Here is a 57,671-nt window from a genome sequence, read left to right on the forward strand (position 1 = left end):
TCTTTCAGACATGACCATGCTATCGACATTAAACAGAAAAACAGCGATCAAGTGAAACCAAGCATGTTTTGTAAGAACATTGGGAATTTAACCGGACAACAATGTAATTTTTTCTATATTTCCTCAAATTTATCTAAGTTTGAACCGAAACGATTATTTGACCTATCACATGGATGTTGAACAGGATGTAACCAAAAAACAGAACCAAGAGGTTTTTGATTTTATATTCACCAAGTTTTACAAATTCGTATTTGTCAAAGCATTCTTTATTATACAAGACAAGGAGGCAGCCGAGGATTTGGTCCAAAGTTTTTTTATTGACCTTTGGGTGAATAAGCAATATCTTATGCTAGAAGATGATATGAAAGGTTATCTTTACCGATCTATACGCAACCGGGCGCTGAATTATCTTCGAGATACGGAGAAAAAACTTAAACGGCAAGAGCATTACTTGATCAATTGGGAAGATTCTTTTGAGAAGATTGAAGAACCCAATGAACAAATCTGTCATTTAAAACAGGCATTAAACGAGTTGCCTAATCAGCAACAGCGGGCGTTAAAGATCGTTTATATGCAGGCTCGTAAATATCAAGAGGCGGCTGATTTAATGGGAATTAGTATAAATTCCTTAAAATCACATTTGAAAACAGGATTAAGAAATTTACGTATACGGATAAAATAAGCTTTACACGATACGGATGGTCTACGTATTGAGTAGAAGAACATTTGAAACAAAAAAATATGACACCTATGCCTGCCAAATTTGAGGAAATCCAACGATTATATTTGGAGAAGCTATCGGGAATTATTTCTGATGCCGATATGGAGAAATTGGAGCAATCTATTCAGCGAGATGAAGAGAGCAGGTCAATCTGGGATTCTTTAACTAAAAAGGGACAATCGTTAGATTTGGAGAATACGCTACACTCCATCGATATCCAAACACAGTTAGATAAGGTGAAGGCACAGGAACAACAAAAAAAACAGCCCAACTCATTAAAACGCGTGTTGTTTATCGCGGCATCGCTAGCATTATTGCTAACTTGCTCCTATTTTATTTATTTCTATACCATATCCAATCCTTCACAAGCTGTAGCTACAAAAAGTAACGAACAAGTGAAGTTGATACTTTCTGGCGGTAAAACAGTTCTATTAGACAAACAAGAAAAACAATCTTTAACCATCGGTGGTATCCAAATAAAGCTGTCCCAAAATAAAATAGAATCAGTTGCGGGGAGTAACGCGGCCGACTTAAATACACTCATTGTACCCAATAAAAGAGATTACCATATAACCCTGCCCGATGGTACAGAGGTGACGCTAAATGCCCAGTCAAAATTGAGATTTCCTGCTAAATTTATCGCTAGCCAACGGGAAGTTTATGTTGAAGGAGAGGCTTATTTTGATGTTGCTCCCCATGCTGATCAACCATTTATTGTCCACACACCTTTGGCCAAAGTACACGTTCTGGGTACAACCTTTAATGTAAACACTTATAACAAGAACTTATTTTGTACTTCCTTGATCTCCGGTAAGGTAAATATTCAAACAGCAGATGGGAAAGCGCTTACATTAAAACCTGGTTTTGAAGCGGTTTACAATAAAGAAACAGGTTTGTACATGCAAGCATTTGAGCAGGAAAACAGGATATCTTGGCTAAACGGTGTACTGTATTTCTACGATATGCCTTTGGAAGAACTAAAGAATATCTTACCTAGATGGTTTGATAAGGAAGTTGTCTTTTCAGACAAATCGATAGCTAAAAAAAGAATTTCTGGACTTATTGAAAAAGATAAACTACCATCGTTTATTAAATACGTGACAGGTTCTGCAGGAGTAAAATGCGAGTTAAAAAATAACGCCGTGTATATTAGTCGGCGATAGAAAGCTCGAACTAGCAATGGCAAATATCGTTCGGAAGATTAAGTAAAAAAACCTAAGGCTGCTCACCCATTTAGTGAAAACTGGTGTAATTAGTTTAAAAAGCTAAACTGATTACTTATTATGAATAGACGACTAACCAGCCAGGTTTGGAAAAACAGTGGGAATAATCTGTTTTATTTTTGTTGTTTTTTTCTGCTAATTTTTACCACACGAGCGCAGGCTCAAAAAACAGGATTAACGGACCCAATATCCTTTAGCGCTCAACAGACAACCATTAAGCAAATTTTTGATGAGATTAAAAAGCAAACGGGTTATACTATATTTTATAGTAATGACGTGCTGGATGTAAAAGAGACTGTTGCTGCAAATTTTGTAAAGACACCCCTTCGGTCAGTTCTCCGTACCTTATTAGAGAGGAGAAATCTCAGTTTTAAAGAGATGGACGGCCATGTTGTCTTATTGGAGCGCTCTTCCACAGAGGTTGCCTCAAAGCGCCAAAATTTTCAGGTTTCAGGTAAAATATTGGATGAAAAAAACCTGGCATTACCCGGCGTGAGCATCTTGTCTTTATTCTCAGACCGCTCAGCAACAAGCGATGCGCAGGGAAACTTTAAACTAGCATTGGAAAATGAGGAGGACAGCTTGAGGTTTTCGTATGTAGGATATGAAACGATAACCTTGCCCATAGAAGAACGGAGGGTTTTCAATGTTAACCTGCAACCGGCCTTGAACAAGGAACTGGAAGAGGTTGTTGTGGTAGGTTATGGCGAACAGAAAAAGCTGACAACCATCGGTGCCCAAAGCTCGGTGAAGGCAACAGACCTGAAGCAGCCCATATCAAATATCAGCAATCTATTGGCCGGTCGTATTGCCGGTATTATTGGTGTACAGCGGAGTGGCGAGCCAGGATACGATAATTCGGAGATCTACATACGGGGTATTTCTACGTTTACCAGTAGCAGTCCGCTCATCCTGGTAGATGGGGTAGAACGATCCTTTAATAATATCGACCCGGAAGATATCGAAAGCTTTAGCATACTGAAAGATGCATCGGCCACGGCAGTTTACGGTGTGCGTGGTGCTAACGGTGTCATTCTCATACAGACCAAGAGAGGCAAAATCAGCAAACCCATTATAAATGCACAATACGATCAGGGAATTACGCAGTTTACCAAAGTTCCATCCTTTGCAGATGGTGTGACGTATATGCGCATTGCCAATGAGGCTTATCAAAACAGTAATCCGAATGACAATAAATTACCCTATACCGATGAACAGATTCAAAAGACCTTATCCGGAGAAGATCCCGATCTCTATCCTAATGTTAATTGGTTTACTACGCTTTTCAACAATACCGGCGAAAATAGACGTGCCCGTGTGAATGCCAGTGGCGGTGCAGAAAAAGCGCAGTATTACTTATCTGTGGGGTATTACGACGAGTCAGGGATGTATAAAACAGACGAATTAGCTAAATATAATGCCCAGATAAAGTTTACGCGTTATAATTTTACCTCAAACTTAAATCTACAAGTTTCAAAGACAACCAAAATAGATTTTGGTGCTTCTGGCTGGATATCAAAAAGCAATTTTCCGGGGACATCTGCAAGTGATATTTGGAGTTCTGCCTACGTGATGCCGCCCATTCTCATTCCAGCCGTTTATTCGGACGGCACCCATTCGCAGATACGTACAGGTGATATTAATAATCCTTATAATCAACTAACCCAAACCGGATATGCTTCTGAGTTTAAAAGCCAATTGTGGAGTAACATTCGGGTAACACAAGATTTGGATTTTTGGTTAAAAGGATTGTCGGCTACTGCCATGTTTTCTTTTGATAACTATAATGAACATGAGATTAGAAGAACCAAGTCGGTAAATGGTTTTTTAGCCAAAGGGAGGGATAGTGAAGGGAATTTAATTTTTGAGCAAACGAGTATTGGAAGTGATTATTTAGGATATGATAGAAGCAATGGCGGCTCGAGGCAGTTCTATACAGAAGCCGCGATTAATTATAAAAATACATTCGGAAAAAATGATTTTTCCGGTTTGGTTCTTTTTAACCAAACGGATAGAGAGGATGCTTTTGCTGGCGATTTTATAGGGTCTATCCCTTACCGGTATATGGGTTTGGTGGGGCGTGGGACATATGCTTATGATAATAAGTACTTGGCAGAAGTAAATTTTGGATATAATGGCTCAGAAACTTTTGCTCCGGGACATCGTTTTGGCTTCTTCCCATCTTATGGATTAGGATGGGTTTTATCGGAAGAGAAATTTTTTGAACCCTTAGCCAAGGCTCTTCAGTTTGCCAAAGTACGCTTGTCTTATGGTGTTGTAGGAAACAGTGACATTGGGGGTAGGCGTTTTGCCTATATTTCTACTGTTGATGGTGGAAATGGGGGATATTCTTTCGGTCAGAACGGCATAGATAACAATTTCGATGGTCGGGATATTGGCGATTATGCTGTTTCGGTAAGCTGGGAACGGGCCAAGAAATTTAACGCAGGAATTGAACTGAAAGCACTAGACAATAGTCTGTCGCTCACAGCCGATGTTTTCAGAGAAGTTCGTACCGGCATTTTCCGGGAGCGTGGAGATGTTCCCAATTACGTGGGGCTACGGAAATTACCCTACGCCAATTTAGGCGAGGTGCACAATAAAGGAATAGACGCCACTTTAGAATACAATAAGCGTTTGGGCGAAGATTGGAGCATCGGCTTCCGCGGAAATATAACCTGGAACAGGGCTGTTGTAATCAATGACGCTAACGCACCTTGGCCCTATCCTTGGCAACAGCGTATTGGTCGCAAATTCGGACAACGTTTTGGATATGAGGCCTTGGGATTATTTGAGTCGGATGAAGAAGTAGCAAATAGTCCGCTACAAACAGGAACAAACAAAGCTGGTGATATTAAGTATAAAGACGTAAATGGCGACGGCAAAATTGACTCGTATGATGGTGTGCCGATCGGATATGGTAGCATTCCGGAGATTGTTTATGGTTTCGGACCCACGTTGACCTGGAAAAACTGGTCTCTTGCTGCTTGGTTCAAAGGTATTAGCAATGTAGACATTAGTTTAAACGGTGATGGTTTCCGACCATTCAGCCAAGGTGGAGAACGTGGAAATTTGCTGGCTGAAGTTACAGATCGCTGGACTCCTGATAATGCCAATCCAACACCTTTTTACCCGAGACTTACCTACGGAAACGATAATATGAACTATGCCAATAGTACATGGTGGTTAAAAAACGGTGCTTTTATGCGCTTGCAGACCTTACAGTTGAACTATACGCTGGCCAATAAAGATTGGCTGAACAAAATAGGAATAAATAGTTTCGATATTTATTTCATCGGATATAATTTGATGACCTTCAGTGGTTTCAAGTTGTGGGACGTCGAACTGGGCGATGGTCGTGGTGCCGCGTATCCGTTAACAAAGACATACAACCTAGGTGTTCGTTTCATTTTTAAATAATAACCATTCTTTATTATGACTAGATATCATTTTTGCATATATAGGCACGGACGTCAGTTAAAATCCGTTATGCCATTTTTATATTCACTGCTCATCGGATTAGCCCTGACTGCTTGTTCCGATTATTTTGATCAAATACCCGATGATCGGATTACTATAGAAGAGGTTTTCAAAAAGAAGCAAGCGTCAGAAGAGTATCTTGCCAATGTTTACAGTTATATACCTGACGAAGCTGCCCAATGGCAAGGCCAGCCGTGGGGAGCTACGAATGACGAAATGGATGTCACTTGGACAAAATATCCAACCTACGATTTCAATATTGGAAATATAAGCGCTACCGCTGTGCTTTTCGATTTTTGGGGTCCATATTATAAAGGGATTCGGGCCGCAACCTATTTCATTAATCACATCGATGAGAACGAAGAAATCCGTTCGTTAAACGGACAGGAATTAATAGACCAATATAAAGCAGAAGCACGCTTTTTGCGTGCTTATTATTACTTTTTATTGTTTCGTCAATTCGGGCCTTTCGTGATCATTGGCGACGAGGAACTTCCAGCGGATGCTACAGCTGTAGATATGCAATTGCCGCGCAGCACGGTGGATGACTGTGTCGATTACATCGCGTCAGAACTCGATCAGGCGGCGGCGGTGCTTCCACTTCGTCCAGAAAGAAACGGACAAGTGAGTGATGCAGAATACGGGCGCGCAACCAAAGGGATGTGCTATGCGGTTAAATCACGCTTATTGTTATATGCTGCCAGTCCGCTTTACAACGGCAATAAGACAATGGCTAACTTCAAAAATAATGACGGAACCCCTTTTATTAATCAGCAGGTTAATGTGGAGAAATGGAAACGGGCAGCTGATGCGAGTAAGGAGCTAATTGATCTGGGAATTTACCAGCTGTATAAAGATCCTTCTGGAGACCCCTTGAAATCTATCGAGGGAACATTCTTCCAAGCTTGGAACAGTGAGCAGATTTTTGTAAGGAAAAGTAATGACCTAACCGGATGGGATGTAAATAGTATGCCCAGACAGGCAGGCGGATGGTGTGGAATTGCCCCTACCCAAGAGATGGTAGATGCTTATTTTATGGAAGATGGAAAATCGATTACCGAATCGGCTTTATATGATGAAACTGGATTTACCACGGTAGACGGAAATGAAGTTTTCAACATGTATCTGCATCGCGAGCCACGGTTCTATGCTTCGGTAACTTACCATAATAGTATATTTCAGGGAGGAAATATGACTAAGGCAGAACCCATCTCTTTTTATTATTCCGGACCCAATGGGCGGCGGGGGCATGCAACAGACTGGAGTAGAACAGGATACCTGGTGCGGAAAAATGTGGGCACACAAACGAATATTGGTTCTGGTGGAAATGGACAACGCCAAAACCGACCTTTAGCTTTGTTCCGTTTAGCTGAAATCTACCTGAACTATGCGGAAGCACTGAACGAATATAATCCTGGCGATCCCGATATTTTGAAATACCTCAACCTGGTGCGCGAACGGGCTGGTATTCCATCATATGGTACTGGTGCAAATGCACTTCCCGTACCTGCAGGCCAAGAGGCAATGCGCGAAAAAATTCATCAAGAACGAAGAGTAGAATTAGCATTTGAATCTCATCGGTGGTTCGATATCCGTCGTTGGATGATCGTTTCGCAAGTAATGGGTGAATTGCATGGTATGGACATTAATCAGGATGGTGAAGGTTTTTTTAAACGTGTTGTAGCCACGAATCATATTTTCCGATCTTCCTATTGGTGGTTTCCAATTAGCCAATATGAAATGGACAGATCACATTTGTTAGTGCAAAATCCCGGATGGTAAAAAATTAATCTAGAACATGAACACCCCATAAGGGGGAACAAATAGCATAATTCATAATGCAATGAAAAAGAAAATGAACATAATGAGCAGGTCTTGCTTACACTTTTGCGTATCCGGCATAGTCTTTCTATCCATAATGTCGTGCAGCGATAAGGTAGATTTACCGCCACAGTCTGAAGAAGATTATATCCAACTGTACATGCCGCAAGCTGTAGATGGGCCCATTTCAAAAAATCTCGTTGTTTCAGATGAACCGCAAGAAGCCATTTATGGAGCATACTACGGCGGAATAAATTATCCCAGTAGCGATTTGAAAATACAGTTTTCGGTAGATGCAGCGGTAATTGATAGCTTTAACAACGCTAATGAAACCAATTATGAGCTGTTACCAAAGGAAAGTTATACCCTCAGCAGTACGGAAACCATGATTAAAAAGGGAACCTTGGGAACAGAACCACAAAAGGTTTCTTTCATCACTAAAGGCGAGCATGCCATGGAGGTATTGAAAAACTATATTTTGCCGATTAGTCTCTCTTCTCCTGATTTAAAGATAAACCCAGCCTTAAAAACAACCTTTTTCCTGATAAGGGTAGAGCCCAATCTGGATGATTATACGGCTTATGATAAATCGAACTGGAAGGTAATCGATTTCTCTTCAGAGGAGGCTAATGGCGAAGGACCGGACAATGGTAAAGCCCTTTTTGCCATTGATGGTAATCCGGAAAGCTTTTGGCATTCTCAGTGGCAGGGCGCTTCTCCCGGGCCTCCGCATTATTTGGTGATTGATATGGGCGAGGAGAAAGAGCTTCATGGTATCATTACAAAGGCACGTTTGGGTGATAATGATGGTAAACCCCAAGATGTAGCAATGGAGACCAGTCTGGATAATATTACTTGGGAACCCGCAGGAGAGCTAACGCTTCCAGATAATGATCAGGAGCAAAAGAATTTCCTGTCGGGATTTAAACAAGCACGATATTTTAAATTTATTATAAATTCGAGCTACAATGCCAGTTATGTACATTTGGCAGAATTAGGAGCATTTTAAATAATTAACATATAATGAAGTCATATTTTTCATTCTTTTTTGCCGTCATCTTACAGCAATCCGTACAAGCCGGTCATGTGCCCATAAATAACCAACAAAATGCACCTATTCCGAAGGAGATAGAAGATCCAACATGCATTGGCATCCATAAGGAGCCCGCGCATGCTACGCTGATGCCTTATGCCAACTTAGCAGAAGCATTAGGTGCCAATAGGCATGCCTCTTCTTTAAGTCAAAGCCTTAATGGTACCTGGAAGTTCAATTGGGTAAACACGCCCGAGAAAAGACCGGTCGATTTTTATAAGCCCTCATTCGATGTTTCGCATTGGGATGATATACCCGTACCATCCAATTGGCAAGTGCTGGGGTATGGAACGCCGTATTACCGAAATATCGGATATACCTTTCAGGCAGATTTTCCATATGTGATGCACGAGCCTCCTGCAGAATATACTGCTTTTGGCGAGCGAAATCCCGTAGGAAGTTATCGGCGTGATTTTGATGTGCCGAATAGCTGGAATGGTAATCAGGTATGGATCACCTTTGATGGCGTCGATGCTGGATTCTTCCTTTGGATTAATGGCCAAAAAGTAGGTTATAGTGTAAACAGTAGAAATGCAGCCGAATTTGATATTACCCCATATATAAAGCCCGGGAAAAATACAGTAGCGGTAGAAGTTTATCGGTATACCACGGGAAGTTATTTGGAAGATCAGGACATGTGGCGCTTAAGCGGGATTTTCAGAAACGTGACCCTGTGGACCTCACCGAAATTGCACATCCGCGATTATTTCGTTAAAACAGATTTAGACCAGCAGTACAAAGATGCTAGCTTAATGGTCGAAACGAAAGTGAAAAACTACGCTGATAAAGCGTCTGCTAAGCAGAAAATCAATGTAACACTTTATGATGGCTCCAAGAAAATCGCTAGCAAAGAAACCATTTTACCCGCTATCCCTGCGGGGGAAGAGGTAACCTTAGCAACAAAACTGGCAGTGAAAAATCCACGTAAGTGGACAGCCGAGACTCCCAACTTGTATACAACGGTTATTAAGCGCGTAAATGTGGGTAAGGATGAAGAAATCCTATCGGCACGAACCGGATTTCGAGAAATTGAAATCAAAGGAAGACAGTTTTTAGTTAACGGCGTGCCTATTAAACTCAAAGGGGTAAACCGGCACGAGCATTGGCCGGAGGTAGGACATGCTATTACCGAAGAGCAAATGATCTGGGATTTGGAAGTCATTAAGCAAGGCAATTGCAATCATATTCGTACCTGCCATTATTCGGATGATCCACGGTGGTATGAACTATGCGATGAATATGGCATTTATGTGCTAGCGGAAGCCAATGTAGAATGCCATGGTCTTTCCAATCGGTTTAATGAAGAACCTTTGATGAAAGATGCCATTGTAGATCGCAATACGGCCAATGTGCAAAATTTTAAGAATCATCCCTCGGTTATCATCTGGTCTTTAGGAAATGAGTGCGGCAGCGGCGGGACGAATTTCCGAACTGCTCTACAAGCTATCCGGAACATCGATTCGTCTAGACCTACGCATTACGAAGGGTTTGGTATCGGTAAGGACAATCCTGCCGATCTGGACAGTAGGATGTATACCGGACCAGCCGAGGTAGAAAGCCTGGCAACTGATACTAGCTTCACGAAGCCTTTTTATCTATGCGAATACGCCCACGCGATGTTTAATTCCATGGGATCCATCGGCGATTACAACGATCTTTTTGACAAATATCCAAACCTTTTAGGTGGAGCCGTTTGGGAATACCAAGATCAGGGCTTATGGAATCGGAGAAACCCAGCACATCCCATTTTGGCTTTCGGTGGTGGTTTCGGAGAATTTCCGAACGACCATTATTTTATCCACAAAGGCGTTGTCGCATCCGACCGTTCTCCCAAACCGCATTATCCCGAGTTAAAACATGCGTATCAATGGATCAGCGTAATCCCAGTAGATCTCGCTACCGGTAAAATACGCATACGCAATCGCTATCAGTTCCATAATTTAAAAGATTATAAAGGTTATTGGATGCTCAGTAAAGATGGTGCTGAAATTTCACATGGCGAAATAGGCCAGTTAAATATCCCGGCAGGCAAGGAACAAGAATGGACCATACCTATAGATGTTGCTCAATTAAGTGCACCTGGCGAATATTTCGTGCGCATTTGGTTTACACTTATACATGATGAGCTGTGGGCAAAACAGGGTTATGAAATAGCGTCACAACAATTGCAATTGCCCCTTTCCAAAAGGGCAGATTTGATATTCCCTGCTAATGGTAGTAGCCGGTTGTCGGTAAAAGATGAAGATAGTCTGCTATCCATAAAGGGTAGTACGTTTAACATGACATTTAATAAGAAACTGGGTAACTTTACCGATATTACGCATCAGGGTGTTCCTTTATTAGCCTATCAGCAAGGACCTGTACTTCACCTCTGGCGAGCACCTCATCAAAAAGATGATATGTGGGCCAATGAAGGTTGGGAGAAAGCCGGTTTAAAAGTACTTTCATGGCACGTAGACGATGTCGAGGTGCAAAGCGTTGATACACAAGAAGTAAAAATCGCCGTATCGTTAACCGGATATGGGCGCAACAATTTTACCGTAACACATCGGGTACAGTACACCGTTTATGGTGACGGAACGATTCAGGTAGACAATGAAGTTACCCCAAGTGATCCCAATTTGGTTTTGGCACGGATGGGTGTTCGGCTATTTCTCAACAAGCAAATGAAGCAACTTACCTATTTTGGGAGAGGTCCATGGGAAAACTACTCCGATCGCAAGCGAGCTGCCGAAGTGAATTTGTATCATAATGATGTGCGCAAAGAACTAACTCCATATGAAAAGCCTCTGGAAGGTGGAAACCATGAAGATGTACGCTGGTTACAATTGGCAGATAGCAGTGGAGTAGGATTGAAGATCGTTTCCTACGACGATTTATTGCAGTTCTCTGCAGTCCCTTATAGTGACGAGCAAATGGAAAATACAGAATACCGTATTGATCTTCCTAAGAGTAATGCCACTGTATTGTGCATTAGCCATCAAACATTGGGTGTAGGGTCTAATGCCTGTGGTCCAAGGCCATTGCCTCCTTATATAGTGAAGGCAGAACCGGCCAAATTCAGTTATCGAATACAACCATCAAAATAAAAAGGAGGGAATTAGCGAGTTATTTGTTTGGAATAGAGATTGAGGTAAAAAAGAACTTAAAGGCATATATACACTTGACGGCTATCGTGACTATACAAATTGAGCCGATAAAATGACTGAAACCATTATGAAAATTAGAAACCTTGTTGATTTATTTGCTATTCTTCCCCAAGAGGAAAAAATAATCGTAGATGTTTTGCGCCAGATAATAACCGAAACACTTCCCGAATATTGTAAGGAGAAAATATCCTACAATGTTCCATTTTTCTATGGCAACAAAGGTATATGTATTATTTGGCCTTCTACTGTTCCCAGAGGAGGTATCAAAAAAGGAGTTCTTTTAGGCTTTTGGTATGGGTACAAATTAAATGATCAAGATCGCTTTCTATCTCGCGGAACTAACAAGCAAATTTTTTTTAAGATTTATCAGACAGCAGAAGAAATTGACGAAAAGCCTTTAAAAAAACTTTTAAAAGAAGCAATTAAATTAGATCGTACTAATGGACACCACCAGACCTATAGGTAAGGGCGAGTTCAAGTAAAAAGAATCGATTAAACTAGTTGTGTTCACTGCCGTTTTGATATTCGTGTCTCATGTATCTTATTGATCATTTCCTAAGTAGGTGCCAATTTACTACTTTTGTTATGGTTTCAGTTCATGCGCATGCGTGACTGAAAGGCGTAAAGATTATTTGTTGTAATAGTTAAACCATTAGTAAATCAATAAGTTATGAAAATTGTAAAAACCATTCTCTGTGTTTTATTTGGCTTAATGTTTATCAATGCAGGATTAGATAAATATTTACATTATATGCCGATGCCACCCATGGAAGACGATTTGTTAAAAGTGAATGAAGCTATCCTTCAGTTAAAATGGCTACTACCTTTAGTAGGGTTTATTGAGATAGTTGGCGGTCTATTATTTATTTTTCCTAAAACCAGAGCATTAGGAGCCATCGTTATTTTGCCCATCATGGTAGGCGTCATCTTCCATAATATCACCTTTATGCCGTCTGGATTAGCCATCGCTGGTGTAATGTTTTTAATCAATCTGTGGGTTATTATCGATAACCGGAAGAAATACCAAGTACTCCTTAGCTAGCCAAAGTATAGGAAAGAAATTTCTTCTATAGCACAAGACTCCATATCCGGATACTGTCTTTCAGTACCTGCATCTTTTTGTTGCCGTTTGGCCAAGCGTTTCACACTGATCATACAGCGTCATATAAGGTTATATTACTTGTTATTCTCTCGAGGAGAACTGTTAAAAACTATGATACCATCCCATCCTAAGCCACAACTGATTTTCCATTCCGCTTCCAATCAGGTTTTTAGCGCGATAATCAAGGCCCATTTCGATCTGGTTATTTTCAGACTGATTGTATCCCAAAGCCGTTAACAATTTTATCTCCAGGTTGCCCTCTCCGTCTTTGAGGATACCGACGTATTCATTATTGGCTTTAAAGTAAAACTCTTCAGGATCTACCCTTAAACCATTCAGCGGTTTTTCTACACTAATACGGTATCTCAACCGGTATTGTACAGCCTCTTTCTTTTCGAAAGTCTGGTCGGATCTAAAACGATGAGCCAGTTGAAGGCTGCCAAGTTCTTGGCCAAGGCTGTATTGTTGCATAGCGCGGTGGATAAATGATCCGTCTTTATCAGACCGACGCACCAGATAACCCGCACCCAGATTCTTTAAGCGACCTTTGTTACGTGCCACAAGAACCTCAATGCCCGTGTTATCATATTCACTAGAGCTTCCTGTGCCTTCATAAGGGTTTTGGTGGAGTACAAAGCGGTTTTCAAGTTTTGAATTTACCTTCCAGGCTGTGCCGATTTTAAAATCAACATTGATTTGTGGCGTAATCCCAAATTTGTTCTGGGCAAAACCGGTGTAGCCCGTAAATAGCAGCAGGATGATAACAAGGGGCAGTGTTTTCCTGGAGGTATAACTGAAAAATACCATGTTCAATACAATAAATGGTTCAGGTTGCGCTCTATAATCTCCTTTGTTTCAATATGCTTGCCGTGGCGATCAAATAACGATTCGTAAGATGCAGTGTCTTTATCCTCCCGGCCAGTATATACGATCTCATAATTGGTCGTAAAGGTGTTGTCCGTATCACCCTTCCTGATTAAAGCATGTAGTACATCCGGATCACCCGTCCATTGTATCTGGATCTTTTTGATCTTAAACGATTTATAGCGTTTCTTTAAATAAGCCGTTACGTTCCCTTGCACTTCCATAGGCAATTGGTCAAATTTCTGCGTTCGTTCGATGTCGTGCAGGGTTCCCAGCGTGTCAAATTCAATACTGTATATTGATCTGTTTTCTTTGAGCTTTGCTTCTATGGTTACACCTTCCAGATTTTCTTCCAAATACCATTTTATTTTTTTGGAGTCGGGGAAAAGACTTTCCACATATGTCCTCGCTTTTTCAGCCACTTTAGCACTTTTTATCCTTGTCTCTCGTTCAAATTTTTTCTGGGCGTTTGCTACATGTGCTAGTAGTATTGCTGTAATCAACAATAAACAGTGTTTCATTACGGTCATTTTTCTTAACATACTGCTTTAAATACATGGACTTCTCCATCGATTTTCTTACAAGTTAACGGTGCCGGCAGGAAAAGGTTTTACTTTGTTTAGATAGCGCAAGTCGTAACTCCCCTTAACTTGTCATTTTTGCACATCCGCACATACTTTTCGCCCAAGAAATGTTAAGTTATGTTAAGTTCGCCGTCAAATAGTTTATTAGCGGATAAAAAGAGTATCTTTCCCAAAATTAAGAAATGGCATTATTAGATAGGGTATTAGATCCACCATCATATGGATGGTCTGATCAAAAAGGAGAATTAAGTCGGCCTACTTCCAAACAGATTTTCGAAGAATTTTTTAAACGCCTAAATATTTTTCGGTCTAAAAAGAATTGGCTACCCCTTTTTAGTTGGCTAAGAGTCATCCTACTGTTGCCGTTATTGTTCCTGTTTATTTTTAAGTATTTTTCCATTGGGTTGTTGGCTGTTGCTTTTGTGTACAGTATGATCATTATGGGCACCCACGGTACTATCTGGCATCATCGTTACTGCACTCATAAGGCATATAGGTTCAAAAACAGTTTTTGGAGGATACTTACACAGAACTTAACCATCAGTATGGTTCCCGAAGAGATTTACGCGATTTCACATCATGTCCATCATGCTAAGTCAGATCAACCAGGCGATCCCTATAATGCGAAGGGGGGCTTTCTTTATTGCTTTCTAGCGGATGTAAACCACCAGCCCATCGCGAAGGACCTGACGGCAGATGAATATAGGCGAACAGTACAGCTTATCACACATACAGGTATTATAACGAACAGCTACGCTGCCTATCAGAAATGGGGTTCTATTATAAATCCCCGGCGGGCTATTTTGGCTTGTTTGCTAAACTGGGTTGCTTGGTACATAATAGCCTATCTAATCGGGGGACATGCATTGGCCTGCGCATTGTTTGGCGCAGCTGCGTTTTGGGCGATTGGTGTACGGACATTTAATTATGAAGGCCATGGAAAAGGGAAAGATAAACGGAAGAAAGGCTATGACCTCAATGAAAGTGATATGTCCATCAATCAGGTATGGCCGGGTATTGTTGCAGGAGAATGGCATAATAACCACCATTTATATCCTAGCAGTGCACGTTCGGGCTTTCTAAAACACCAGATTGATTTTGCCTGGTATTATATCAAGTTGCTCCATTTGATCGGTGGTGTTACAACTTATCATGATTCGAAGCCTGCTTTTTTAAATCGCTATAAATTAAAGGATTAGTCTATTAAATAAATCCTTTAAGAATGAAGTTCATTAGCAAGCAAAGAGGTTATTTATTTACCTACTCTGTTTTGCAGATTTTCGGGGTATCTCGCTCCCGAAACTTCAATTTTAGACAAGGCATTTTCTATTTCCTGCAAATCTTTGGCAGAAAGTGCTACCTGTGTAGCGCCAACATTTTCCTCCAAACGATGTGATTTGGTGGTTCCCGGAATTGGAGCAATCCGTGGGCTCTGTGCCAATAACCACGCTAAAGCAATTTGGGCTGCCGTAGCATTTTTTTCTACCGCAATGCCTGTAATCAATTCGATAAGTGCTTGATTCGCTTTCCGATTTTTTTCAGAAAAACGTGGCACTGTATTTCTGAAATCCGAGCTGTCGAATTTTGTGTTTTCATTGATTGTTCCAGTTAAAAAACCTCTTCCCAGCGGACTGAAAGGAACAAAGCCAATGCCCAGTTCGTTCACCAGCGGCAATATTTCCTTTTCAGGTTCTCGCCACCATAATGAATACTCACTTTGTAAAGCTGCAACAGGTAAGACTGCGTGCGCCTTGCGGATGCTTTGTACACCAGCCTCACTCATGCCAAAGTGCCTAACTTTTCCTTCTTGTACCAAATCCTTTACCGCTCCTGCAACCTCTTCCATTGGTATATTGGGGTCAACCCTGTGCTGATAAAATATATCAATTACATCAGTGCCCAAGTTTTTCAACGATGCCTCTGCAACGGCTCTAATGCGTTTAGGATGGCTATCTACACCCTTGGAAGCATCGCCCTCAACGAAGCCAAACTTAGTGGCTATCAACACTTTATCCCGAAAAGGTTTTACTGCTTTGCCTAAAAGCTTTTCATTTTCGCCCTGGCTGTAAGCCTCTGCCGTATCAAAAAATGTAACGCCCAATTCGTAAGCCTTTTGGATGAGTGCTATTGCATCTGTCTCTTTGGTTGGAGCTCCATACGCAAAGGTCAAACCCATGCAACCTAAACCTAATTCTGAAACCTCTAATCCGTTATTGCCTAATTTCCTTTTTTGCATGACTCTTTGTTTTAAGTTATGTAATATGAGATTTAAGTCTTCTTACGTCATCTCAAGTTACATTACAAATTTCATAAGATAAAATGAAAAATCAATATACCAATTATTGTTTTACTTACCAAAATTACTGATTTGGCCAAAAATAGAAATAGATGATACAGAATTTTTGTATTATTGGGCATCAAAAACGATCTGATTTTAACCAATAAAATAAAAAACATGGAGTTTTCACCTTTCAATAACGTTGTTAAACGCTGCCTCGAAGGTATGGATATGGAAGAGAAAGGCAAACATGCAGAAGCCGGCAAGCTATTTTTGCAAGCTTGGGACGAAGCAACAAACGACTTTGAAAAATTTCTTGCAGCTCATTATCTAGCCCGAAACCAAGAAACGGTGTCTAACCAATTAAAATGGCTTCAAAGGGCTTTGGAATATGCTTTAAAAATAAATGATGATACAGTTAAGAGTGCTTTCCCAGCGCTTTATTTAAACATTGCCAAATGCTATGAAGACTTAAAAGATGCCAAAAAGTCAAAGGAGTATTCCGAATTAGCAATTTTGTTTAAGAATCACCCTTCCGATAAGGGTCCTTTTTATCATGGCACAAAAGCAGATTTGCAGGTTGGCGATTTACTGAGAGCAGGGGGCATTTCCAATTATAAAGCCGAGCTAAAAATGAATCATATTTATTTCACCGCTATGGCTAATGGCGCGGGGCTGGCTGCTGCATTAGCAAACGGCGATAAACGTGAGCGCGTGTATATCGTTAAACCAACAGGAAATTATGAAAATGATCCTAATGTAACAGATAAAAAATTTCCAGGCAACCCCACGCGTTCATATCGTTCTGAAGAACCCTTGGAAATCGTTGGAGAAGTAACAGATTGGGTTAGGCCAACACCCAACGAACTTCAAAAGTTTCGTGAAAAATTAGCGAACAGCAAAGGAGAAATTATTAATTAATTTGGGACTTTAGTGGCCAATTTTTTCGATGCACATAATGCTGATCCTCTGGGGAGTATACGCTCTCCGGCAGTTGCCTGTCGGGCAACGGCATTGCAGTATTAAAGATTCGAATTAAATCAAGTCAAACGGAACCTTATTAGCCCGTGCATATTTCAGCGCCAGCGTATCCAGTCGATCGAAGCGTTCCGCCATTCCTGTCTCCGTATTATCATACATCTCGGTAATGGCCTTATCAATTTCCTCAAGGGGTCTTTCTTTATCAATGAGCTCTGCAATAGATTTATATTCATGCTCAAATATAGTTTTCCCATAAGTCATCACCTCTAAAGCCGCAGCAATTAACTCTTTGGTTTCGGCAGTTTCTTTTAGCTGTTTTACCTTCTCGATAGCTTCGTCCACAGGTTTAATTGCCCTATCCCGCACATATTCTTCCGCACTCGTGCCTGGCAATTGATTTTTATACTTACGTTCCATCAACTCGTTTAGAAACATGGGGCGGTAAGCTGTAGATACTAAGTTGCTATTTAAGGCCGTCACAGCAATATATTTTTCTGGCCTTGTCTTGCTGCAAGATAAACAGATCAATACCATATACAAACCAACAGCGATCCAAGCTTTATATATTATTTTTTTTGTCATCGTTAATTGCGTTACCTACTCCAGCTCAAATCTCACTACTAATCGATATCGAGTAGTTTCTTTCTCCGGATAATATGAATCCGTATAAAAATTATTATATACATCAGATACCGAAGATATTTTTCCCAGTTTTTTACCCATTGCTTTTGCTATATCAATCGCGTTTTCTCGAGCACTGTCCAGTGCTTGTGCTATAATTTTTTTACGCTGGTCAAAAGGTTTATAAACTACCTTCTTGTCGTATTTTGAAGTTCCTTTTGTGTTTTTTAGCCGATTGAATTTAACAAACCGTTCTTTCGAGCTCGTTTCAAAGACATATATTGATTGCTTAATGTTGTCATCGAAAGGAACATCGTCACTTTCAACAAATTCATTTCTGCTAAAGCCATTTTTCTCCATCACCGAGAAAAATATTTCTTCAATGTTCTCTAATGTAGCTTTATCTTCTTCATATACATAGTACTCATTTGCGGTCATTGTTATTTTTGACTGATACTTTTCTATCTCATTTTTATAACTTGTTTCGCCTGTTACTTCAATAAAGGAGTTATTATTTTGCGCCTTGCAATAAAAAGTTAATAATGATAGGAAAACGATTACTAAATGTCTCATTTTTCAATGGATATGGATGAACAATTTATTTTGAAATGCTAAGTGCAAAATTAGATGTGGCCAAAGCTCAAAGCAATTTATAAGTATATACAGAATAACTACATCAACTAAATCTATATATACAAGTTGTTAACAAGTATCTGATTGCTTAACGTGGGTAGTCTCGACTATGATTGAGAGGGGAAGAAATCAATTCGTAATCATTCTAAATAAATAGTAGCATTGCAAAAAAAATAATATGAGAAAATTATTTGCAACACATAATGCATCCTTGAGTTTCAATATAGCTGCACTTATTTTACGGTTCGGAATGGGAATTTTGATGATACCACACGGATATGCGAAACTTGTAAGTTTTGCCGAACGCAAAGATCGGTTTATGGAGTTTATAGGTTTAAGTAGTTCCGCATCGCTGGGACTAGCTATCTTCTCCGAATTGTTCTGTGCAGTGCTACTCGTGTTGGGTTTAGCTACCCGTTTGGCAACTATACCGTTAATAATTACTGCTTTAGTGATTATGTCCGTTCACCACTGGACATTTTTTGGAGATCATGATCTAATCGTAGCCTTATTTATAGGATATGTTGCCATTCTGTTTTTAGGTCCTGGTGATTTCAGCTTGGATAAACTGCTTGTGTCCCGTTCCGTTTACAGGAAATAATGATCGATATAGCATCCGTATCCTACTTTCTAAGTATCACAATATGCGCAGCTTTAACTGGTGTTAAACTATAATATTTTTTGTGCACAACGGTATATAGAAAAATAAAAACTACTTTTATAATGATTATTGTAACAGGTAATAGATAAATCGTAATCTGCGTATCGATGAAAAAATTTATCATTTTATTTAGAGAACCTGATGGCAGAACCGGCGCACATTCGGATACTGAGATTAGTGCGCATCAAGATAACTGGAAAAATTGGTTTAACCATTGGGGGCAACAAGGTAATTTAGTTGGCGGGAGTGGGCTAACCTTAAATGGAAGAATGATAAAAGGGAAAGGTGACGTAATTATAGATGGAATTTATAAACACGGCACTGAAATCGTAGGCGGTTACCTATTGTTAAATGCCGTTGATCTGGATGAAGCGACTGAAATTATGAAAAGTTGCCCGATCTATGAATTTGATGGATTCACCGAAATCAGAGAATTACAAATTCAGAATTAACAAATAAGTGTGGCCGTGAAACAGACTTTTAGTAAGCCCTTAAGTTGATGACCTCACACTAAATAGCACAAACAGGAAATGCAAATCATCAATAGCACCCAAAAAGACATACCCGAAATTTTTAGACTTTATAGTTTAGCCACGGCATTTCAGAAAATAAAATTCACCGAAAATCAATGGCCGGAATTTGATAGGGCTTTAATAGACAGAGAAGTTCTCGAAAACCGACAATTCAAATTAATGATTGATGGCGAAATTGCTTGTGTTTGGGCAATCACATACAGCGACCCGGAGATTTGGCAGGATGACGATGGTGTGTCATCCATCTATATTCATAGAATAGCAACCAACCCAAACTTCAGAGGGAACAATTATGTCAAGATCATAGTGGATTGGGCTAAAAAATTTGCAGGGGATAAAAAATATATCCGGATGGATACCTGTGGGGAGAACCAGAAATTGATACAACATTACCAAAACTGCGGATTTGATTTTTTAGGAATCAAAAAATTGGAAGATGCAGGGAGCTTGCCTGCCCATTATCATCATGCAGATGTTTGCTACTTTGAGATAAAACTAAATAAAATAGATTTATAGAAAAGGGAGCCCGTATCGAAAGCAAGGCTTCTAATAAATTCAAAATTATCATGAATAGCTACTTACGTTTATCAACCCAAATATTCACATTAATCATCGTAACGATATTACTGATAGCCTGCGACTCTAAAAAAGACCCAGAACCAGTTACCATTTCCGGAAAATGGATAAATACATCACACGTTTATGAAACCTGGATTGATGGTACTAAATCTTCTACAGAGACCGTTCCGATTGATGATGATAACACTATTAGAATAGTTTTCAACCAAGACGGTACTTTTGATCAGGAATTTCTGAACTCCGGCGTTCTTGACGAGCGAAGCGGAAAATATACCGTTGTAAATGACACCCTAACGGTTGAATTTGAACCTAATTCGTTTACGCAAAAGTTCCGCGTAGATTTCGTCGGTGCTAGCGAAATGATATTAAGTGAGCAAAGAAAAAGAGTTATAAAAGAAGGTAAGGAAATTGTAGAGAAAGAGGTGCTTAACTTTAAAAGGGAGTAATCTTATAGATCATTGTACAAATAAACCAACAAATTTACCTCCTATTTATAGGTATTTCATATTTGTTTTAATTTGCTGAACTTTAAGCGAAGCTTTATAAAGATGCAAAAGATCGTACTTATCATTATAGGCTTGTTTTTTTCGATTTAAATTATCTTCCGAACAGAAATATCATACTACACCGTTGATCGATGAAACGATCTTGCAACTGGAAAGCTCCATCGGCGAGTTGCGCCGCATTGCCCGTAATATGATGCCCGAAACGCTTATTCGTTCCGGTCTGGAAGTTGCCTTGGGAGACCTTTGCATTTCGCTTACATCAGACACGGTAGACATTGAGTTTCAGGCAGGAGATATTCAAGAAGGGATGGATGTACAGACCCAGGTCAATATTTATAGGATTATTCAAGAACTCCTGGCAAACGCTATCCGTCACGGAAAAGCGACTGAGATCCTTGTGCAATGCATCCAGGGTGAAAATAATGTACTGATCACGGTAGAAGATAATGGAAAAGGATTTGATTCTAAAGACCAAATGCCCTCCAAAGGAATCGGTCTGAACAATATAAAAAACCGAGTGGACTTGATGAAAGGCAATGTGCAGATCGATTCGGTAATCAATGAAGGTACAACGGTCAACATCGAGCTGCATGTCTAATGAAACAATTTTATCACGCACTTTGTAAATGGATTTTATTTCGCCGTCGTTGAGTTTTTGTCTGACAACAGCATTGAAACGCTCATACAGCGCGAAGATCGTGTTTAAGTAACCTCGTATATTCACCAGGTCTAGACTAAAAAAATAAAAGAAAATTTGCGAAACCGAAAAGTTGCATATATATTTGCAATCAATTGGTTTCATAATTTAAAAAAATAGCAAAATGAGAAGAGATATCTTCCAGGCCATAGCAGACCCCACGAGAAGGGCAATCATCACACTGATAGCATTACAAGCCATGACGCCCAATGCCATTGCCGAGCATTTCGATACAAGTCGGCAGGCAGTTTCCAAACACCTGCGCATCTTGGCAGAATGCGAACTCATAAAGCAGGAACAAAAGGGCAGAGAAATCTATTACCAACTTGAGATTAACAAAATGAAAGAAATAGACAAGTGGCTGGAGCAGTTCCGCAAAATTTGGGAAGACCGCTTTGATAACCTGGATAAATTATTGGCAAAAATACAAAAGAAGTAATCCATGGAGAGCACGGGAAACCGGGAAATGAAAATGATTTCAGTCATCAACGTATTCAATGCCAAAGAAGGGCAGGAACAGAATTTTGAACGGCTTGAAAAATATCTTGAACAATTAAAGCATAGCAATCATGAACAGTAATCTTTTATTTGATTTTTCCGTAAACAAGGAGAGTAATACCATTCACATCACACGCGAATTTAATGGCAGCCTCGAACTGGTTTGGCAGGCCTGGACAACACCCGAGCTGCTCGATCAATGGTGGGCTCCAAAGCCTTACCATATCGAAACCAAATTATTGAATTTAAGCGTAGGCGGAACATGGCTCTACGCAATGGTTAGCCCACAAGACGAAAAAATGTGGTGCAAAGCTGATTACAAAACGATTGAAACCAATAAATTGCTGTCTTGGCTAGACGCTTTTTGCGATGAAAATGGAAACGAGAATAACCTAAAGCCACGTTCTTTATGGACCAATAATTTTTCTGAAAACAAGGGTATCACCACCGTCTATATCACCTTGAAGCACGAAAAATTGGAAGACATTGAAACAATGATTGAAATGGGCTTCAAGGAAGGACTCACTATGGCGCTTGAAAATCTTGATCAATATCTAGAAGCACAGTTCAAACTTCGCAAACAGAACAAAACAAGTAACGTAGCAAGGGTTTGTACTTACCTGAATTTTGACGGAAAAACAGAAGAGGCATTTTTGTTTTACAGATCAGTTTTCAAAACAGCATTTATAGGAAAAGGCATGCAGCGTTTTGGTGACATTCCTGCCGAAGCAGGACATCCGCCGGTTGCAGATGAGATAAAGAAAATGATTTTGCATGTTGAATTGCCGATTACAGGCAATCATATTTTAATGGGAACGGACGCACCAAAAGAAATGGGGTTTACGCTTGCCAAGGGAAACAATATGCACATCTGTATTGAACCTGAAACACGTGAAGAAGCCGACAGATTGTTTAATGAGCTTTCTTCAGGTGGAAATATTACCATGCCGATGGCCGATATGTTTTTCGGCGCCTACTTCGGGGAGTTTTCCGACAAATACGGAATTAATTGGATGATAAATTTTCAACATCAATAAAACAGCAGAAAACATGAGCAGCAATTTATTATATGACTTCATAGTCAATAAAGAAAATAATACGATTCACATTACACGTGAATTTATGGGTAGCCTTGAATTGGTTTGGCGGGCGTGGACAACACCTGAGCTGCTCGATCAATGGTGGGGGCCCCAACCCTGGAGAGCTGAAACGAAAACAATGGATTTCCGTGAAGGTGGATATTGGCTCTATGCCATGGTAAGTCCTGAAGGCGAAAAGCATTACAGTAAATCCAATTTCATTGCTATCGTAAAAGAGGCATCATTTGCCTCGAAAGGTGGATTCAGTGATGAAAACGGCACGATAAACCCTGCTTTCCCGCAAAATTTATGGGAGAACAAATTTATTCCGGGAGATGATAACGTCAAGGTGGATATGCTACTGACCTATGATTCACTGGCCGACCTCGAAAAGGAGATAGAGATGGGTTTTAAAGAAGGTATAACCATAGATTTTCAGCAGTTGGATGCATTGCTGTCTACCTTTAAAAAGTAAAAACGTGTCTTATGGCAGGCCTTGTCTAATCGCTTTTGTTTCGCGTCATAAAGTTCAGGTAAACGCTATCATCATCGTTTATATACATGTCAATTTAACCGGCATTCAGAAGGACGTCAACCTCTTTGTACGATATCGTACAAAGAGTGTTCGCTACCGTACAGTACTGTTTCTTCGAAAAGCGTTCCATGTAGCAGTTAAAGGCTTTTCCAGTGTGGCAATACATTTGGGGAGCATTAAAAAACTGTAAAGAATTGTTTACAGTGGGCAACATTTCAGATTAACAGATATGATCAAGAGTTACTTAAAAACTGCCTGGCGCAACCTGATCAGGAGCAAAGGTTTTGCGTTTACTAACCTTTTGGGCCTCACTATAGGTCTTACCTGTACCATGTTCATCTTGCTTTGGGTGCGAGATGAACTTAACTATGATCAGTTTCATAAGAACTATGATCGTATCCATGTAGTGATTGCCAACCGGGGAACACCAGGTAATATTTTCACGGATTACAACATGGTGTTGCCCCTTGCAGGCGAAGTGGAAGCCAAGATTCCCCAGGTAAAAAGGGCCTGCGTAGCTACACAGGGTGATGATGTGACTTTCCGGTATGGCGATATACTTTTGAAAAAAAACGGACTAACCACCAGTGCTAATTTTTTTCAGCTATTTTCCTGGAAATTTATCAAAGGTGATGCTGTGTCAGCCGTTGCCGACCCTTTGTCTATTATACTGACAAAGTCGGCTGCCAAAGCCATCTTCGGCAACAAGGATCCAATGGATCAGGCCCTGACAGTTGTAGGAGAAAACCGTAATCTTAAAGTGACGGGGATTATCGAAGATCCACCCGGTAATTCCAGCTTTCAGTTCGATTTTATTCGTCTATTCAATTTTAGCGATCCGGAAACCAGGAAAATGTTGGATGAGTGGGTAAATTCCAGTTGGAGGGTATATGTCGAAACGGTTCCAGGCGCAGATATAGATCAGGTAACGGCAGCCATAAATGCCATAAAAAGGCAGCACGATCCCGGTGACAAAACCAGCACTTATTTTACCTTTCCGATGAGTAAATGGCGGCTTTACAGCGATTTCAAAGACGGGAAAAATGTGGGTGGCATGATCGAATATGTCCGGCTTTTTACCGTTATCGCCGTTGTCATTCTACTGATTGCCTGTATAAATTTTATGAATCTTTCCACCTCAAGATCAGAAAAAAGGTCTAAGGAAGTAGGGATACGCAAAACTTTGGGCAGCGGAAGAATACAGTTGGCTCTGCAGTTTATATGTGAATCTACTATATTGGTACTGTTGGCCTTTCTCTTATCACTTGCTGTGGTATTCTTGTTGCTTACGCCTTTTAACACCCTTGTAAATAAACAACTATCGCTGGAGCCCGGTCAGCCTTATTTTTGGCTCGGATCGCTGGCCATCATCCTGTTTACCGGAATTGTCGTCGGTAGCTATCCCGCATTGTATCTTTCCGCTTTTAATCCGGTAAGGGTGCTGAAAGGGATATTTTCTGGTGGAAAATCCGGCATCCTGCCCAGACATTTCCTGGTAGTAGGACAGTTTGTTGTTTCCATTCTCCTCATCTCCGCCACCATTATTGTATATCAGCAAATACAGTACCTCAAAAACCGTAATATCGGTTACTCAACGGACAACCTGATCATGGTGGATGGCACCAATGACATCAAAACGAACTTTTCGGCTATCAAACAGGAGCTGCTGTCTAGCAGGCTTGTACAGGCTGTTGCCCGATCAAATTCTCCTATTACACAGATCTGGTGGCGAATGGGAGCTCCCCACTGGGAGGGGAGACCGGAAGATTTCGCCGTTGTTTTTTCGGGTATTCGGGGCGATAAGGATTTTATCCAGACAATGGGCATTAAAATTTTACAAGGAAAGAGTTTCTCGGGGATGCCCGTCGATTCAACCAATGTGCTGCTTAACCGCTCTGCTGTGGAGTTGATGGGACTGAAAAATCCTATCGGCACAGTAATCAGCTTTGGAGATGAAAAATACCATGTCATCGGCGTGACCGAGAATGTAGTCATGGAATCGCCGTACCGGCCCGTTGAGCCTATGCTGACTTTTTATAGTCAGCACACCACGGGTATCCTATCGCTGCGGCTGGCTGAGGGGGTACTTCCGCAGCAAGCCCTTCCATTTATCGAATCGGTATTCAAAAAATATAACCCGGCTTACCCGTTTGATTACCGGTTTGCCGACGTGGAATTCGGTAGGAAATTTCTTACGGAAGAGCTGATCAGCAAGATCACCAACATTTTCTCGGCCCTTGCCATCTTTATCTGTTGTTTAGGACTGGCTGGCCTCGCTTCCTTCACGGTTGAAAAACGGTTCAGGGAGATCGGTATCCGGAAAGTACTTGGAGCGACTGTAAGTCAGGTGATCTTTCTGATTTCCCGCCAGTTTCTCAAACTCGTACTGATATCTTTTGTCATTGCCGTACCGCTTACCTGGTGGTCTATGCATAACTGGCTTGAAAACTATGCTTACCATATCCGGATAAGTGTTTGGGTATTCTTTGCAGTAGGATTATTGATCCTATTGCTCGCGTTAGTAATTGTCAGCGTGAACACGGTACGTGCGGCATTGGCTAATCCGGTGAAAAGTTTACGGAGCGAATAAGGATCGGATCAGCACTAGGTTAAGCGAGAGTATCTTTTTTATAAATCAAGGTATTTTAACCTTATTTTCAACTTTGTTTTCGCTTTCCTGCACGGAAGCTTTACCCGTTTCAACTTCGATTTCCTTGGTTGTCACAGCATAAGAATTAGGTCTTATTTCGGAATCATATTCCATCACATAAGCCTTTGTAAATTCTGCTCCGAAATAAAGGATCATGGCAGAATAGTAGGTCCAGAGCAACAAAACGACTAATGATCGTGCAGCGCCATACGTGTCGCCTGCACCACTCTTGCTGATATATAAAGAAATGGCTAATTTTCCGATCAAGAATAAGATAGCCGTTACAAATGCCCCAGTAAGTACATCTTTCCATCCAATGCGGGCATCGGGAAGCACTTTAAAAATGACGGCAAAGATCAACATCACAACGCCCAAGGTGATCAATTGATTTAGTATGTAAAAGGCGACGGTAGATACATTTTCATATTGTGTACGTAGATGGTCGCTAAAGCCGTCAAGTAACGTCGTAATAAACAGAGACACCAACAAGATAAAAGCCAAGCTGATAATGACCGAGAAGGAAAGGAACCGGTTCTGAAGCATTTTAAGCCATCCATTTTTAGGTTTGGGTTTAATGCCCCATATATGGTTAATAGAATCCTGTATATCGGCAAAAACGGTTGTGGCACCCACTAACAGGGTAACTGCTCCGATAACAATGGCTGAAGCACTTTTTCCGCTGATGGAAGCATTTTTTATGATGTCTTGTATTTGTAGAGCCGTATTTTTGTCGAGAAAAGCACTTAGTTGCCCGTATATTTGGTTTTGGGCAGTTTCCTGTCCTAAGAATATTCCGCATAAGGCGATGATTAGTACCAGTAAAGGTGCCATAGAAAATACCGTATAATAAGCCAATGAACCGCTCATTTTAGTTACATTATGATCCATAAAACTACTAACAGCATTTTTCAAAACGCTGATGACGGTTTTAAAGGTTAATTTTTTCCTGCCTTCTTTCATATTAATGCTGTTTTTCTGTTTACTGGACAAAGGAATAAACAGCGATCCATGCAATAAGTTTAAATAATGTGCCGAAGCCCTTTCTCAGACATGACAAACAGAACACCGTATCGATAATGAAATGATTGTAAAACATAAAATCTTTGCAGCATTTAAATTCGAAAATGATAAAGTAATCCAATGTAATGAATTAACTTTACTGACTGAAAGAAACATAAAGGAAAGCAATTTAGTGCGAGAAAAGTAAGCTAGGTAGCTTGATGAACTCCAACTAAATCGTTAAAATAGTACAAATAGAAAATGCAAATTACTAATAGCACTGAAAAAGACATACCTGAAATTTTTAGACTTTATAGCTTAGCCACAGCATTTCAGAAAATAAAATTCCCAGAAAACCAATGGCCGGAATTTGATAAGGCTTTAATAAACAAAGAAGTTGTTGAAAACCGGCAATTCAAATTAATGATTGATAACGAAATTGCCTGTATTTGGGCAATTACATACAGCGACCCCGAGATTTGGAGTGATGACGATGGCGCGTCTTCCATCTACATTCATAGAATAGCAACCAATCCAAACTTCAGAGGAAACAATTATGTAAAGATCATTGTTGATTGGGCTAAAAAATTTGCAAGGGATAAAAAATATATTAGACTGGACACCTGTGGTGAGAACCAGAAGTTAATACAACATTACCAAAACTGCGGATTTGAATTTTTAGGAATCAAAAAATTGGAAGACGCAACGGACTTGCCAGCACATTATCATCATGCAGATGTTTGCTATTTTGAGATAAAACTAAATTAAATGTGAGGGTTTTATCTGCATTTTTTACATAAATTCCATGCTGTATTTTTTTGGTTTTTTACCGATGTGTTTTTCAAACACTCTCGTGAAATGGCTTAGGTTTTCGAATCCCATTTGGTAACCAACTTCCGACACCGATCGTTTTTCATCTCGCAAAAGTCTAGCCGCTTCATTCATCCGTAAACGCTGGTAATAATCATAAATTCCCATTCCAAAAACTTGTGTAAAAATTTTGCGAAGTTTCAATTCATTCATTCCTGCAATCATTTTTAAATCCGCAATGGAAATGGGTTTGTTCAATGATGAAGCAATTTTATCCCGCACTTGGTAAATGGCTTTTATTACGCTGTCGTTGAGTTTTTGATGAACTGATTTTTCTCTCTTACGCAAACTTTGAAACAGATAAAAAAGCAATTCCATTGCTTTTAGTTTGTAGTGATAACTTTTAAGTGTGCTGGGTTGTTCTTGCTTTACAATGTCGTTTAACGTGCGTAAAATATCGTCCGTCATAATTTCTTCAATCAAAAAAATGTTTGTGCTATCAAATAAAAACTCAAAATGTTTCGCATCATCTCGCAGAAATGTTTTCAAATAGTTTGCGCTAATGGCAACCGAAAGATGCGTTGCTTGCGTGTTTTTCGTCATCGGAATTTTTTGTGATAATGCTACCGGAAACACACGTACATAGGGATTTTCATTATATTTTTTGATTTTTCCTTTGCTTGAATTTTGGGTATTATATTCAAATGCGTTGTAAAAATGAAAACTAATTCCGTCCCAAATTCCATTCAAGGTTGCCGTTTGCCGTACGAAACTTTTTTTCACGATAAATGAACCAAAATGCAGCATGAGTTCGGGCAGGAAATCGTACGATTTCAAAAACTTGATTTCAATGTTTCGTATATCCTTTCCTAAGATTTGCTCGAACCGCGTTCCGTATTGCGCAACGTTATTGATTTCTTTTCCCATAACTTTACGACTATTTTTATTAGTTATTTGGTTATTTTATTCGTAAAGGTACCTTTAATTTTGAAATACAAATAAAAGATTATGAAAAAGAACGTTTTAATATCAGGTGCAAGTTTTGCAGGTTTAACATTGGCATATTGGTTAAACAAGTTTGGTTACCAAGTAACTGTAGTAGAACTTGGTAAAGGTCTTCGAAAAGGTGGTTCGCCCATTGATGTGCGTGGCGAAGCCTTAAACGTGGTCAAAGAGATGGGTATCTATGAAAAAATTAAAGCCAAGGAATTTGTGCACGACACCGAAATCGTGAATGCAAAAAACGAAACGCTGGTTAGTTTTTCAATTAATGACTTCGATGAATACCATGGCGATATTGAGATAAATCGTGGAGATTTGGTGGATATACTGTACGAAATCGTTCCGAAAGGCGAAGTTGAATTTTTGTTTGGCAACAGCATTGAAACGCTCACACAGCACGAAGATCACGTTGATGTTACATTCGAAAATGGTGTGCGCAAAAATTTTGATTTGGTATTTGGCGCAGATGGTACACACTCTATCGTGCGAAAAGTAGTGTTTGGTGATGAAGAAAATTTCTCAAAGTTTTTTGGTGTTTATTTTGCATTTGCCGAAGCCAATCATATACCAACAGGCAGAGCCAAAGACACCGGAATAATTTATAGAGAAATTGGCAAACAAGCGGTACTTTATCAGTTTCAACATTCCGTGAATGCCCTATTGATGTTTCTTTCGCCCAAGCTGAATTGGGATTACCGAGATCATGAGCAACACAAACAAATTTTGAAAGAAACTTTCGGCGATGATACGAATTGGAAAATTCCTGAAATGTTAGACACCTTGCTGTATTCGGATAATTTGTTTTTCGATGAAGTGTGTCAAATTCATATGCCGACTTGGACAAAAGGACGTGTTGCCTTAATTGGCGATGCTGCATACGCACCGAGTTTTTTCACGGGAATGGGAACAACGTTGGCAATTGTCGGCGCAAAAAAATTAGTAGATGCACTTCTTTCAAAGGGAGATTACGAAGCTGCTTTCGTAGAATACAATGAAACATACAGACCTTTTGTCAAAAGTATACAAGCTCGCGTTACGCGAGGATTAAAAGCTCAATTGCCCGAAACGGAAGAAGAATTACAAGCATCAATTGAATTTTTTAAGCAAAGGGCAAAAGATTGAAATTCTTGACATTTACCTTTTTAGCCATAGGCATATATCATTTTTCAAAACGCACTTATTTAACTTTTTCGTAAATATATAATTCGTGAACTTCCGCTGTATAGCCTTCCTCTGTTAATGGTCCCTGAGACATGCCAAGAAGAATTTGTGTACCTCGATTATTTAAGACAACAAGATCATCATTTACAGGGTCGATCGAAAGACCTTCTATTTCTCCCGTACGCCGAAAATCGGACATTTCACGGAAAAGTGTTAGGCGACCCCCAAGAGCTCCAGCGGCAATCTTACCGGGTGTTTTTACCGGTTTATTATCAACCACAGCAAATTGTTCGCCATCTTTTAACCCCGTATAGGGAACTTGCCCTATATCTGCCATATAAATGTTATCGGCAATCTTGTAAGTAGCCTCTCCATCATCAGCGGTAAATAGTATCTTTCCATCTGCAATGAATATACCCTGGCACCAATACGGCACGGGCCGGCATTGCATCTTGCTATAATATGTGCCCGTTTCAAGGCTATAGCCATACACATAGCGGCTATCGACCCAATCGGACATCCAAATCCTATTTTTTTCCCGGTCAATAGCAATCCCGGATACTTCAACCTGTCCCGAACCTGATTCCCAGCTAAAATCCCGTTTCCACATTAAGGTCTTTGCGTCATAGACAGAAACGGCTATATTTTGACCGCGGCCATACGCAAACTTCTCCACACCACAATAGATTTCACCGTTAAAGATGTCGATATCACCAAAATGGTTCACAATTTCCGGATGCTGGAATGGTTGGAGATTCTTCATGACCATATTACCTTCCTTATCATATTTGTAAAGCGCCTCCGTGTCTGACACATAATAATATTCCTTATCGATTGCAATCCCCTGTCGCCCCAATACGGGTATCACCTTCTTTAAACGATACGATTTACCCAGATGTTGGGCGTTTGTTGCTAATCCGGCAACTATCATAACAAATAATAAAAGTACTTTTTTCATTGCGTTTAAAAGATTGATGATGCCCAGCGCAATGGGAAGCACCATCCAAGAGGATACCGAACGGATACCCCATTGTTGTGTTGTGTGTGTTGTTTCGGTAACGGAAATCTTCTATTCATTCACCCAGATTAATTAATGCTTACCCGAGATGCGTTTACGGATTCGGCTTAGCGACTGCGGTTTTATACCGACATACGAGGCAATATAATATTGGGGGATACGCTGTGCAACATCAGGATAATTCCTTAGGAATTTATGATACCTTACTTCAGGCGGGTCGGTATATAAAGATACGTTCTGACTGGCCGCGCTCACAAATACTTGTTCTATTGCCAAACGTCCGAACCGGTCCCCTGTTGTAACCTCTTTATAGAATCGCTGTATATTATCGTAACTGATCATCCAAATGGTGCTGTCTTCCAATGCCTGAATATTAATGTAAGAGGGAATTTGGGTCAGGAAGCTCATATTGTCACAGACAAACTCGTTTTCCTTATTGAAATAAGTGGTTTCTTCCACGCCATCGTTGTTAACATAATACCTCACAAGGCCGGTTTCAATAAAAATGACATGCCGACAAACGTTGCCTGCTTTCAGTAGATGTTCGCCCTTTTTTAGTTCTTTCTTCTGAAATAACGTGCGAATTATTATTTCGTCTTCAGAAGTAAGCGTTACATAACTTTTAATCTTGTTTATCAACGGTTCCATAGCGCTAAAATTAAGCAAATTCAAAATCATCACTTAATCTACGCGATAAAATTTTTTATATACCCCGGCTTCCGTAAATGTAAGAGAGCTATTAACCACGAAGGAGTAACTGATGAGGAGAGCATCTGTTTTTGTGTTTTTTATGTTCAATTCAATACTATTTATCCAGATCTGCTTCCGGTCTCTATCTTTTTCAAAATGCTGTAATATAAATCTGCGGTCATATGAGATTCTTCCATGGAAATACTCTTTGCCATTTATAAATACCTTTATTTTCTTTTTTGTATCCACCATATCCGGAGAAATATTTAATCGCAGTGATTTCACACGTGATGTTTCGATCCTAAAAACGTTGTTTGCGTATTGAGCTTTTATTTTGCCTGATCGATACGGGAAATCAAAAGCGTTTTTATCAACATTTTTGGAAATAAGACTATCATTCTTGTCGTATTCTAACCATTGGTGTATTTTGAAATTCAATTCCCTATGCCAATCGGCTTTCTCGGTCGAGGTATCTAAGATGATATCCGATAACCAATCGATGCTACCGTATTTATTATTATCAAATTCCCAAGATATTTCTTGTGGAAATGGATTTCTCTTTCTAGTTGCCAAATCCTTAAACAGTATCTTATAAGCAGATTCCGATTCATCAAATTCGGGAAACCAATGTGGGAAGCCTTCGTAACGATGCTCGTGATAATCTGCTTTGATGCTGTCCATTAGTTGGGTAAAGCAATCATTTGCATTTGGTGGATAATAATAATCTTCATCAGTTGAAAAATTGATGAAGGAACGATTCCGTATATTTTCAATATACGTTCCGCCAGTAAAAACTTTTGGATAGGTATTAAACCCGTAGAAGCCGGCAAAAGGAGTAGGCTGTTTCATCAAATATGAGAATGCGCCTGTCGCACCATTAGAATGCCCCGAAATAAAAATTTTATTGTCGTCCACGTTAATTGCGCGCTTAATTTGCTTTATCATTTCCGGAATCATAAAAAATCCATCGTCTGGCAGCATCCAGTTATATTTTCGGCTACCTTTCGGAAAAACTAAGATCACATCGTTCTGCTCTGCATATTTGGTGTAAAACCTATTCCACCCGTGTAAGTTATTTTCGGCTGTTTGGAAGTCCACGAGTGCGTTATTCCTAACAGCTCCGTGAAGAAAGAACAACAAAGCATAGCTTTTTTTGGGTGTATATCCTGCCGGAAGATGAACAAAAAAAGAAGTTCTGGTAGAGTCATTAATAGCGAATGAAATGGAATAGTCTCGTCTTTTTTTTACTAAATAGGGATTGTAATTTTTTATTGCCTCATATAAGTCTTTGGCATCTTCAATTTGCAATAAATCTGTCTTGGTTATAGCATAAAACTCATCTTCATTTTTTTGTAATTCTTTGTAAAACTTCGTTTTGTCAACCAGAGCCTTTTGCGTTAACTCGTTCCACTTGGGTTTGTCGAGCATGCTTTTATATTCGCTTTTTGCATATTTACTCAAAATGTAAGTCCATCCCGGGTAGCTGTCGTTTTTATCTTTTGGTGCCAAAAGTAAGGTGAGGTAATTAAAAGCGTTTTCAAAATCGTTAAGATCTGATGCCAGTACAGACGCTTTGTACAATCCTAGGTTATCAATACTATCTGGATATTTTTTAAAAGCGCGTTCATATCCATTTAGTGCCTGTCTGTAACCGGTAGTATCTTTTGCTTTCCACATGATTTCCAAAGCATTTTTGGTCAAACTAGTATAACTTTCCTGTCCATACGAGAAGAAAAAAGAAGATAGCAAAAGCAATAAGGTTGGTATATATCTCATCATGCCTGTTTTATAATACAAAGCTATCAGTTAATATTTTTAAAAGATTGTAAAAATGGAACATCGAATTTAGCTGTAGATATGCCAGTAGGTATCTTCATTTCCTAAAATGGTCCCTTTTGAGAAAAAAGATTTGGGCGAATTCCGTGTAAATTTCTTGTATATTTTATTAAAATGTGACTGGTCGGCATAATTAAACTCGTATGCAATATCTGTGAAATTCCCTTTAAATCCGTTAAGTTTTCTATTCATCGTTGCCCTAAACCATGCAATTTCATGGAATTTCTTAACTGAAATTCCTAAATGATGCTGAAAAAGTCTATTTAGATGCTGTCTGCTGATGTTCAATTCATTAGATAACTGCGTTACAGAGAGTTCCCTGCAATTGTTGAGAATAATGCCAATAGCACGTTGTAAAATTTCATGATAAAAACTTTTATGCCTCTTTACAAGTGATTGGTCTAATAATGCCGTTAGTTCTTCTATTGCTGTAGTAGCAAAAAAATCAAACAACTCGTCAGTAGCAAAGAAACTGTATTCCGTTGTTAGGCGCGATAAGTTTAAGCTATTATAAAACTGATTGATTCCAAGCGGATGGAATACAATTACAATACGATGTACAGGCCCCATTTGCTTAACATGAAGGATTTGTTGCCGAATCGGTGTAAAAATTTGAATAGGTTGAGCGTTATGCTTAAACGTTAAGTCTCCATTTGCCGAGCGGATATGGGATTTATACAAAGAAATGGTGTTGTTAAAATGCGGGAAACAATCAAATTGATTTTCAAGATTAAAAGGCTTTAAATCCAAGTAGTAATAATCAACATACTTGGCAACTAAGGTGTTTCGCGGTTTGAACGTTTCAAAAATCTGGTTCATATTGTTGGACTATTTCCAATAAGCAATGTCGTTATCTATCTCTGACATAATGAAGCTCATTTTTACGCTCTTATAAGCTCAAAGTTAAGTATAGATGAGCTTATTTTCTAATTGATTGGAGCTTATGTATTAGTAATGGGCTCACGTTGTATATATTTTAAGCTCAAAAAACTGCTTTTTGAGCTTAATTAGTTTAAGATATGAGCCTATAGGAAGCGTCTAAAAAGGGCGACTTCTTAAAATATAATAGTTACTTTCATACAACTACATAAGCTATGCACCTGAATCAAAATCTACAATCTTTCCTGAGAGCGCATTTCAACGGTTTAACCCTTAAGCAGCCTCTCTTTTATAATTGGCCCATGGCACTGCGTTTCAATTTGCAGCATGGCGAAGTAGGCACCACACCTTATTTTCAAGAAGTGGTTCATCGTGCAAACAAGTTATTCAATTAAGTATTCGAACTGGCAGACTCGCTTTTTTTTATACTAACCGATTATCGATATAAAAGGAGAAAAATACATGTTAGAAATTTTTGTTTTCAGTGCATTGATCAGTTGAAGAAAGAAGAGATATCCTTTAGCGTTTTACATCAACTGTATGATCATGATAAAGGCAACGTTTATAACCGGGCTGTTGTTCTAACAACGGTCGGCAGACTTGATGTTGTTTCGTTGCTAAGTGCCATTGCGCATAAAGATTTTCCAGGATGGCAACCACCGCTAGGGCAGGAGCCACTTTCATCAAAAGATATTTATTTGATAAACATCAGTAAACACATCATTTTTCACATGTACGATGATAGGGGGCTGGATATATTGGCGGCGGTTAAAGAGGATATAGGCTGGCTGTATCAAAAATACAAAGATTGGTTGTTGGATTACGATAGACAACAGATGGATGCAACCTTTGGCTTATCTAATGATTAAATTGATAGCATCGGGGCAGATTTAGAGATTTTGGTTTCACCATACTTGCAGGGAAATACCGAACATCCTTACAGCTTAGCCCAATTAAAATCCAAAAAAGTACGGTTACCGCATAACAGAACCTATTGGCCGGAGCGGGAGAATCTAATGTGGCATCGGGAACATGTTTTTAAATCATGATATCAACTTGGTTATTACGGTATCAGTATTTCCGGGCCGAGGTATCACAAAATGTGATACGATATTAATATTTCCATTTGTTCCACTAAGCATTTGTCTTTAGAAGATCAATTCTCTACGCACCGCGTAGCGAATCTCAGTTGGGCAAATTCTTTATTATACGAAAGATGATCCCATCTACCATTTAATTTCCGGCCACTCATAAGTAAGCTTGTCCACGGTTGTGTTCAACCGTTTGGCATCTTTCTTTAATTGCGAAATGGTTTCATCACGTAACAAGCCTGGGTTAAAATAACGTTTCATGATGGGGACAAGCTGCGAAAGTTTCCTTGCCTTGCTCTGTACTAAAAAATCAAGCGTTGCCATTTCCAGTAACGGAGCAGCATAATCGTCGTATGACAAGTTTAGATTAGTGATGGTTTGCAAGATGCCCGGGCCATATTGATCACTGCCTTCACTCAGTGCTTTTTCGGCAAGTGCTTCGAGTAAATACACCATTGCATAATGTTTGGCATCCATGCGGCGATAAGCCAATCGGTGGCGAAGTATGCCTATGGTAACCAACAAGTAGGGTAAAACATACTCGGTACTATAATAATATAAGGTGATATCTTCCGCGAAAGGAGTAGTGAATTCTTCTCTTCCCCGGGCGTCCTGCATTGCCTTTCTTACCTCATAGGCCAATGCTAAGATATTGTTGCTTTCAAAATTTTCTTCATCTATTTCATTAACAAAATCATGAAGAATACCATATAAATATTCAAGGTCAAAAAAATCACCTTTTAACGTAATACCTGTATTGTTTTTTGTAAGGGTTGCTTGTAACATATACAAAAATAAGTATAACCGACAAAAAAGAACAATTCCACAACTGCCATACCTCATCGGTGGTTGTATAGATGGATGTATTCTTTTGCCAAAGCTAATGCTTCCAAACATCATCATAGGGCTACCAGAAGGTCCCGGCATCATTGATGGATAACTTTTAACTTCCACCAAGTCTATTAGCAGATCAATTTTCCCTCTTTCTCTGGCCCACAAAAAAGTAGGTTTTCCACCCGGTTTAATGGCTACGGCTATAAATGCCATACTATCCTTATTTAGGTAATAAGCACTGATATCATTCGGTTTATAAGCACTGAATGATTTACCATCACTATGCTTGAAACGTATCTTGCCTCCGCTTGGACTTTTGATTTGCCCCCATAGGGGGAGATTTCCTAACGGTTTTAGGTAATTTGCTTAAAAATCTTTTACCTACGTAATACAATAGACTGTAATAATATATTCTGATATTTTCGAGAAAGGAGGGGTGAGTCCATTCTGTACCTCGATACCAAGAATCGGCGGCTTACTTCCGATGGAAATGCAAAAATATTTTAATGGCGTTCGCTAAGTAAAACAAATTCGTTAACTTGGTCTAGTTACTTTTCAGCCAAACCAAATCAAATAACAAATGAAGCAACAAAGCGATATCATTATTTATCAGAGCGATGACGGCATTACCCGTATTGAGACACGATTGGAAAATGAAACCGTTTGGTTGACACAGGCTCAAATGGCGGAGCTTTTTCAGAAAGATCGGAGCGTGATTACCAAACATATAGCCAATGTTTTTGAGGAAGGGGAATTAGATGAAAAAAGCAATGTGCAAATTTTGCACATTAGTACTTCAGATAGGCCTGTTAAGTATTACAACCTCGATGTCATCATCTCGGTAGGTTACCGTGTCAAGAGTCATCAGGGTACCAAGTTTAGGCAGTGGGCCACTGCTCGTTTACGGGAATACATCGTTAAAGGCTTCACGATGAACGACGAATTGCTCAAGCAAGCAGGAGGGGGCAATTACTTTGACGAACTATTAGCCCGCATCCGTGATATACGCTCGTCCGAAAAGATCTTTTGGCGCAAAGTATTGGATATCTATGCCACCAGTATCGATTATGATCCTAAGACCGAAATATCGCAAACCTTCTTCAAGACGGTGCAGAACAAGATGCACTGGGCTGCCCATGGCCATACTGCGGCAGAAGTTATTTATAAGCGTATCGATGCCGAAAAACCCCATTTAGGCTTAACTAATTTTAAAGGCGAATACCCCAGCAAGCAAGAAGTACAAGTTATAAAAAGTGTATACGTTAAGAAATTTAGGAGTTTCAACGATGTTAGCTTTCAGTTGGGCAATAATCTAACTGTTATTGCCGGACAAAACGGTACTCAAAAAACAACATTGTTAGGCATTTTAAGCCAACCCTTTTAAAAGCTCTTCCTTTTTGTTACCCAAAACATAAAACACTGCCCATCTTTAACACACACTATTTTAAGGATGCCTTGCCAAGGAGGCAATAACAGCCTAATAACTTTAATAATATGTTCGCGTCGACCTGCAAAAGACACAACTGTCCCGATGCTATCGGACATCTTGCGCTATTAGGTCTGCTGTGCCAACGAGATATCCAAAACCAAAGAAAAAGGATCAGGTGATTTTTTAAGTAATACTATCATTAAGCGGAACTGGTAAATCTGGATATAATTGTCAAATCCGACATTTTGGATTGCTTTGTTCCCTAAACCGGTCTGTTGGCTTATAAAAAATTACTTTAACAATCACACTAAAAAAAACACTCACAATAATGCATAAAATCATAAAAAACGCATTTAATTGGTTAATAAATCCCTTTTTACTAATTACATAAACCATTTTTATAAAAAAACATGCACAAAAATGCATTTTTTAATTTTTTTTCTTACTATTGTACAAGCAACCAATTACACCCCATTAAACTGAGACCAACAACGTGTAACGTATTGTGATATTCGTGCAAATGGAGTGTTAAAACTAAATTTCATAAGATGGCAAAAAAGGTTTATTTATTATTAGGGATGATTATTATATTCATCATTCCTGCCTGGGCTCAACAAGTCATAACAGGCGCAGTTACATCTGCAGCGGATGGTACACCGCTGATCGGCGTATCAGTCAGGGTATCCGGAACCAGTATCGGTACCAGCACCAATGCTGCAGGACATTTTCAAATCAGCGCCCGGAAGGGTGCCACATTGGTATTCAGTTACATCGGGTACATCAGTCAAGACACCCTTGTGGGTGATTCAGCCGTCATCAACATCCATCTGGCAGCAGACAATGCGTTGGATGAAGTAGTAGTGGTAGGTTATGGCACGCAACGCCGTTCTGAATTAACAGGCTCAGTAAGTACAGTCAAAGGGGAGCAAATTAGTGCCCAAGCGGTTAGAAGCCCTTTGCAGGCTCTCTCGGGAGTTACACCGGGCGTCGAAGTGCTCCAAAACTCCGGTCAACCGGGAGCAGCACTTAGCGTGCGCGTACGCGGTGGAAATTCCCTATTAGGCAGCAACGAACCGCTCTATGTGATTGATGGCTTTCCGATATCGGGATCTCTGGAGCAGCTCAACCCGAACGACATTCTATCGCTCGATGTACTGAAAGACGCATCGGCCACAGCTATCTACGGCTCGAGAGGAGCGAATGGCGTGGTGATGATCACGACCAAAAAAGGATCGGCAACAGGCACCAAGATCGAATATAACGCATATTATGGTTGGCAAAGCGTGTACAAGAAGTTAGATTTACTATCTGCGCATGATTATGCTGTATTGGCCAATGAGCGAGCGGCCAATGATGGTGAAATACCTTACTTTACCGATGACGAAATTGCCTCCTTCGGCGAAGGAACGGATTGGCAGGATGAAATCTTCAGCACACAGCCTATACAAAACCATTCCTTACTGATTGCAGGCGGAAATGAAAAGACAAAATTTAGCATTTCTGGCAACTACCTCAATCAAGATGGTATCATCCTGAATTCGTATTATAAACAGCTGCAACTGCGTAATACCATCGATCATGAACTGTTCAAAGGATGGAACGTATCGTTGAACACGATCATTAACCAAGGGAAAAGCAATATTCTGAAAAGCGATAATACAGAACGCGGTAGCGGTGTACTAAGCGGTGCGCTGGTTGCCCCTCCCACGCTTGATGTTTATAATGAAGATGGTACCTACTCCAATATTAAAGCTTATGCCTTCAGCCCGGATATTGCTGAAAACCCGGTTATGACGGCTCTGGAACGGACAGATCTGACCACCAAGAAAAGTTTACTTACCAACGGGGCCCTGACCGGAAACATCACGAAAGATCTGGTATTCCGTTCTGCCGTAGGCCTTGAATACCAGAATAACCGAGGCGATTACTATTCTCCGCGCATGTTCCAGGTATCTGCTACGGGTGATGCCACGCTTTCTTACGGGGAAGTACTGAACGTGGTGAACGAAAATACACTGACCTATACAAAGCAGTTGAATGATGATCACCAGATTAAAGTACTAGCTGGTCTCACCAATCAGAAAACAACTGAACAAGGGGTAACCACTGGCGCGACGGGCTTCGCATTAGATGTACTGGAAGACTTGGCCCTACAAACAGGCAACACACCCAAAACGCCAACCTCGTTCCGTACTGAATACTCCGTTTTATCTTATCTAGGCCGAATAAATTACGCTTATAAAGATAAACTGCTCTTAACTGCCAGCATGCGGGCAGATGGTTCATCCCGCTTCGGAAAGAGCAATAAATGGGGCTATTTCCCTTCAGTAGCTGCGGCATGGCGCATTAGCTCAGAGGAATTCTGGAATAACCTCTCCGAAACGGTGAACGATTTCAAACTGCGGGCCAGCTGGGGTAAAACGGGCAACACCTCGGTATTACCTTACCAATCGCTTAACATTTTAACGGGCCTGCCCGTCGTTTTCGATGATAATATCGCCGTAGGATATGCGCCTAGCAACCTACAACCCAATCCGGAACTGAAATGGGAAACAACCAGCCAATACGATCTGGGTATTGACGTTGGATTGTGGAATGGACGCATGAACCTGGTGGCAGACTACTATTATAAAAAGACGAACGACCTGCTTACCTCCTCACCCGTACCACTAAGTACCGGCTACCTCACCCAAGCTATGAACGTGGGCAGCGTAGAGAACAAAGGATTTGAAGCCAGCCTCTCCGGCGCAATCATAGAAAAAACGGATTTCAGCTGGAACATGGGTATTAACCTTTCCATTAACCGCAACAAGGTCCTGTCGTTAAAAGACGGGGCTGACATCTTTGGTACCACACTCGGACTGCCTGTAGGCTTACCGGTTAGCCTAGTACGCGAGGGATATCCCGTTGGCGTGTTCTATGGCTACTTAGAAGATGGATTGACCGCCGATGGCGCCATCAACTTTGTTGATCTGGATCAAAGTGGTTCCATTACCGCAACCGACCGTACAATTATAGGCGATCCGAACCCAGATTACACCATCGGACTGAACTCAACTGTTTCTTATAAGAATTTTTCGCTCTCCTTCTTGATCAACAGCGTGCAGGGCAACGACATTTTTAACTATACGTACACTAATATAGCAGATGGCTTTAGTTTCGGAATCAACCAGATACAGGATGTGATGGGGAACTATTGGACAGCAGAGAACCCCAACCAACAGGCAACATATCCGAAGATCAGCAAAAACACCAAATATTTGGCATCCGATCGATACGTATATGACGGATCCTATATCCGGATGAAAAACATCCAGTTGGCCTATACATTTAAAAACCTTAAAATCAATACACTAAGTTTAGCTAATTCGCAAGTATATATATCGGCGCAAAATCTATTTACCATTACCGACTATCCGAACTATTCTCCGGAAGTGAACACAGTAGGCGGAGGTATATCCCGTGGGATTGATCAGTATGGCTATCCGGACGCCCGTACTTTTCTAGTTGGGGTAAGACTTAAATTTTAATCCATTGTGGAGGCATAATCATATAAAACGAATGCTCATGAAAACATATATTTTTGGGATCATCTTCGCGGCATTGACCTTGGCGTCGTGCAGCGACTTTCTAGAAGAACTACCGGAAGACCGTTTTACGGAAGGTCAATTTTATCAGAACCTGGAACAAGCTCAGGCAGCGGTGGATGCTATTTACCAACCTATCCGTGTAACATCGGCTTTTGGGGGGCAGTATTTTCTGCAAGTGGAAATTATGGCCGAATTCTCTATCGGACGCGGATCTACCGCAGCTGTAGGTGCTTATCAGGGGCTTGACGCGACCAACGCATCACGCGTGGGTCTGGTGTGGCAATATTTATATCAAAGTATCTTCTATGCCAACACAGCCATTGAAAACATTGAGGCTATGGACAACATCAGCGATACAGACAAGAATCAATTGATTGCGGAGGCACGTTTCATGCGCGCCTTCTCTTATTATCACCTGGTAAGGCATTGGGGCGCAGTACCGTTGATCTTGTCGACCGAACAGGAGAGCACGCCACGCACACCTGCCGATGAAGTATATGCCAGCATTATTGCCGACCTGGAAAATGGCGAGTCCGTACTTCCCGATGCTCCGAAACAATACGGCCGCCCCACCAAATGGGCCAGTAGCGCCTTTCTCGCCGATGTATACCTAACGCGCCAGGACTACGCTAAAGCAGCGGAAAAAGCGGAAGAAGTCATCAATTCGGGTAAATTTTCGTTGGTGGATGTCAACACCTTGGACGATTGGGATAAAATCTTCGGACCGAGCGCTAATGGCACCTCGGAGGAAATCTTTTACCTGAAATACAGCCACCAAAATGGATGGCAGTGGCCACATAACCTGCTTTATCCCGGAACACCTTATTCTCCCTTCGGAAACTATGTAATGACTTCTTCTTTAGACAATAAATTCCTGAACGAATGGAGCAATGACGACTGGCGGAAACAATGGGGTGTATTTACTTCTTATTACAGCGAAAGTGCCGGGAAAGTAGTATCGTTGCCATCATTGGCACCTGTGCAGTTCAGCAAATTCCGCGATCCGGACGCACCCACTAATGCCGGACATGCCAACGATTATCCTTTTTTACGCTATGCGGACATCCTGCTGATCCATGCCGAAGCACAGGCCATGGCAGCAGGCACACCTTCGGCAGAAGCGATAGAACACTTGAATATGATCAAGCGACGCGGGTATGGCTATCCCAGCCAACAAGCTTCGGCCGTAGATTATGCAGCTTCAGGCTGGACTGCGGCGAAGTTTCAGGATACCGTATTACAAGAACGTGCCTATGAGCTCTTCTTAGAAGGGAAACGCTGGCTAGACCTGAAACGCACCGGAAAAATCAAAGAATCCATCTTGAAATACTTGGGTATTGTGGTGGCCGATGCACACATCAATTGGCCCATTCCTCAACAAGAGATCGATACTAATCCGGAAATCGGTCCGGAAGACCAGAATCCGGGCTATTAGTCCAAGCAATCATTGCGTAAAAACGTGCTCTATATGTTAGTCAATCTTATTATAAAACAAATGCGCTATACTGGACTTATCCTACTGGTTCTGCTATGCGACTTGCAGCTTAATGCCGCTGAAAAACAACTTATAACACTGGTAAATGAACAGATGAACATTGTTTTCGGTGCGTCTGATGGGCTGCTCAGATCTATTCATTTCCTTCGTGAGCAGGATGGTAAGATCATCCAGCCCAGTCGGGAGGAGGGTTCCCCCTGGGAAATTACGCTCGGCGACGGAGCGACGCAACGCGTCTTGCAGGCTGCTGAAGCCAGATCATTTACCTATAAGCGCGATGCCAACGCACTGGAACTTACCTGGAGCAACTTCGAACAATTGCCCACTGCATTTGCTGTTACCGTATGCGTTAGCCTGCTCCCCGATTCGGCCATGAGTGCCTGGCGCATCCGGGTAAATGGAACGCAAGGTACAGCGCTACGTAAAGTAAGCTTCCCGCGTGTGGCCGGCATACGTGATCTGCAGCAGGAAGCACTGGCCGTTCCAGACTGGATGGGATCACTATTAGCTGATCCACGTAAAGAGCTGCTTGCTCATGAACCTGAAAGAAGACGCTTTACATGGGCCTACCCCGGTTTTCTTTCGATGCAATTTGTATCGCTATACAATCCACAGCGATTTGGTCTGTACCTAGCCTGTACCGACTCTGCCTCCTATGCCAAGACCTTCTTTATGGCCATAGACCGCCAGCAGCAGCTTCTTTATGGTGTCGATCTCTTCCCTGATTACAATAAGGAAACAACTGATTTTACGCCAGACTATGACTTGCTCATCGGTAGTTTCAAAGGCAATTGGTTCCAAGCTGCTCAGCTTTATAAACAATGGGCAGTACGACAGGTATGGAGCAAGAATAGCCGCTTGAAGCAGGGTAAAGTACCCCAATGGTTACAGCACACTGGTTATTGGATATGGAACCGTGGAAGGGCCCAAAACGTGCTCGAACCAGCCATACAATTGCAGGAAACCTTGGAAACTCCCGTTAGTGTTTTATGGCACTGGTGGCACGGTGGCTCTTACGATGACTCTTTTCCGGAGTTTTTCCCACCTCGTGATGGTAAAGCTAATTTCGAAAAGGCGCTGCACACTGCACAACAGAAAGGCATTAGATCACTTGTCTATATGAACACGCTGGCGTGGGGAACATCAACCACCAGCTGGAAATACAAGCATGCGGCTCGTTATGCAGCAAAAGACATCAATGGAAATATCTATAGCCATGTGTACAACATATTTACCAACAAAGCGCTGGCCAATATGTGCGATGGTACCGATTTTTGGCAGCGATACTACGCATCTCTTGCTGATACGGCTATTAACCAGTACGGTGTTGATGGTATCTATATGGATCAGGCTTGCATCAATATGCCCTGTTATGATCCTAGCCACGGCCACACATTAGGGGGTGGAAACTATTGGATAAAAGGCTTTGCGGCAAAACAAAGCCAGGTGCGACATGTCTTTCCAACCAATGGCGAGCAGGTTTTAACTGGCGAAGGCACCGGCGAAAATTGGCTTCCCTACCTGGATGCTTTTCTGGCCTTGCCCGTCAGTCGGGAACGTTATGCCGGTATTCATGGTTGGCAGACCATTCCCCTTTTTCAAGCCGTTTATCATGAGTATGGTATCTTGTTCGGTAACTATTCTTCCTTACTTTCACCGCCATACGACGAAATGTGGCCGCGCGAACGTGCACCTAAAGATGCTGAAACACCGTTGGACACAGCCTTTAACAAACAGTTTTTGATGGAACAGGCCCGCTCGTACATATGGGGGATGCAGCCTACCATTGCCAATTACCAGGCCCTTCTCGATCGTATCAGACCAGATGAAATGGATTACATACGGCAGTTAGCAAAGGTGAGGCAGAGCGGACTGAAGTTTTTTCTGCATGGAAGCATGATGGAAACGCCCACGATGATGGTACCAAACGAGCGAATGCCGATTTCCAAACTTTCCATCTACGCCGGACAGAACGAGCAAGTAACCCGCTTTGAAAAAACTTTCCCACAGATCTATACCGCTGCATGGAAATCTGCCGACCGGCATTTGGCAGTGGCCATTGCCAGTATTTACGATCGTAATTTCCAGGTAAATTTCCGCGTGGATTGCGCTTCGTATGGTATTGCTCCATCGGGAACCATCATCGTGCATGACGGAGTAGGTACTCGAAAACTGGCTACCTACCGGAACGGTGAGGCCCTTGTTCAATTTGAAATTCCTAAAAAAGATATATGCTACGTAGAATTTGTTCCCGATCCGTCATAGCGGCTTGTGTAACGCTCTTTCTGGCGTGCGGTATACTGGCTAGCCAGGAAAGAGAGACGAACCGGCGTCTCGTGCTGGGAGCAGAACGGATAGATACCTATTTACCACTCTTGCAAGGAAAGCGAGTAGGATTAACGATTAATCAGAGTTCACGCGTGGGTGAAACTCGCCTGATAGATACACTGCTGGCAAGGAAGGTACAGGTGGTTCGGGCTTTCGGCCCGGAACACGGTGTAAACGGCCAAACGGCCGCGGCAACTGATGTAGACAATTCGGAAGACCCCCAAACACACACTCCGTTTATATCATTATTTGGGAAACAGGTAAAACCGCCTAAAGAAGATATAGCCGACATAGACATCATGGTGTTCGATATGCAAGACGTGGGTGTGCGATTTTATACCTATATCTCTACGTTACATTATGTGATGGAAGCCTGTGCCGAATCAGGGATCCCGCTCTTGTTATTAGATCGTCCGAACCCGAACGATGGTTACATAGATGGCCCCGTACGTGAAGCCAACTGCAGTTCGTTCATTGGCATGCATCCGATACCGATAGTTCATGGGATGACCTTGGGTGAATATGCACAAATGATTAATGGACAGCATTGGTTGAAAAACGGCATCCAGTGCAACTTAAAAGTGATAACTATGCAACATTACCGTCATGGTATGGGGTACACCCTGCCTATAGCTCCGTCGCCAAACCTGAATACCCAGCGATCGGTTATCCTATATCCTTCTTTATGCTGGTTTGGTGGAACCATTATCAGCGATGGCAGAGGAACGGGCACACCTTTTCAGCTGTTGGGTGCTCCTAGTTTAAAAGACAAATACCCATTCAGATTCGTTCCCCAACCCATTCCACACGTAGCCGAACGCCCCATGCACATGAGAGATACCTGCTATGGCATGGACCTGCGCCAAATCAGTCTGGATACCATCATCCGATCGAAAAAGTTACAACTGAAATGGCTGCTTTCTTTGTATGAAAATTATCCAGAGAAAGCGCACTTTTTTAATGGCGAAGCTCAGAACGGCCCCGATACGGTTATTCATTTTGACCTGCAAGCTGGCACCACACGTCTACGGAAACAGATCAAGGCAGGTCTCTCGGAAAATGAGATCAGGAAAAGTTGGCAAGACGGACTAGAAAAATTCAAAAAAATAAGAGAAAAATATATTCTATATCCATGATTTTATTTTTTTCATAAAAACCCTTTAAAACAAAAGCACTATGAGAAAACACCGATTATTATATTTGTTTTTAGTACTTACCTCAGTGGCAGTGCTATCTACTTCGAACGCTGTAAGTTCGGCGAATCTCCCGCGTGACAGCAGCCAGGTTATATTGGGTGTGGAACAGACCGCGGCTTACCTGCCCCTACTGCAGGGAAAACGGGTGGCACTAGCCATCAACAACACATCACAGCTCAATGGTAAATCAACCCTCGACACCTTATTGGCGTTGGGTGTTAAGATTGTGAAGGGATTTGGACCGGAACATGGTTTTCGCGGAAGTGCCAGTGCCGGCGCAACGGTGAAAGACGATATAGACGAAAAAACAGGCATCCCATTGGTTTCACTTTATGGTAAGAAGTATAAACCCACAAAAAAAGATATGCAGGGCATCGATGTGCTCATTTTTGATATGCAGGATGTGGGTACGCGCTTTTACACCTATTTAAGCACCCTCCATTACCTGATGGAGGCCTGTGCAGAAAACCAGATAGAACTCCTTATTCTGGACCGTCCAAACCCAAACGATGCCTATGTTGACGGGCCGATACTCAAAAAAGGATTCGAATCCTTCGTCGGTCTCCATCCCATTCCCATCACACACGGACTCACCTTCGGAGAGTATGCCGGTATGATTAATGGCGAAGGGTGGTTGCCTAAAGGTCTCACTTGTAAACTCACCGTGATCAAGCTTCAACATTACCACCACGGCAAGCCTTATGTCTTACCTATCCCACCATCACCCAACCTCAACACACAGCACGCAATCTACTTATACCCTTCTACTTGCTTATTTGAAGGAACGGCCATTAGCGAAGGCCGTGGCACCATGAACCCCTTCGCCGTCATTGGTAGTCCGGCCCTTAAAAACAAGTATACTTTTTCATTCACCCCTCAGGTAATTCCAGGGATGGTAGACAAGCCGAAGTATCTGGGACAAATCTGTTATGGATTAGACCTACGGAAATACGACACCCAATTATTCATTGACAGCGGCCGGATTAATTTATCATGGCTAAAAGAATTATATGCTGCCTATCCGGATAAGGCCCATTTCTTCCGTCAATCGTTCAGTCTGCTAGCCGGCACAGATCAACTGGAAAAGCAGATCCGTGAAGGCAAAAGTGTAGCAGAGATTCGCAGTAGCTGGGAACCGGCACTATCGAACTATAAAAAAACAAGGGCGAAATACCTCCTTTATCCCGATTACCCCAAAGTATCTCACTAATTTTTATTCAAATAAATTTTTCTTTCAATGACAAAAGCCTGCATAACATAATTCACCACCTTTTTATGGTCATGCAGGTATCATCTATCAATCGGTAAGGTAAAAAAATGATAACAACTACAGAACAAGAATCAAATTACAAGCACTTAGAACAAATGTCGGTGCTGGAAACACTTCAAAACATCAACAAGGAAGATCAACAGGTGGCCCTATCCGTACAACAGGCGATTCCTCAAATCGAACAGCTCATCCGTGCAACAGTGGTGAACATGCAACAGGGAGGTCGCTTATTTTACATCGGTGCAGGTACCAGTGGCCGCCTAGGCATTTTAGACGCTTCTGAATGTCCACCCACTTTCGGTATTCCCACAGACTGGGTTGTTGGCCTTATTGCCGGTGGAGACCACGCCATACAACATGCGGTTGAATTTGCCGAAGACGATGAAACACAGGCATGGAAAGATTTGGGACACTACCATGTGCACGAAAAAGATACCCTTATTGGTATTGCTGCATCGGGGAAAACGCCCTATGTTCTGGGCGGTATAAACGCAGCCAATGAAGCCGGTTTAACTACCGGATGCATCGTTTGCAACGCGCAAAGCCCTATCGCAGCGGCAGTACAGTTTCCCGTCGAGCTAATTGTAGGCCCGGAATTTGTGACCGGATCGACCCGCATGAAAGCAGGCACAGCACAAAAACTCGCCCTGAACATGATCAGTACTACTATCATGATTCAGCTGGGCCGGGTAAAGGGTAATAAAATGGTGGATATGCAATTAAGCAACCGTAAATTATTCGACCGTGGGATCCGCATCATTCAGCAGGAAACGCAGGCCGATATCCAAACTGCTACCGCACTTCTTGAAAAGTATGGAAGTGTGCGTGAAGCATTGGAACATTTTCATGCCGATAAGCATTAATTAAAATAGCATGACTCCTACCTTTTTATTACTTTTTCTCATCTGCTATTTCAGCATACTCATGACCATAGCCTACGCCACCGCCCGTGGCAAGGCCGATAATACGACGTTTTTTCTTGCCAACCGAAACTCCAAGTGGTATATGGTGGCCTTCGGGATGATCGGCACAACTCTTTCCGGAGTGACGTTCATATCGGTTCCGGGAGCCGTGGGGCTTAGCCAGTTCAGCTATTTCCAGTTTATATTGGGAAATGCTGTGGGCTTTATGATTATTGCCTACGTATTGCTTCCCCTATATTATCGGATGAACCTCACTTCTATTTACACTTACCTGGAGTCTCGTTTCGGCAAGCGGAGCTATCAAACCGGAGCCTTTCTTTTTCTAGTATCCCGTACGATCGGTTCAGCATTCAGGCTCTACTTGGTCGTCATCATCTTACAACGCTACATATTCGATGAATGGCATATCCCTTTCTTTGTTACCGTTGCGCTCTGCTTATTGCTCATCTGGATGTATACTAGTAAAGGCGGACTGAAAACTATCATTGTTACTGATATGTTGCAAACATTTTTTTTAGTACTTGCCGTAGTGCTTTCTATTTATTTTATCGCCCGCAGCCTCAACCTTTCTGCCATTGATGCATTCGAAACGATCAAGCACAGCTCCTACTCAAAAATCTTTTTCTGGGATCACTTCACGGACAATAACAAGCACTTCTTGAAGCACTTTATCGGCGGGATTTTTGTGACCGTTGCTATGACCGGACTAGACCAGGACCTGATGCAAAAAAACCTCAGCATGAAAACAATCGGCGAAGCCCAAAAAAACATGCTGACTTTTACCGGCGTTTTTTTGATGGTCAATTTGTTTTTTTTAGCGGTAGGCGCCCTATTATACCTCTATGCAGCACAAGTGGGCATACAGCTTGCTAGCCTACTGACACCGGATTACCTTTATCCGGAAATAGCCCTTCGACACCTCGCGGTATTACCAGGCATCATCTTTATGCTCGGTTTAACCGCAGCAACTTTCGCTACTACAGACTCTGCACTGACAGCACTTACCACCTCTTTTTGCGTTGATTTTCTCCATTTCAATAAAAAAACTGACCCAAATGAACCGACTCTAATAAAAACAAGAAACTGGGTTCATCTTGGTTTTTCGGTTTTAATATTGGTGGTAGTGGTTGCTTTCCGTATGCTCAACAACGATTCGGTTGTAAATGCTATATTTACTGCCGCCAGCTACACATATGGTCCTATGCTCGGACTTTTCGCTTTCGGCATACTTACACGCAGAAAAGCTAACGATCACTTTGTTCCCTTCATCTGTATTATCGCCCCATTTTTATGCTACCTGATCAATAAAGCGATTTTGATACCCTATACGCATTATGTCGTTGGTTTTGAGTTAATTGTTTACAATGGTGCCCTAACAATGTTGGCTTTATTTTGCACTTCTATAAATAAACAGAAGGGATAATGATGCGGATTTACCCGTGGCTGCTTCGATCAGATTTATCTCCATAGTAAGAAATGCAATAATCAACCGGCATGGAAAAATATTTGTACCTTTATTGTGTCAGGGGTTTTTAGTTTTTTTCATCTTTCAATCTTCGCATTCGATAGTCATTGTATTAAAATCAATAACTGTTTTAGAGAACGTATTTTTAAAAAAACTGACTCCAACTTCACCATCAAAATTATTGATATTGGCCATTGTATACACTTCTCTCTGGGGCTTAGTAGTGTCAATCTTTCTTCCATCAAAATATATTTGCGGGTTTTCCACTCTTTGCCGCTCCATATTTTCTTGGACCCCCAGAAATCCAGTACGGAAATAGGGTTGTTTTTCGGTGTTATATTTTACATAATCACAATTTGACTTGAAAAAGTACGGGTATGTTAAAAACAGATAATGATCAGCGCCAAAATCTAAAAAGCCGATAAAATCTGTGTCATTTATTTTCATATTAAGATATGGCGCATTTACAATAAACATGATATTCGGGTCCAGACCTCTTCTGATAGACTTTTGCTCTTTTGTTTGTGGAATGACTAGCGTATTTGATTTCCAATCAAATTCAAATCTACCTATCATCTTCATTGTTGGAAGCCCAAAAAGAACCTGCTTGCTTTTCAGTAAGTTGTTCGCTAAATCTTGTCTAAAATCAGGATTTAAATGACTAGGTATATTTGAAATAAATTTATCAATTACTACACTCACAGGTATATTATAAAGCTTTATACCGGTCAATTCAATACTATCCAGATACCCTTCGATTGCTTTAATTGGTTTTCCGTTTAATGAATGGACACTGTCTTGATTGGGTTTATATTTAACGCCAATCTCGTCAGCCAACTCTTTCTCCATCATACAGAACTCCGTGACACCCGTATCAAAATACGTTTCTACCGTATGACCATTATATTGAGCATCAAATCGAATATGCACATTATCTTTAAGCTTTATTTCGTTGTCTTTCTCATCTCGTATTAATCTCCTTATCGGCTCATTTTTAAGCTTCTCTTTCAATAAAGATATTTTGATCTGCGCTTCTCCAATTTCTTTGTTTATGGTTTCAGCATCCAAGGAGTAAGGATTTTCTTTCAAATAATTTATGTGCCTTTCAACTGCAGAAATGGACTTTTCGAATTGTTGTTTGCTTTCATAAGTCTCACATAGTCGAACATAGTATTGCCCCACAACAGGTCCTATAGTGTGGACACGTTGCGGATTTCCTAAAAATTCTTCCAAGTAGATGATGGTACTGTCAGGTTTATTAAATGCAAGCGACATATGCATATTATATACCAAGTCTAGATCTGGTGGTAATTGATCTTTATGCTGTAACTTAAATTCTCTGGCTTCAAAATTTCTCCCCTTCAGTAATAAATCATAAAGCTCTTGCGCATAGTTGCGTTGTATTTGTCCATAAGACAACATGTTAAAACCCAATAGGATTAATAAAGATAAATATATTCTCATATTACAAAAAAAAGTTAGGGTATAGGATACTGACCTCTTACCGAATCTAGGAGTCTTCTAAAATAGAAAAATCCTTCTGTAAACAATCAGCAATCGCCAAATATTTTATGCCCAAAAATTTTTTTTCGGAGCCAGCTTGATTATTTCTATTAAGCCGACAATTCACAGTCCTTTCATCGTTTATTTAAAAAACCGCACATCGGTTTCTCCATCGGAATTTAGGCCGTCTTTTAATTAACCTGATAAATGGGAAAAATCAGTACATTATCTTCAATCGTGATATTACCACCTCTTCGAGCATAATATCCTGATATTTGACCTTAGAACAAATGAGTGAGTTGTTTCAAAAATCTAAATCCACTGTTAATGAACATGTGCTCAATATTTTTAAGTAGGGCGAGTTAATAGAAGAAGATGTAAAGAGAAAAATCGGAATTTCCGATTTTTCTACCAAGCCAACCAATTATTACAACCTCGATGTCATTATCTCGGTTGGCTACCGTGTCAAGAGCCATCAGGGCACCAAGTTTAGGCAGTGAACCACTGCTCGTTTACGGGAATACATCGTTAAAGGCTTCACGATGAACGACGAATTGCAAGCAAGCAGGAGGAGGAAATTACAATGATACGTCTAATAAAACTAACTTGTTGGTTCTTTCTGAATACTTCTTAAGATTTAATGATAAATGAAAAAATCATAAAAAATATGGTTTTATAATCGTTCTTCGGATTTCATAATTATTTTTCACAAATTGTGGTAATTAAAATTCATTTTTCAGTATGGAAAATAATAACTTTTCACCAAGTGTAACTGTTTTTCACGGACATTCCGCTCCAGAAGAAGGGTATTTAGCCGGATATGCAGAAACCTAACAGTACTATAACGGTTATTAAGCGGTTGTTGAAATACATCTCAGTTTAAATTGATTCTTTCAGCAAAGATAGTGCTTTATGGGCACTTACACCTGCCTATGAGATCACAATTTGTGACCTCCAAAAAAACAACTATCTTGGTAGGGAAGTATAAATTATGCACCTGAATCAATATTTAAAATATTTTCTAAGAGATCATTTCAATGGTTTAACCCTTAAACAGCCTCTTTTTTATAACTGGCCCATGGCACTGCGTTTCAATTTGCAGCATGGCGAGGTAGGAACCACATCCTATTTTCAAGAAGTGGTTCATCGGGCAACCCAGTTATTCGAAGAAGTATTCGAACCGGCAGATTCGCTTTTTTTCGTACTAACCGATTTTCGATATAAGAGGCGAAAAATACATTTTAGGAATTTCTGTTTTCAATGCATTAAGCAGTTAAAGAAAAATGAAATATCCTTTAGTGTTTTACGTCAACTGTATGATCATGATAAAGGCGACGTTTATAACCGGGCTGTTGTTCTAACAACGGTCGGCAGACTTGATGTTGTTTCGTTGCTAAGTGCCATTGCGCATAAAGATTTTCCAGAACAACATCCACAACTAGGGCAGGAGCCACTTTCATCAAAAGACATTTACCTCATAAACACCAGTAAACGCATTATTTTTCACATGTACGATGATAGGGGGATGGACAGAAAACTTTCATCTCAACTTTGTTAATTATTTTCCTTGTTCAGGGGCTAAGTTTAGCCTGTCTCTTAGAGCTCTCATGATTGATTGGCGCATGAAATTTGAATTGGATCTCTTGCAATCGGATGCCTTGTTTTCTATCTTTATAAACGTATAGGTAATAAAAGAGGTCTTGTTATGAATAGAGCCGCTGGATTGAAAGGACAACTCAAGGCAGGTAAAGTATATCGAAGAGAAGACTTAACTAAATACTCTAATGCTGTAGACAGGCATTTGGCAGAATTGGTCAATGAAGGAACGCTCGAAAAGGTAGCGCAGGGTTTGTATTATTTTCCGAAGCAATCTGTTTTTGGAGCTGTACCTCCGGATGATGATACATTGGTCCGTAGTTTTCTTAAGGATGACAACTTTTTATTGACCTCGCCTAATAGTTACAATACCTTGCGTATAGGTACAACGCAATTATACAACAAGCGTGTAGTTTATAATAGAAAGCGCCATGGTGAGGTTGTGCTGAACGGAAGAAAGTTCTACTTCCATAAAACACCTTATTTTCCAAAAAAGGCTACACCTGAATTTCTTTTGATCGATTTAGTTAATCATCTTGATGACCTTGCTGAAGATCGTAAGATGGTTTTACAGAATGCGCTGTCTAAAGCAAAAACCATGAATTTCAACAAGCTAAAGTATGCATTACGGGAGTATGGACATTCGAAAACAAAAAAAATATTTGAATCTACATTAGCCGAAATGAAGCCAACTGAACATGTCCACTAAATATCTTCACGAAAGAAAAGAATTTTCAGACCTTCTCCGTATTCTGGAAAAGGAAACCTTGTTATCATCCAGGTTATATACTGGTTGAAAAACTTCAAACTATTGCCACTAAATATAGACAGGAATAAGAAAGTGGCGAAGAACGTCAAAATTTGATGGGCCAGTATTACGATGTATATTGTTTGCTAGGCTTGCCGGCAATTCAGGAACTTATAGATAGTGATGCTTACCATGCACATAAAGAAAGCAGATTTCCTAAAAAGGATTATGAAATACCTATGCAGAAAAATGAGGCGTTTCTCCTTTCGGCACCAGAAAAGCGGAAAAGATTTCGAGAACGTTATATTAAAACCAAACCTTTGTATTACAGGGAACAGCCTGAATTTGAATTGTTATTGGAACGAATAGGTAAGTATATCCATGTGCTATAAAACCATCACAAGCTTCAAACGATTATATTCTTCTTGATCTTGTTTTTTTATGAATGGCCCTAGAACCTTTCTCAAGATTTGAAGATGAATCTGTTGTACAGAAGCTTTTAGACGCTGTCAAAGATAAAGGGTGTATTCAACGAGTAGGAACTAGAGGCGGGTATTTTAAAATATTGAAAGAATAAGAAATTACAGCGATATGTTTCAAATTTTTGAACTATATTAAATATCGTTCGGGCAATCCAGAACAAAAAAGAGGGTTATTACATCAAAAGTAAATCCGTAAACGTGTTCAAACCGGTAACAAGTTGTGACTAGTTCATTTTCCCTATGCAGTACTTAGGTATTACAGATTGTGATACTACCTAACGATGTATAAGAAAATGCCGAGCTTTCAATTGCCCAATGTAAGTACTATCTTAGCCTTACAAAATTAATCGATGCCGCCATATACCCATACCTTACAGCAATATTTACAGGCCTTTGCCAAGCGCCAGTATTACTGCTTTCTTTAATAGAGCTGGTAGAAAAGGGATGGGTAACCGACAATCGATTTTACATCACGCCAGAACTGGTGGGCACTTTTTTAGAGAATTGGCGATTGTTGGTCACCACACCCCATAGTGCTGATTTTACCCAACCATTCTATTACCTACAGAGCGATCGGGTAGGAGGCGAACCTTTTTGGATGTTGGTACCCCAGTCCGGCTGTCAGATCAACGCGCACATCAAGAGTGTAAACACCCTAAAAGCGCTATTAGCCTATGGCACTATGAAGGCCGATCTTTTTGAACTGCTACTCCAAATAACGGATAGAACTGTTTTACAGCAGTTTTTATTGGATAAATACTTTCCCGATACCAAAGCCGTATTTTTGAAACACAAGCAGATCGGTGATGGGTTTCTGCATCAGGTGGAAGGTTATGTGCTGAATGAGCCGGAGGCTAAGCTAAAAAAGATCAGCATCCATACCGAAGAGGAAGTATTTGTACGTAGTGGGCTGTTTAAAAAATACATTCCACAGGTTTATAACGATACCTGTGCATTTACCGGCATGCGGTTAACCTCACCATTCAGCCGTAACTTTATAGATGCCTGCCATATTGTTCCATTCCGTGTTAGCCATGATGATAAAGTAAATAACGGTATTGCCCTTTGCCCTAATATGCACTGCGCCTTTGATAGAGGGTTGCTGAGCATTGGTACTGATTTGGAGATATTGGTTTCTCCGCATTTGCAGGAAAATACCGAACACCCTTACAGCTTAGCTCAATTAAAATCCAAAAAAGTATGGTTACCTCATAACAGAACCTATTGGCCAGAGCAGGAGAATCTGATATGGCATCGGGAGCACGTTTTTAAACGATAGGATGGCCAAACTATTCCTTGGCCTTTACCGTTATATTTGTACCATGGCATATCATCCCATAGGCGAAGAACCCATTAAAGTACCCCGCTTTGATGAAGCTGCAGGTTTCTATACCACCAAGCAGCGCAGCAAGATCATGTCAAAAATTAAAGGTAAAAATTCCAAACCCGAGTTGATGCTCCGTAGGGCTTTGTGGGCCAAAAATTTAAGATTCCGGTTGCACGACAAAACCTTAGCCGGTAAGCCCGATATCGTTATCAAAAAATATAAGCTTGCCATATTCATTGATGGGGAGTTTTGGCATGGGTATGATTGGGAAAACCTAAGGGCCCGGCTAAATAAAAATAGAGCATTCTGGGTGCCTAAAATTGAGCGAAATATGCAGAAAGATAGAATACATAATGAACAATTAAAAGCAATGGGATATGTTGTGTTTCGCTTTTGGTCTGAAGATGTACTTAAAAATACGGATCGAGTTGTTAACCAAATCATGTTGTATATAGAGGCTGCCCGAGAAACAAAGATCCCATGGTTATTAAGCTAAAAAGTTTCTTTATGGCAACCCACTTCTTTATGTACTGTTGTAATCCTGTCAAGAATAAGTGTTACAAAAGTACAAAAAACGCGTATGTCCTTATTATGCTAATACATTGAAGCAGAAGCTCAATATTACCTCCCTTCTCCAATAGCACTGGGAAGTATGGGCTTGAAACCCAAATTAACATTCCTGTCAAAAAATCTAATAACACTTTAGGGCAAGGAATAAAGTAGTCAAATTAGTCCTTTGAGATGATAAAAATTTGATTGCTATAAAAAACTAAAGACAATAGTATCCATATAAGGTAAAAAGTTTTTTTGCATAAATTTTTAGTTATACTCGATTGTTGATAACTTCTGTGGTTAATCCCTTTGTTTATAAAGATAATGTCCGTAAAATTGTCCGTGTCCGTAAAACTGTCCGTAATATGATAAATGTTAAATTCTACCTTGATAAGCCAGATAAAAACAAAAAATACCCTGTCCATCTAGTCATAAGGCAGAAGGATGTGCAAATTAAGGTTGCTACCGGCGAGAAAATCAACAAAAAGGATTGGGATACTAAAAAACAATCGGTAATTGGTGATTGTCCTGATGCAAATGAAATCAATGCTTTCCTTTGTTTTTTAAAACATGAAGTTGAAAAATATTTTGAGACAGCTCCCCATAGCCACTTTACGGAAAAGAAAATAAAAGAAAAGATACAGGAATTTGTTCTTTCCCGGAAAGAAAATGTAGAGCCAAAAATACTGACGGAAGAGCCTGCAGAATACCAAAATAAACAAAGGGTTACTTTTATTGACCTATTTGCAGGGGCTGGGGGATTTAGCGAAGGCTTTTTGCAAGCCGAACATGGCAATTTTATTTATGACTTTTTGGTAGGAAGCGACATCAATGAAAATTGTGAATTGACGCATTTAGCGCGCTATAACTACCAATTAGGTATGGATGCTGAGTTTCTAAGGCAGGATATTACAGAACCAGATTTTCTAGATAATTTATTGGCAAAGATAAATGGCCGTCAAGTAGATGTCGTTTGTGGTGGACCGCCATGCCAAAGTTTTAGTTTAGCTGGTAAACGAAAGAAATTTGACAAGAAGGACGATCTTTTTTCACATTACCTAAAAATAATACGTAAACTACGCCCAAAGTATTTTGTGATGGAAAACGTAAAAGGTATCCTCACCAAGGAGAAAGGGAAGATATGTGAGATGATATTACA

At 40.6% G+C, this 57,671-nt stretch carries 50 protein-coding genes and 1 pseudogene (1 of these 51 running past the window's edge); 38 read left to right on the forward strand and 13 right to left on the reverse strand.

The window, feature by feature from the left end; translation table 11 throughout:
• Positions 1-139 precede the first annotated feature (139 nt).
• The 8 genes from ABD930_RS06075 (at position 140) to ABD930_RS06110 (ending at position 12,529) form a co-directional block, all read left to right on the forward strand.
• Positions 140-682: a sigma-70 family RNA polymerase sigma factor gene (locus ABD930_RS06075; RefSeq protein ID WP_345230819.1), complete on the forward strand. Its 543-nt coding sequence runs from the start codon at positions 140-142 to the stop codon at positions 680-682.
• Between the two features lie 68 nt (positions 683-750).
• Complete coding sequence (locus tag ABD930_RS06080) at positions 751-1,884, forward strand: FecR family protein (RefSeq protein WP_345230820.1); 1,134 nt, start codon at positions 751-753, stop codon at positions 1,882-1,884.
• Between the two features lie 120 nt (positions 1,885-2,004).
• The gene (locus ABD930_RS06085; protein WP_345230821.1) at positions 2,005-5,364 is read left to right on the forward strand and encodes a TonB-dependent receptor; all 3,360 of its coding nucleotides are present in this window, start codon (positions 2,005-2,007) and stop codon (positions 5,362-5,364) included.
• A 69-nt stretch (positions 5,365-5,433) separates the two neighbouring features.
• Positions 5,434-7,206 (forward strand): RagB/SusD family nutrient uptake outer membrane protein, encoded by a 1,773-nt coding sequence (locus ABD930_RS06090; RefSeq protein WP_345230822.1) that lies wholly within the window; start codon positions 5,434-5,436, stop codon positions 7,204-7,206.
• Between the two features lie 136 nt (positions 7,207-7,342).
• Complete coding sequence (locus tag ABD930_RS06095; protein WP_345230823.1) at positions 7,343-8,254, forward strand: discoidin domain-containing protein; 912 nt, start codon at positions 7,343-7,345, stop codon at positions 8,252-8,254.
• Positions 8,255-8,268: 14 nt separating this feature from the next.
• Positions 8,269-11,427 carry a glycoside hydrolase family 2 TIM barrel-domain containing protein gene (locus ABD930_RS06100; protein ID WP_345230824.1) on the forward strand — a complete coding sequence of 1,053 codons (3,159 nt, stop codon included), beginning with the start codon at positions 8,269-8,271 and terminating at the stop codon, positions 11,425-11,427.
• A 127-nt stretch (positions 11,428-11,554) separates the two neighbouring features.
• Positions 11,555-11,953, forward strand: a complete 399-nt coding sequence (locus tag ABD930_RS06105) for a DUF1801 domain-containing protein (protein WP_345230825.1) — start codon at positions 11,555-11,557, stop codon at positions 11,951-11,953.
• 204 nt (positions 11,954-12,157) lie between these two features.
• On the forward strand, positions 12,158-12,529 hold the full coding sequence (locus tag ABD930_RS06110; protein ID WP_345230826.1) for a DoxX family membrane protein: 372 nt from the start codon (positions 12,158-12,160) through the stop codon (positions 12,527-12,529).
• Between the two features lie 162 nt (positions 12,530-12,691).
• On the opposite strand, the gene ABD930_RS06115 is transcribed toward ABD930_RS06110, so the two are convergent.
• Positions 12,692-13,396 (reverse strand): DUF2490 domain-containing protein, encoded by a 705-nt coding sequence (locus ABD930_RS06115; protein WP_345230827.1) that lies wholly within the window; start codon positions 13,394-13,396, stop codon positions 12,692-12,694.
• Positions 13,397-13,398: 2 nt separating this feature from the next.
• On the reverse strand, positions 13,399-13,974 hold the full coding sequence (locus ABD930_RS06120) for a hypothetical protein (protein ID WP_345230828.1): 576 nt from the start codon (positions 13,972-13,974) through the stop codon (positions 13,399-13,401).
• 245 nt (positions 13,975-14,219) lie between these two features.
• On the opposite strand from ABD930_RS06120, the gene ABD930_RS06125 reads away from it, so the two are divergent.
• The gene (locus ABD930_RS06125) at positions 14,220-15,236 is read left to right on the forward strand and encodes a fatty acid desaturase (protein ID WP_345230829.1); all 1,017 of its coding nucleotides are present in this window, start codon (positions 14,220-14,222) and stop codon (positions 15,234-15,236) included.
• 53 nt (positions 15,237-15,289) lie between these two features.
• On the opposite strand, the gene ABD930_RS06130 is transcribed toward ABD930_RS06125, so the two are convergent.
• Positions 15,290-16,273: an aldo/keto reductase gene (locus ABD930_RS06130; RefSeq protein WP_345230830.1), complete on the reverse strand. Its 984-nt coding sequence runs from the start codon at positions 16,271-16,273 to the stop codon at positions 15,290-15,292.
• A gap of 555 nt (positions 16,274-16,828) precedes the next feature.
• Here ABD930_RS06130 and arr point away from each other — a divergent pair.
• Complete coding sequence (gene arr, locus ABD930_RS21830; protein WP_425571108.1) at positions 16,829-17,236, forward strand: NAD(+)--rifampin ADP-ribosyltransferase; 408 nt, start codon at positions 16,829-16,831, stop codon at positions 17,234-17,236.
• 114 nt (positions 17,237-17,350) lie between these two features.
• On the opposite strand, the gene ABD930_RS06140 is transcribed toward arr, so the two are convergent.
• Both ABD930_RS06140 and ABD930_RS06145 read right to left on the reverse strand, forming a co-directional pair.
• Positions 17,351-17,878, reverse strand: a complete 528-nt coding sequence (locus ABD930_RS06140; protein ID WP_345230832.1) for a hypothetical protein — start codon at positions 17,876-17,878, stop codon at positions 17,351-17,353.
• A gap of 15 nt (positions 17,879-17,893) precedes the next feature.
• Positions 17,894-18,490, reverse strand: coding sequence for an SIMPL domain-containing protein (locus tag ABD930_RS06145; protein WP_345230833.1), 597 nt, complete (start codon positions 18,488-18,490; stop codon positions 17,894-17,896).
• Between the two features lie 238 nt (positions 18,491-18,728).
• On the opposite strand from ABD930_RS06145, the gene ABD930_RS06150 reads away from it, so the two are divergent.
• The 10 genes from ABD930_RS06150 to ABD930_RS06195 all read left to right on the forward strand — a co-directional run bounded on the left by ABD930_RS06150 (position 18,729) and on the right by ABD930_RS06195 (position 26,228).
• Positions 18,729-19,151 (forward strand): DoxX family protein, encoded by a 423-nt coding sequence (locus ABD930_RS06150; RefSeq protein ID WP_345230834.1) that lies wholly within the window; start codon positions 18,729-18,731, stop codon positions 19,149-19,151.
• Positions 19,152-19,318: 167 nt separating this feature from the next.
• Entirely contained in the window at positions 19,319-19,663 is a 345-nt protein-coding gene (locus ABD930_RS06155) for a YciI family protein (protein WP_345230835.1), read from the forward strand.
• Positions 19,664-19,741: 78 nt separating this feature from the next.
• The gene (locus tag ABD930_RS06160; protein WP_345230836.1) at positions 19,742-20,260 is read left to right on the forward strand and encodes a GNAT family N-acetyltransferase; all 519 of its coding nucleotides are present in this window, start codon (positions 19,742-19,744) and stop codon (positions 20,258-20,260) included.
• A gap of 50 nt (positions 20,261-20,310) precedes the next feature.
• Positions 20,311-20,769, forward strand: coding sequence for a lipocalin family protein (locus ABD930_RS06165; protein ID WP_345230837.1), 459 nt, complete (start codon positions 20,311-20,313; stop codon positions 20,767-20,769).
• A 184-nt stretch (positions 20,770-20,953) separates the two neighbouring features.
• On the forward strand, positions 20,954-21,427 hold the full coding sequence (locus ABD930_RS06170; RefSeq protein WP_345230838.1) for a sensor histidine kinase: 474 nt from the start codon (positions 20,954-20,956) through the stop codon (positions 21,425-21,427).
• 223 nt (positions 21,428-21,650) lie between these two features.
• On the forward strand, positions 21,651-21,965 hold the full coding sequence (locus ABD930_RS06175; protein WP_345230839.1) for an ArsR/SmtB family transcription factor: 315 nt from the start codon (positions 21,651-21,653) through the stop codon (positions 21,963-21,965).
• 3 nt (positions 21,966-21,968) lie between these two features.
• Positions 21,969-22,106 carry a hypothetical protein gene (locus tag ABD930_RS06180; protein WP_345230840.1) on the forward strand — a complete coding sequence of 46 codons (138 nt, stop codon included), beginning with the start codon at positions 21,969-21,971 and terminating at the stop codon, positions 22,104-22,106.
• Positions 22,096-23,061, forward strand: coding sequence for an SRPBCC domain-containing protein (locus ABD930_RS06185; protein WP_345230841.1), 966 nt, complete (start codon positions 22,096-22,098; stop codon positions 23,059-23,061). Before ABD930_RS06180 ends, ABD930_RS06185 begins: the two co-directional genes overlap by 11 nt.
• 13 nt (positions 23,062-23,074) lie before the next feature.
• Positions 23,075-23,578: an SRPBCC family protein gene (locus ABD930_RS06190; protein ID WP_345230842.1), complete on the forward strand. Its 504-nt coding sequence runs from the start codon at positions 23,075-23,077 to the stop codon at positions 23,576-23,578.
• A gap of 289 nt (positions 23,579-23,867) precedes the next feature.
• Positions 23,868-26,228 carry an ABC transporter permease gene (locus tag ABD930_RS06195; RefSeq protein ID WP_345230843.1) on the forward strand — a complete coding sequence of 787 codons (2,361 nt, stop codon included), beginning with the start codon at positions 23,868-23,870 and terminating at the stop codon, positions 26,226-26,228.
• Positions 26,229-26,273: 45 nt separating this feature from the next.
• Here the strand turns inward: ABD930_RS06195 and ABD930_RS06200 are convergent, their stop codons facing one another.
• Positions 26,274-27,248: a YihY/virulence factor BrkB family protein gene (locus ABD930_RS06200; protein ID WP_345230844.1), complete on the reverse strand. Its 975-nt coding sequence runs from the start codon at positions 27,246-27,248 to the stop codon at positions 26,274-26,276.
• Between the two features lie 300 nt (positions 27,249-27,548).
• Between ABD930_RS06200 and ABD930_RS06205 the strand changes: the two genes are divergently transcribed.
• Complete coding sequence (locus tag ABD930_RS06205) at positions 27,549-28,055, forward strand: GNAT family N-acetyltransferase (protein WP_345230845.1); 507 nt, start codon at positions 27,549-27,551, stop codon at positions 28,053-28,055.
• Between the two features lie 24 nt (positions 28,056-28,079).
• Here the strand turns inward: ABD930_RS06205 and ABD930_RS06210 are convergent, their stop codons facing one another.
• Positions 28,080-29,024 carry an AraC family transcriptional regulator gene (locus ABD930_RS06210; protein ID WP_345230846.1) on the reverse strand — a complete coding sequence of 315 codons (945 nt, stop codon included), beginning with the start codon at positions 29,022-29,024 and terminating at the stop codon, positions 28,080-28,082.
• A gap of 81 nt (positions 29,025-29,105) precedes the next feature.
• On the opposite strand from ABD930_RS06210, the gene ABD930_RS06215 reads away from it, so the two are divergent.
• Positions 29,106-30,221: an FAD-dependent monooxygenase gene (locus tag ABD930_RS06215; protein WP_345230847.1), complete on the forward strand. Its 1,116-nt coding sequence runs from the start codon at positions 29,106-29,108 to the stop codon at positions 30,219-30,221.
• A 55-nt stretch (positions 30,222-30,276) separates the two neighbouring features.
• On the opposite strand, the gene ABD930_RS06220 is transcribed toward ABD930_RS06215, so the two are convergent.
• The 4 genes from ABD930_RS06220 to ABD930_RS06235 all read right to left on the reverse strand — a co-directional run bounded on the left by ABD930_RS06220 (position 30,277) and on the right by ABD930_RS06235 (position 34,623).
• Positions 30,277-31,218 carry a YncE family protein gene (locus ABD930_RS06220; protein ID WP_345230848.1) on the reverse strand — a complete coding sequence of 314 codons (942 nt, stop codon included), beginning with the start codon at positions 31,216-31,218 and terminating at the stop codon, positions 30,277-30,279.
• A gap of 132 nt (positions 31,219-31,350) precedes the next feature.
• On the reverse strand, positions 31,351-31,926 hold the full coding sequence (locus ABD930_RS06225; RefSeq protein WP_345230849.1) for a Crp/Fnr family transcriptional regulator: 576 nt from the start codon (positions 31,924-31,926) through the stop codon (positions 31,351-31,353).
• A 33-nt stretch (positions 31,927-31,959) separates the two neighbouring features.
• The gene (locus tag ABD930_RS06230; protein WP_345230850.1) at positions 31,960-33,747 is read right to left on the reverse strand and encodes an alpha/beta hydrolase-fold protein; all 1,788 of its coding nucleotides are present in this window, start codon (positions 33,745-33,747) and stop codon (positions 31,960-31,962) included.
• Between the two features lie 66 nt (positions 33,748-33,813).
• Positions 33,814-34,623 carry a helix-turn-helix domain-containing protein gene (locus ABD930_RS06235; protein ID WP_345230851.1) on the reverse strand — a complete coding sequence of 270 codons (810 nt, stop codon included), beginning with the start codon at positions 34,621-34,623 and terminating at the stop codon, positions 33,814-33,816.
• 275 nt (positions 34,624-34,898) lie between these two features.
• On the opposite strand from ABD930_RS06235, the pseudogene ABD930_RS21835 reads away from it, so the two are divergent.
• A pseudogene (locus ABD930_RS21835) lies at positions 34,899-35,552 on the forward strand (DUF3885 domain-containing protein).
• Between the two features lie 357 nt (positions 35,553-35,909).
• On the opposite strand, the gene ABD930_RS06245 reads toward ABD930_RS21835, so the two are convergent.
• A complete protein-coding gene (locus tag ABD930_RS06245) occupies positions 35,910-36,821 on the reverse strand; it encodes a DUF6904 family protein (protein ID WP_345230853.1) in 912 nt (303 codons plus the stop codon).
• 367 nt (positions 36,822-37,188) lie between these two features.
• Between ABD930_RS06245 and rhuM (ABD930_RS06250) the strand changes: the two genes are divergently transcribed.
• From rhuM (ABD930_RS06250) to ABD930_RS06285, 8 genes are all read left to right on the forward strand, one after another.
• Positions 37,189-37,992, forward strand: coding sequence for a RhuM family protein (rhuM, locus tag ABD930_RS06250; protein ID WP_345230854.1), 804 nt, complete (start codon positions 37,189-37,191; stop codon positions 37,990-37,992).
• Positions 37,993-38,585: 593 nt separating this feature from the next.
• Positions 38,586-41,567 (forward strand): SusC/RagA family TonB-linked outer membrane protein, encoded by a 2,982-nt coding sequence (locus tag ABD930_RS06255; RefSeq protein WP_345230856.1) that lies wholly within the window; start codon positions 38,586-38,588, stop codon positions 41,565-41,567.
• 37 nt (positions 41,568-41,604) lie between these two features.
• A complete protein-coding gene (locus tag ABD930_RS06260) occupies positions 41,605-43,062 on the forward strand; it encodes a RagB/SusD family nutrient uptake outer membrane protein (RefSeq protein ID WP_345230857.1) in 1,458 nt (485 codons plus the stop codon).
• Positions 43,063-43,095: 33 nt separating this feature from the next.
• Positions 43,096-45,387 (forward strand): DUF6259 domain-containing protein, encoded by a 2,292-nt coding sequence (locus ABD930_RS06265; RefSeq protein WP_345230858.1) that lies wholly within the window; start codon positions 43,096-43,098, stop codon positions 45,385-45,387.
• Entirely contained in the window at positions 45,354-46,586 is a 1,233-nt protein-coding gene (locus ABD930_RS06270) for an exo-beta-N-acetylmuramidase NamZ family protein (RefSeq protein WP_345230859.1), read from the forward strand. Before ABD930_RS06265 ends, ABD930_RS06270 begins: the two co-directional genes overlap by 34 nt.
• Positions 46,587-46,626: 40 nt before the next feature.
• On the forward strand, positions 46,627-47,856 hold the full coding sequence (locus ABD930_RS06275) for an exo-beta-N-acetylmuramidase NamZ family protein (protein WP_345230860.1): 1,230 nt from the start codon (positions 46,627-46,629) through the stop codon (positions 47,854-47,856).
• Positions 47,857-47,963: 107 nt separating this feature from the next.
• Positions 47,964-48,779, forward strand: a complete 816-nt coding sequence (murQ, locus tag ABD930_RS06280) for an N-acetylmuramic acid 6-phosphate etherase (RefSeq protein ID WP_345230861.1) — start codon at positions 47,964-47,966, stop codon at positions 48,777-48,779.
• A 10-nt stretch (positions 48,780-48,789) separates the two neighbouring features.
• Entirely contained in the window at positions 48,790-50,262 is a 1,473-nt protein-coding gene (locus tag ABD930_RS06285) for a sodium:solute symporter (RefSeq protein ID WP_345230862.1), read from the forward strand.
• Between the two features lie 126 nt (positions 50,263-50,388).
• Here the strand turns inward: ABD930_RS06285 and ABD930_RS06290 are convergent, their stop codons facing one another.
• Positions 50,389-51,768 (reverse strand): retropepsin-like aspartic protease, encoded by a 1,380-nt coding sequence (locus ABD930_RS06290; protein WP_345230863.1) that lies wholly within the window; start codon positions 51,766-51,768, stop codon positions 50,389-50,391.
• A 434-nt stretch (positions 51,769-52,202) separates the two neighbouring features.
• Between ABD930_RS06290 and rhuM (ABD930_RS21840) the strand changes: the two genes are divergently transcribed.
• The 7 genes from rhuM (ABD930_RS21840) to ABD930_RS06320 all read left to right on the forward strand — a co-directional run.
• A complete protein-coding gene (rhuM, locus tag ABD930_RS21840; protein ID WP_425571109.1) occupies positions 52,203-52,307 on the forward strand; it encodes a RhuM family protein in 105 nt (34 codons plus the stop codon).
• Positions 52,308-52,798: 491 nt separating this feature from the next.
• The gene (locus ABD930_RS06295) at positions 52,799-53,365 is read left to right on the forward strand and encodes a DUF3885 domain-containing protein (RefSeq protein WP_345230864.1); all 567 of its coding nucleotides are present in this window, start codon (positions 52,799-52,801) and stop codon (positions 53,363-53,365) included.
• Between the two features lie 147 nt (positions 53,366-53,512).
• Positions 53,513-54,112, forward strand: coding sequence for a DUF6088 family protein (locus ABD930_RS06300; RefSeq protein WP_345230865.1), 600 nt, complete (start codon positions 53,513-53,515; stop codon positions 54,110-54,112).
• Positions 54,113-54,267: 155 nt separating this feature from the next.
• Positions 54,268-54,543 (forward strand): hypothetical protein, encoded by a 276-nt coding sequence (locus ABD930_RS06305; protein ID WP_345230866.1) that lies wholly within the window; start codon positions 54,268-54,270, stop codon positions 54,541-54,543.
• A gap of 574 nt (positions 54,544-55,117) precedes the next feature.
• Positions 55,118-55,912, forward strand: a complete 795-nt coding sequence (locus ABD930_RS06310) for an HNH endonuclease (protein ID WP_345230867.1) — start codon at positions 55,118-55,120, stop codon at positions 55,910-55,912.
• A 1-nt stretch (position 55,913) separates the two neighbouring features.
• Complete coding sequence (locus ABD930_RS06315; protein ID WP_345230868.1) at positions 55,914-56,456, forward strand: very short patch repair endonuclease; 543 nt, start codon at positions 55,914-55,916, stop codon at positions 56,454-56,456.
• A 421-nt stretch (positions 56,457-56,877) separates the two neighbouring features.
• Positions 56,878-57,671 carry the beginning of a DNA cytosine methyltransferase gene (locus ABD930_RS06320; RefSeq protein WP_345230869.1) on the forward strand. It continues 1,432 nt past the right edge of the window, so the window shows 794 of its 2,226 coding nt (coding positions 1-794); it begins with the start codon at positions 56,878-56,880; its stop codon lies off the right edge, out of view.

Origin of the sequence: Olivibacter ginsenosidimutans, assembly GCF_039542865.1 — a bacterium.
Classification (GTDB): Bacteria; Bacteroidota; Bacteroidia; order Sphingobacteriales; family Sphingobacteriaceae; genus Olivibacter; species Olivibacter ginsenosidimutans.

Coding starts and splice junctions, on each gene's coding strand:
- ABD930_RS06195 (WP_345230843.1), top strand. CDS start 23,868: ATGATCAAGAGTTACTTAAAAACTGCCTGGCGCAACCTGATCAGGAGC.
- ABD930_RS06085 (WP_345230821.1), top strand. CDS start 2,005: ATGAATAGACGACTAACCAGCCAGGTTTGGAAAAACAGTGGGAATAAT.
- ABD930_RS06215 (WP_345230847.1), top strand. CDS start 29,106: ATGAAAAAGAACGTTTTAATATCAGGTGCAAGTTTTGCAGGTTTAACA.
- ABD930_RS06090 (WP_345230822.1), top strand. CDS start 5,434: ATGCCATTTTTATATTCACTGCTCATCGGATTAGCCCTGACTGCTTGT.
- ABD930_RS06175 (WP_345230839.1), top strand. CDS start 21,651: ATGAGAAGAGATATCTTCCAGGCCATAGCAGACCCCACGAGAAGGGCA.
- ABD930_RS06130 (WP_345230830.1), bottom strand. CDS start 16,273: ATGCAAAAAAGGAAATTAGGCAATAACGGATTAGAGGTTTCAGAATTA.
- ABD930_RS06180 (WP_345230840.1), top strand. CDS start 21,969: ATGGAGAGCACGGGAAACCGGGAAATGAAAATGATTTCAGTCATCAAC.
- ABD930_RS06205 (WP_345230845.1), top strand. CDS start 27,549: ATGCAAATTACTAATAGCACTGAAAAAGACATACCTGAAATTTTTAGA.
- ABD930_RS06305 (WP_345230866.1), top strand. CDS start 54,268: ATGGGCCAGTATTACGATGTATATTGTTTGCTAGGCTTGCCGGCAATT.
- ABD930_RS06150 (WP_345230834.1), top strand. CDS start 18,729: ATGAGAAAATTATTTGCAACACATAATGCATCCTTGAGTTTCAATATA.
- ABD930_RS06285 (WP_345230862.1), top strand. CDS start 48,790: ATGACTCCTACCTTTTTATTACTTTTTCTCATCTGCTATTTCAGCATA.
- ABD930_RS06210 (WP_345230846.1), bottom strand. CDS start 29,024: ATGGGAAAAGAAATCAATAACGTTGCGCAATACGGAACGCGGTTCGAG.
- ABD930_RS06275 (WP_345230860.1), top strand. CDS start 46,627: ATGAGAAAACACCGATTATTATATTTGTTTTTAGTACTTACCTCAGTG.
- ABD930_RS06100 (WP_345230824.1), top strand. CDS start 8,269: ATGAAGTCATATTTTTCATTCTTTTTTGCCGTCATCTTACAGCAATCC.
- ABD930_RS06220 (WP_345230848.1), bottom strand. CDS start 31,218: ATGAAAAAAGTACTTTTATTATTTGTTATGATAGTTGCCGGATTAGCA.
- ABD930_RS06260 (WP_345230857.1), top strand. CDS start 41,605: ATGAAAACATATATTTTTGGGATCATCTTCGCGGCATTGACCTTGGCG.
- ABD930_RS06140 (WP_345230832.1), bottom strand. CDS start 17,878: ATGACAAAAAAAATAATATATAAAGCTTGGATCGCTGTTGGTTTGTAT.
- ABD930_RS06230 (WP_345230850.1), bottom strand. CDS start 33,747: ATGATGAGATATATACCAACCTTATTGCTTTTGCTATCTTCTTTTTTC.
- ABD930_RS06080 (WP_345230820.1), top strand. CDS start 751: ATGCCTGCCAAATTTGAGGAAATCCAACGATTATATTTGGAGAAGCTA.
- ABD930_RS06270 (WP_345230859.1), top strand. CDS start 45,354: ATGCTACGTAGAATTTGTTCCCGATCCGTCATAGCGGCTTGTGTAACG.
- ABD930_RS06235 (WP_345230851.1), bottom strand. CDS start 34,623: ATGAACCAGATTTTTGAAACGTTCAAACCGCGAAACACCTTAGTTGCC.
- ABD930_RS06165 (WP_345230837.1), top strand. CDS start 20,311: ATGAATAGCTACTTACGTTTATCAACCCAAATATTCACATTAATCATC.
- ABD930_RS06200 (WP_345230844.1), bottom strand. CDS start 27,248: ATGAAAGAAGGCAGGAAAAAATTAACCTTTAAAACCGTCATCAGCGTT.
- ABD930_RS06300 (WP_345230865.1), top strand. CDS start 53,513: ATGAATAGAGCCGCTGGATTGAAAGGACAACTCAAGGCAGGTAAAGTA.
- ABD930_RS06255 (WP_345230856.1), top strand. CDS start 38,586: ATGGCAAAAAAGGTTTATTTATTATTAGGGATGATTATTATATTCATC.
- ABD930_RS06225 (WP_345230849.1), bottom strand. CDS start 31,926: ATGGAACCGTTGATAAACAAGATTAAAAGTTATGTAACGCTTACTTCT.
- ABD930_RS06190 (WP_345230842.1), top strand. CDS start 23,075: ATGAGCAGCAATTTATTATATGACTTCATAGTCAATAAAGAAAATAAT.
- ABD930_RS06315 (WP_345230868.1), top strand. CDS start 55,914: ATGGCCAAACTATTCCTTGGCCTTTACCGTTATATTTGTACCATGGCA.
- ABD930_RS06145 (WP_345230833.1), bottom strand. CDS start 18,490: ATGAGACATTTAGTAATCGTTTTCCTATCATTATTAACTTTTTATTGC.
- ABD930_RS06265 (WP_345230858.1), top strand. CDS start 43,096: ATGTTAGTCAATCTTATTATAAAACAAATGCGCTATACTGGACTTATC.
- murQ (WP_345230861.1), top strand. CDS start 47,964: ATGATAACAACTACAGAACAAGAATCAAATTACAAGCACTTAGAACAA.
- ABD930_RS06095 (WP_345230823.1), top strand. CDS start 7,343: ATGTCGTGCAGCGATAAGGTAGATTTACCGCCACAGTCTGAAGAAGAT.
- ABD930_RS06155 (WP_345230835.1), top strand. CDS start 19,319: ATGAAAAAATTTATCATTTTATTTAGAGAACCTGATGGCAGAACCGGC.
- ABD930_RS06125 (WP_345230829.1), top strand. CDS start 14,220: ATGGCATTATTAGATAGGGTATTAGATCCACCATCATATGGATGGTCT.
- ABD930_RS06105 (WP_345230825.1), top strand. CDS start 11,555: ATGAAAATTAGAAACCTTGTTGATTTATTTGCTATTCTTCCCCAAGAG.
- ABD930_RS06185 (WP_345230841.1), top strand. CDS start 22,096: ATGAACAGTAATCTTTTATTTGATTTTTCCGTAAACAAGGAGAGTAAT.
- ABD930_RS06160 (WP_345230836.1), top strand. CDS start 19,742: ATGCAAATCATCAATAGCACCCAAAAAGACATACCCGAAATTTTTAGA.
- ABD930_RS06115 (WP_345230827.1), bottom strand. CDS start 13,396: ATGGTATTTTTCAGTTATACCTCCAGGAAAACACTGCCCCTTGTTATC.
- ABD930_RS06120 (WP_345230828.1), bottom strand. CDS start 13,974: ATGAAACACTGTTTATTGTTGATTACAGCAATACTACTAGCACATGTA.
- rhuM (WP_345230854.1), top strand. CDS start 37,189: ATGAAGCAACAAAGCGATATCATTATTTATCAGAGCGATGACGGCATT.
- ABD930_RS06110 (WP_345230826.1), top strand. CDS start 12,158: ATGAAAATTGTAAAAACCATTCTCTGTGTTTTATTTGGCTTAATGTTT.
- ABD930_RS06295 (WP_345230864.1), top strand. CDS start 52,799: ATGCACCTGAATCAATATTTAAAATATTTTCTAAGAGATCATTTCAAT.
- ABD930_RS06245 (WP_345230853.1), bottom strand. CDS start 36,821: ATGGCATTTATAGCCGTAGCCATTAAACCGGGTGGAAAACCTACTTTT.
- ABD930_RS06290 (WP_345230863.1), bottom strand. CDS start 51,768: ATGAGAATATATTTATCTTTATTAATCCTATTGGGTTTTAACATGTTG.